At 24.9% G+C, this 57,671-nt stretch carries 52 protein-coding genes and 9 tRNA genes (1 of these 61 running past the window's edge); 6 read left to right on the forward strand and 55 right to left on the reverse strand.

Annotated features, from left to right (window positions below; all coding sequences use genetic code 4):
- Positions 1-537: 537 nt before the first annotated feature.
- Entirely contained in the window at positions 538-1,272 is a 735-nt protein-coding gene (locus U744_RS0101205) for a hypothetical protein (protein ID WP_025755291.1), read from the forward strand.
- 476 nt (positions 1,273-1,748) lie between these two features.
- Here the strand turns inward: U744_RS0101205 and U744_RS04130 are convergent, their stop codons facing one another.
- The 6 genes from U744_RS04130 to mnmA are packed head-to-tail and all read right to left on the reverse strand — an operon-like array spanning position 1,749 to position 7,813.
- Complete coding sequence (locus tag U744_RS04130) at positions 1,749-2,402, reverse strand: deoxynucleoside kinase (protein ID WP_036431688.1); 654 nt, start codon at positions 2,400-2,402, stop codon at positions 1,749-1,751.
- A gap of 41 nt (positions 2,403-2,443) precedes the next feature.
- Positions 2,444-2,935: a transcription elongation factor GreA gene (gene greA / locus U744_RS0101215; protein ID WP_025755292.1), complete on the reverse strand. Its 492-nt coding sequence runs from the start codon at positions 2,933-2,935 to the stop codon at positions 2,444-2,446.
- Positions 2,936-2,968: 33 nt separating this feature from the next.
- A complete protein-coding gene (locus U744_RS0101220) occupies positions 2,969-3,634 on the reverse strand; it encodes a BC85_0335 family putative methyltransferase (RefSeq protein ID WP_025755293.1) in 666 nt (221 codons plus the stop codon).
- Entirely contained in the window at positions 3,634-4,068 is a 435-nt protein-coding gene (gene ruvX, locus U744_RS0101225; protein WP_025755294.1) for a Holliday junction resolvase RuvX, read from the reverse strand. The genes U744_RS0101220 and ruvX overlap by 1 nt, the downstream gene beginning before the upstream one ends.
- Positions 4,056-6,680: an alanine--tRNA ligase gene (gene alaS / locus U744_RS0101230; RefSeq protein WP_025755295.1), complete on the reverse strand. Its 2,625-nt coding sequence runs from the start codon at positions 6,678-6,680 to the stop codon at positions 4,056-4,058. Before alaS ends, ruvX begins: the two co-directional genes overlap by 13 nt.
- 17 nt (positions 6,681-6,697) lie before the next feature.
- Complete coding sequence (gene mnmA, locus U744_RS0101235) at positions 6,698-7,813, reverse strand: tRNA 2-thiouridine(34) synthase MnmA (protein WP_025755296.1); 1,116 nt, start codon at positions 7,811-7,813, stop codon at positions 6,698-6,700.
- 124 nt (positions 7,814-7,937) lie between these two features.
- Between mnmA and ftsY the strand changes: the two genes are divergently transcribed.
- Together ftsY and U744_RS0101245 are read left to right on the forward strand one after the other, a co-directional pair.
- A complete protein-coding gene (ftsY, locus tag U744_RS0101240) occupies positions 7,938-8,981 on the forward strand; it encodes a signal recognition particle-docking protein FtsY (protein ID WP_025755297.1) in 1,044 nt (347 codons plus the stop codon).
- Entirely contained in the window at positions 8,974-9,213 is a 240-nt protein-coding gene (locus tag U744_RS0101245; protein ID WP_025755298.1) for a helix-turn-helix domain-containing protein, read from the forward strand. Before ftsY ends, U744_RS0101245 begins: the two co-directional genes overlap by 8 nt.
- 23 nt (positions 9,214-9,236) lie before the next feature.
- On the opposite strand, the gene U744_RS0101250 is transcribed toward U744_RS0101245, so the two are convergent.
- From U744_RS0101250 to U744_RS0101305, 11 genes are all read right to left on the reverse strand, one after another.
- On the reverse strand, positions 9,237-11,207 hold the full coding sequence (locus U744_RS0101250; protein WP_025755299.1) for a hypothetical protein: 1,971 nt from the start codon (positions 11,205-11,207) through the stop codon (positions 9,237-9,239).
- A 177-nt stretch (positions 11,208-11,384) separates the two neighbouring features.
- A tRNA-Ile gene (locus U744_RS0101255) sits at positions 11,385-11,461 on the reverse strand.
- A gap of 59 nt (positions 11,462-11,520) precedes the next feature.
- Positions 11,521-11,922: a 30S ribosomal protein S9 gene (rpsI, locus tag U744_RS0101260; protein WP_025755300.1), complete on the reverse strand. Its 402-nt coding sequence runs from the start codon at positions 11,920-11,922 to the stop codon at positions 11,521-11,523.
- 2 nt (positions 11,923-11,924) lie between these two features.
- The gene (rplM, locus tag U744_RS0101265) at positions 11,925-12,359 is read right to left on the reverse strand and encodes a 50S ribosomal protein L13 (RefSeq protein WP_025755301.1); all 435 of its coding nucleotides are present in this window, start codon (positions 12,357-12,359) and stop codon (positions 11,925-11,927) included.
- A 108-nt stretch (positions 12,360-12,467) separates the two neighbouring features.
- Positions 12,468-13,151, reverse strand: a complete 684-nt coding sequence (locus tag U744_RS0101270; protein ID WP_025755302.1) for a 16S rRNA (uracil(1498)-N(3))-methyltransferase — start codon at positions 13,149-13,151, stop codon at positions 12,468-12,470.
- Entirely contained in the window at positions 13,151-14,767 is a 1,617-nt protein-coding gene (locus U744_RS0101275) for an ABC-F family ATP-binding cassette domain-containing protein (protein WP_025755303.1), read from the reverse strand. Before U744_RS0101275 ends, U744_RS0101270 begins: the two co-directional genes overlap by 1 nt.
- Positions 14,768-14,923: 156 nt before the next feature.
- Positions 14,924-15,694, reverse strand: a complete 771-nt coding sequence (locus tag U744_RS0101280) for an MAGa3780 family membrane protein (RefSeq protein WP_036431708.1) — start codon at positions 15,692-15,694, stop codon at positions 14,924-14,926.
- A gap of 166 nt (positions 15,695-15,860) precedes the next feature.
- Complete coding sequence (secA, locus tag U744_RS0101290) at positions 15,861-18,470, reverse strand: preprotein translocase subunit SecA (protein WP_084644103.1); 2,610 nt, start codon at positions 18,468-18,470, stop codon at positions 15,861-15,863.
- 58 nt (positions 18,471-18,528) lie between these two features.
- Entirely contained in the window at positions 18,529-20,679 is a 2,151-nt protein-coding gene (locus U744_RS0101295) for a Tex-like N-terminal domain-containing protein (protein ID WP_025755307.1), read from the reverse strand.
- Positions 20,666-21,385, reverse strand: a complete 720-nt coding sequence (locus U744_RS0101300; protein ID WP_025755308.1) for a nuclease-related domain-containing protein — start codon at positions 21,383-21,385, stop codon at positions 20,666-20,668. Before U744_RS0101300 ends, U744_RS0101295 begins: the two co-directional genes overlap by 14 nt.
- A gap of 87 nt (positions 21,386-21,472) precedes the next feature.
- Positions 21,473-22,456, reverse strand: coding sequence for an MIP/aquaporin family protein (locus tag U744_RS0101305; protein WP_025755309.1), 984 nt, complete (start codon positions 22,454-22,456; stop codon positions 21,473-21,475).
- 187 nt (positions 22,457-22,643) lie between these two features.
- Here U744_RS0101305 and U744_RS0101310 point away from each other — a divergent pair, with 187 nt between their 5' ends.
- Entirely contained in the window at positions 22,644-23,369 is a 726-nt protein-coding gene (locus tag U744_RS0101310; RefSeq protein ID WP_025755310.1) for a DNA-processing protein DprA, read from the forward strand.
- 47 nt (positions 23,370-23,416) lie between these two features.
- Here the strand turns inward: U744_RS0101310 and rpmA are convergent, their stop codons facing one another.
- From rpmA to U744_RS0101505, 37 genes are all read right to left on the reverse strand, one after another.
- Complete coding sequence (gene rpmA, locus U744_RS0101315) at positions 23,417-23,677, reverse strand: 50S ribosomal protein L27 (RefSeq protein ID WP_025755311.1); 261 nt, start codon at positions 23,675-23,677, stop codon at positions 23,417-23,419.
- A 10-nt stretch (positions 23,678-23,687) separates the two neighbouring features.
- Positions 23,688-23,987 carry a 50S ribosomal protein L21 gene (gene rplU / locus U744_RS0101320; protein WP_025755312.1) on the reverse strand — a complete coding sequence of 100 codons (300 nt, stop codon included), beginning with the start codon at positions 23,985-23,987 and terminating at the stop codon, positions 23,688-23,690.
- A 114-nt stretch (positions 23,988-24,101) separates the two neighbouring features.
- Complete coding sequence (locus U744_RS04135) at positions 24,102-24,353, reverse strand: hypothetical protein (RefSeq protein ID WP_025755313.1); 252 nt, start codon at positions 24,351-24,353, stop codon at positions 24,102-24,104.
- Positions 24,354-24,455: 102 nt separating this feature from the next.
- On the reverse strand, positions 24,456-25,724 hold the full coding sequence (locus U744_RS0101330) for a YitT family protein (protein ID WP_025755314.1): 1,269 nt from the start codon (positions 25,722-25,724) through the stop codon (positions 24,456-24,458).
- A 515-nt stretch (positions 25,725-26,239) separates the two neighbouring features.
- Entirely contained in the window at positions 26,240-27,058 is an 819-nt protein-coding gene (locus U744_RS04140) for a signal peptidase II (RefSeq protein WP_025755315.1), read from the reverse strand.
- Complete coding sequence (gene ileS / locus U744_RS0101345; RefSeq protein WP_036431693.1) at positions 27,048-29,723, reverse strand: isoleucine--tRNA ligase; 2,676 nt, start codon at positions 29,721-29,723, stop codon at positions 27,048-27,050. The genes U744_RS04140 and ileS overlap by 11 nt, the downstream gene beginning before the upstream one ends.
- Position 29,724: 1 nt before the next feature.
- Positions 29,725-30,207 carry a hypothetical protein gene (locus U744_RS0101350; protein ID WP_025755317.1) on the reverse strand — a complete coding sequence of 161 codons (483 nt, stop codon included), beginning with the start codon at positions 30,205-30,207 and terminating at the stop codon, positions 29,725-29,727.
- Positions 30,208-30,310: 103 nt separating this feature from the next.
- A tRNA-Phe gene (locus tag U744_RS0101355) sits at positions 30,311-30,386 on the reverse strand.
- A 4-nt stretch (positions 30,387-30,390) separates the two neighbouring features.
- A tRNA-Asp gene (locus U744_RS0101360) sits at positions 30,391-30,467 on the reverse strand.
- A 2-nt stretch (positions 30,468-30,469) separates the two neighbouring features.
- Positions 30,470-30,545: transfer RNA gene (locus U744_RS0101365), tRNA-Met, on the reverse strand.
- A gap of 29 nt (positions 30,546-30,574) precedes the next feature.
- Positions 30,575-30,667, reverse strand: a tRNA-Ser gene (locus U744_RS0101370).
- Positions 30,668-30,670: 3 nt separating this feature from the next.
- A tRNA-Ile gene (locus tag U744_RS0101375) sits at positions 30,671-30,746 on the reverse strand.
- A 20-nt stretch (positions 30,747-30,766) separates the two neighbouring features.
- Positions 30,767-30,843 (reverse strand) — tRNA-Met (locus U744_RS0101380).
- Positions 30,844-30,847: 4 nt separating this feature from the next.
- Positions 30,848-30,924, reverse strand: a tRNA-Ala gene (locus tag U744_RS0101385).
- A gap of 7 nt (positions 30,925-30,931) precedes the next feature.
- Positions 30,932-31,008 (reverse strand) — tRNA-Pro (locus U744_RS0101390).
- A 239-nt stretch (positions 31,009-31,247) separates the two neighbouring features.
- Positions 31,248-31,730: an MPN499 family protein gene (locus U744_RS04145; RefSeq protein ID WP_036431696.1), complete on the reverse strand. Its 483-nt coding sequence runs from the start codon at positions 31,728-31,730 to the stop codon at positions 31,248-31,250.
- A gap of 1 nt (position 31,731) precedes the next feature.
- On the reverse strand, positions 31,732-32,607 hold the full coding sequence (locus U744_RS0101400; RefSeq protein WP_025755318.1) for an HAD family hydrolase: 876 nt from the start codon (positions 32,605-32,607) through the stop codon (positions 31,732-31,734).
- The gene (locus U744_RS0101405; protein ID WP_281170169.1) at positions 32,588-33,253 is read right to left on the reverse strand and encodes an L-ribulose-5-phosphate 4-epimerase; all 666 of its coding nucleotides are present in this window, start codon (positions 33,251-33,253) and stop codon (positions 32,588-32,590) included. The genes U744_RS0101400 and U744_RS0101405 overlap by 20 nt, the downstream gene beginning before the upstream one ends.
- A 43-nt stretch (positions 33,254-33,296) precedes the next feature.
- Positions 33,297-34,175 (reverse strand): L-ribulose-5-phosphate 3-epimerase, encoded by an 879-nt coding sequence (locus U744_RS0101410; protein WP_025755320.1) that lies wholly within the window; start codon positions 34,173-34,175, stop codon positions 33,297-33,299.
- On the reverse strand, positions 34,150-34,806 hold the full coding sequence (locus U744_RS0101415) for a 3-keto-L-gulonate-6-phosphate decarboxylase UlaD (RefSeq protein WP_025755321.1): 657 nt from the start codon (positions 34,804-34,806) through the stop codon (positions 34,150-34,152). The genes U744_RS0101410 and U744_RS0101415 overlap by 26 nt, the downstream gene beginning before the upstream one ends.
- 24 nt (positions 34,807-34,830) lie before the next feature.
- A complete protein-coding gene (locus U744_RS0101420) occupies positions 34,831-35,307 on the reverse strand; it encodes a PTS sugar transporter subunit IIA (protein WP_025755322.1) in 477 nt (158 codons plus the stop codon).
- A 2-nt stretch (positions 35,308-35,309) separates the two neighbouring features.
- Positions 35,310-35,600, reverse strand: a complete 291-nt coding sequence (locus U744_RS0101425; RefSeq protein ID WP_025755323.1) for a PTS sugar transporter subunit IIB — start codon at positions 35,598-35,600, stop codon at positions 35,310-35,312.
- Between the two features lie 29 nt (positions 35,601-35,629).
- A complete protein-coding gene (locus tag U744_RS0101430; protein ID WP_025755324.1) occupies positions 35,630-37,465 on the reverse strand; it encodes a PTS ascorbate transporter subunit IIC in 1,836 nt (611 codons plus the stop codon).
- 30 nt (positions 37,466-37,495) lie between these two features.
- Entirely contained in the window at positions 37,496-38,551 is a 1,056-nt protein-coding gene (locus tag U744_RS0101435) for a phospho-furanose lactonase (protein WP_025755325.1), read from the reverse strand.
- A 178-nt stretch (positions 38,552-38,729) separates the two neighbouring features.
- Positions 38,730-39,560, reverse strand: a complete 831-nt coding sequence (locus U744_RS0101445; RefSeq protein WP_025755326.1) for a hypothetical protein — start codon at positions 39,558-39,560, stop codon at positions 38,730-38,732.
- Positions 39,561-39,599: 39 nt separating this feature from the next.
- Positions 39,600-40,256, reverse strand: coding sequence for a CDP-diacylglycerol--glycerol-3-phosphate 3-phosphatidyltransferase (gene pgsA / locus U744_RS0101450; RefSeq protein WP_051449491.1), 657 nt, complete (start codon positions 40,254-40,256; stop codon positions 39,600-39,602).
- Positions 40,243-40,809 (reverse strand): MHJ_0274 family protein, encoded by a 567-nt coding sequence (locus U744_RS0101455; protein ID WP_025755328.1) that lies wholly within the window; start codon positions 40,807-40,809, stop codon positions 40,243-40,245. Before U744_RS0101455 ends, pgsA begins: the two co-directional genes overlap by 14 nt.
- A gap of 24 nt (positions 40,810-40,833) precedes the next feature.
- Positions 40,834-41,154, reverse strand: coding sequence for a hypothetical protein (locus U744_RS0101460; protein ID WP_025755329.1), 321 nt, complete (start codon positions 41,152-41,154; stop codon positions 40,834-40,836).
- A 39-nt stretch (positions 41,155-41,193) separates the two neighbouring features.
- A complete protein-coding gene (mgtE, locus tag U744_RS0101465) occupies positions 41,194-42,747 on the reverse strand; it encodes a magnesium transporter (protein WP_025755330.1) in 1,554 nt (517 codons plus the stop codon).
- 26 nt (positions 42,748-42,773) lie between these two features.
- A complete protein-coding gene (locus tag U744_RS0101470; protein WP_025755331.1) occupies positions 42,774-43,355 on the reverse strand; it encodes a diadenylate cyclase in 582 nt (193 codons plus the stop codon).
- Position 43,356: 1 nt separating this feature from the next.
- Positions 43,357-43,650: a hypothetical protein gene (locus U744_RS0101475; protein ID WP_025755332.1), complete on the reverse strand. Its 294-nt coding sequence runs from the start codon at positions 43,648-43,650 to the stop codon at positions 43,357-43,359.
- A 65-nt stretch (positions 43,651-43,715) separates the two neighbouring features.
- Positions 43,716-44,957 carry a CNNM domain-containing protein gene (locus tag U744_RS0101480; protein ID WP_025755333.1) on the reverse strand — a complete coding sequence of 414 codons (1,242 nt, stop codon included), beginning with the start codon at positions 44,955-44,957 and terminating at the stop codon, positions 43,716-43,718.
- Between the two features lie 57 nt (positions 44,958-45,014).
- The gene (locus U744_RS0101485; RefSeq protein ID WP_025755334.1) at positions 45,015-46,481 is read right to left on the reverse strand and encodes a DnaB-like helicase C-terminal domain-containing protein; all 1,467 of its coding nucleotides are present in this window, start codon (positions 46,479-46,481) and stop codon (positions 45,015-45,017) included.
- Positions 46,468-46,926: a 50S ribosomal protein L9 gene (rplI, locus tag U744_RS0101490; protein ID WP_025755335.1), complete on the reverse strand. Its 459-nt coding sequence runs from the start codon at positions 46,924-46,926 to the stop codon at positions 46,468-46,470. Before rplI ends, U744_RS0101485 begins: the two co-directional genes overlap by 14 nt.
- Positions 46,907-48,907, reverse strand: coding sequence for a GGDEF domain-containing protein (locus U744_RS0101495; protein WP_025755336.1), 2,001 nt, complete (start codon positions 48,905-48,907; stop codon positions 46,907-46,909). The genes rplI and U744_RS0101495 overlap by 20 nt, the downstream gene beginning before the upstream one ends.
- A gap of 149 nt (positions 48,908-49,056) precedes the next feature.
- On the reverse strand, positions 49,057-53,505 hold the full coding sequence (locus U744_RS0101500) for a hypothetical protein (RefSeq protein ID WP_025755337.1): 4,449 nt from the start codon (positions 53,503-53,505) through the stop codon (positions 49,057-49,059).
- A gap of 149 nt (positions 53,506-53,654) precedes the next feature.
- Positions 53,655-54,806 (reverse strand): hypothetical protein, encoded by a 1,152-nt coding sequence (locus U744_RS0101505; protein WP_025755338.1) that lies wholly within the window; start codon positions 54,804-54,806, stop codon positions 53,655-53,657.
- A gap of 827 nt (positions 54,807-55,633) precedes the next feature.
- Between U744_RS0101505 and U744_RS0101510 the strand changes: the two genes are divergently transcribed.
- Complete coding sequence (locus tag U744_RS0101510) at positions 55,634-56,131, forward strand: redoxin domain-containing protein (protein ID WP_025755339.1); 498 nt, start codon at positions 55,634-55,636, stop codon at positions 56,129-56,131.
- Positions 56,132-56,190: 59 nt separating this feature from the next.
- On the opposite strand, the gene U744_RS0101515 is transcribed toward U744_RS0101510, so the two are convergent.
- A complete protein-coding gene (locus tag U744_RS0101515; RefSeq protein WP_025755340.1) occupies positions 56,191-56,790 on the reverse strand; it encodes an FMN-dependent NADH-azoreductase in 600 nt (199 codons plus the stop codon).
- Between the two features lie 165 nt (positions 56,791-56,955).
- Here U744_RS0101515 and trpS point away from each other — a divergent pair, with 165 nt between their 5' ends.
- Positions 56,956-57,671 carry the 5' portion of a tryptophan--tRNA ligase gene (gene trpS, locus U744_RS0101520; RefSeq protein WP_025755341.1) on the forward strand. It continues 295 nt past the right edge of the window, so only the first 716 of its 1,011 coding nucleotides appear in the window; it begins with the start codon at positions 56,956-56,958; its stop codon lies beyond the right edge, outside the window.

Raw genomic sequence — 57,671 nt, forward strand, 5'->3', positions numbered from 1 at the left:
AATGTAAATTACTGTCTAATAAAATACTAAATTTAGTTTTTTTGTTTTACTTTAAACTAAATTTAGTGCGAATTTAGTTATCAAGATTTGTGTAATTTGTTACTTTAATTTTAAAGATTTAATAAAATCTTTGATAACAAAAAAAAAGAAAAAAGAAAAGAAAAGCCAATGGTAAAAAAAAAAAAAAAAAAAAAAAAATCAAGAATTTTTGAAAAAGCATTGACAAAATAAAATTAATTTTAAAAACTCAAAACAAAGAAAAGAACAAAAATGAATAGTTAAGGATTATAAAAAAAGAACTATTAAAATTGTTTATGAATCTTTTAAAATAATCAAAATAAAATATGTTGAAAAGAATTAATTTGGAGAAAAAAAGATCAAGTATTTTAAAAATCCTTTGGATGATTTTAGTCCGAAAAAGCAAATTACCAATGATTTACATAAATAAATTTTAGAAGAAATTATGAGTGGAAAATCATTTAGAGAAATATCTAAAGCTTCAAAAAAGCAATTTCAATTTCTTCAATTAGTCTTATTTTGAATAAAAACTTAAATCAAAAAGAACATTTAAATGAAACAAAAATTTTAACTAAAAATAAAATCATTTATTTAGAAATTGATGATACATATTCAAATTTAATAACAAAAAATGGCAAAAATAAAAAGCATTGTAGTAGAACTTTAATGCTTCATTTAGGTAAAGATAAAAATAATAATTTAATTCATAAAACATTAATTTTAAGCATAAGTGAAACAAATAAAAAGAAGTTAGAAATATCTAAATTAACTAAAAAAATATCAAAAATTATTTATAAAATTTATGAAAATAATTATAGCAAAATTGTGATTTATGGAAATGGAGCAAGATTTATAAAATCAATCGCCAAAACATTAAATGCAACTTATATTTTAAATAAATTTCATATTAAAAAATATGTTTTTTCTCTTGTAGGATTTAGCAAAAGTAATACTAAAAATAAGAAATTTTTTAAATCATTTTTAGATCAAAATAATAAAACACTAGAAAAAACTGTATTAAATTTAATCTATCAAAATGAATATAAAAAGGATTTAATTTTGCTTGAAAATATTTTTAATAAATTAAATAATCACCCTGAAATTAACTTTCCAAAAAGTAAATTTAAAGAGTTAAAACTGTTCAAAAAATATTTATTAAATAACAAAATAGCACTGACAAATTTTAATAAAAATTTGACATTGGATCAAGAACTGAGGCAATCATTTCACATTATATTAAGAAAAAACAACTAAAAAATACAACTTATGGTATTAATTCTTTTAAAAATTTAATTAAAATGAATATGGAAAACAAAGGAATTTTTTTCTTGTTTAAATTTTTAAAACTTATTTTTTAAATTTTTTTATTTTATTTTTTTCAAAAATAGACATAACATTGAAGTTATGAACTTTAAAATTAATTAAAAAACTTGTTAAGAAAAGTTAAGAACTTTTCATTATTATGTATATAATGATGTTTTAGAAAAAAGTATACTGTGCTTAACAGTTGTCTTATTTTCTTTTCCTGTTTTAACCTGTGCGCAAGCGAGAGGCAGGAAAAAGGTAAGGTTAAGAAAATTATTTTAATTTGTCTTGAATGATTATTAACATGAGAAAAATAAAGATTGACTTTGAAATGAAAAAAGTCTTATTTTTTGTTGTATAATTTTTTTGGAGCTTTGGTTTCTCAAAATCAAAACAACCCCTTAACTTAAACACTAACGATTTTTTTATTTATTTAATTTATATTTTTCAATTATATGTTTAACTTCCTGAAATACTTGTTCTTCAGTTTTATTATTAGTATCAACAATTACATATTCTATTTTATATTTTTTTGCAACTTTAACAAAAGTTTGTTTATAAATTTTATAAAGTTGTTCAAAATATTGTTTGTTTTTTTCATAATTTTCAATTTCAACTGATCGACCACGGTTAAAAAGTCTTTTTTGAAAATTTTCAAAACTCACATCAAGAAAAATAGTAAATTCAGGAAGATTTTCATTGCTAACTAATTCAGTAAATAAAGCTTTATAAGCATTGAATGATTTTTGAGGTAATTTTTTTAAATTCACTTGAGCAAATACATAATGTTCAGCGCTAAAGCGATCAAGAAAAATAATATCATTTTGTTTATTTAATTTTAATTGATCAAATTTTTGAATAATTTGAGCTACTTTTGCAGTATGATTTTCAACTACATAAACTTGAAAACTAATGTCAATGTTTGGTTTTTGTTCATAAAACCATTGCAAATAAGTGTTAAATACAATATCATTATCTTCATATTCATTTAAAAGCAAAGAATTTTTAAAATATTGATTTAATTTTTTTGAAAGCGTGCTTTTACCACTGCTAATCATTCCTGAAATTCCAATTATCATATTATCATCCTTTTTTAAAAGTATGTTGAATTAAAATATACTTATTTTTGTTGCATTACTGTAATGATTTCAACATTTGATTTCTGTTGAACATCAACTTCAACTACATCTCCAACTTTTTTTCCCATAATAGCTATTGCTAACGGACTTTTGTTTGAAATTTTATCCTCAAATGGATTAACATCATGTGTACCCATAATGGTAATATTTTTAATTTCATTAGTTTCAAGAAATTTAAGTGTAACTGTAGTTCCAATTCCAATAAGTCCAGTTGAATCATTTTCAATAATTTCAACACGATCTAAAATTAATTCAAGCTCATTAATTCTTCCTTCGACAATTCCTTGTTTTTCTCTTGCTGCATCATATTCAGCGTTTTCTGAAAGATCTCCCTGAGCTCGAGCTTCTTTTAAAGCAAGTTGAACTGCAGGACGTTCAACATTAACTAAATATTCATATTCTTTTTGATATTTTTCAAGTGTTTCTTTGGCTAAATAAATTTTTTCACTTACATTATTGTTTTTGTTTTTCATAAAACTCCTAATTGTTTTTTAATTATACAATTTCTAATTTGATTTTTTAGCAATATACAAAAATTTACTTTCAACATATGAAATTTCATAAATGATATTGTTAGTTTTTAAAAATTTAACAAAGTTTTTTAATTCTTTATTTGAATAGTCTTCAATTAAAATCATCATCATTGAATTATCTGTTAAATTTTTATAATATCTTTGAAAATTTTCAACTAAAGGGATTTCATTTTTAAAAACCACTAAAAAATCCAAATTTTGGTCCTGATAAGGTTGCAAATTTATTTCACTATAATCATTTATAAATTTTTTTTGAAGCTCATTAAGTTTTTCAATATTTAATTGATTTTCTAAAAAATAAATTTTTTGCTTGCTTTTAGCTGAAACTGTTGCACTCAAAAATCAATCACTTTGATCAATAATTAAAATTGATTTAAATTGATTGGTATAAATAGTATTAATAACTGCCTCAATATCATAAGGTTTGTATTTATTTTTAATTCATTCTTTAGCTGCAAATGGTAACTGCCCTAAATCATTGCGAAGTTTCTGTAAATCTAAGTAAGTTTTTTCTTGATCTTGATTGATATACTTTTGTTTAATTTTTTTAATTTTTAAACGAATTCAAACATTAACTATTATTGCAATAAGTACAAATACAAAAGCTGATACTACCAATATTATTTTTCATCAAACCATTATTTACCTCATTTATCTTTATAGTAATCTAAATAATCTTGCAAAATTATTTGTGCTGCAAGTTTATCTTTAAATGATTTTCGCTTTTTTTTATTCAATCCAGCACTTAACATTATTTCATGAGCTTTTTTAGTAGAATACTGTTCATTGATTAATAAAATTGGAATTTCAGGAAAAAAATTGCTAAGTTTTTTTTTAAATTGTTCAACCATTAGTGTTCGTTCGCTTTTTTGACCACTAATTTTTAATGGATATCCTAAAACAAAACCATCAATATTGTAATCATTTAAATACAATTGAACTTTTTCTAAAATTTGATTGAAATTTCCTTCAGTGTAAAAAAAATTATCAAGTGTTAAAGCAATAATTTCGTTTTCATCAGTAATTGCAAATCCACATGTTTTTGTTCCAAGATCAAATGCTAATTTTCTCATGATATTTTTTGAAATATTTCAACTATTAAATTTTTGCTTAGTTTTTGATTGCATTTACCCATTGCTAAAAGATTATTTCCACCACCTTTTCCTTGAAAATGTTCAAACAATTTTTGAATTATTTGATTTGAATTATAAATTTTGCTTGCTACAACAAGCATATTATTTTCAGTGTAACCTATCACAATTGTGTTTGGAAATTTTTCACGAATTGAACTTGCAACTACTTTAATTGCTTGAATTGGTAACAAAGTAACAATAACACTAAAATTATTAATTAAATCAACTGTAATTTGATTGTAATCAATTTCAGATACTTGTGTAGACTTTTTAAGTAAAATTTTATTATCCTGTTTAACTTTTTCAAGAACTTGCTTTAAATATTTTATTTGCTCTTCTAAATCATTGGGCAAGTTGATTTGAAATTGATATTCACTCATTATTTTTTTATTTTTGTCAATTGCTTTTTGTAAATCTTCAAAATATTCTTTACATTTTTGCTCTAAGTATTTTTTAACAGTTAAATTGGATGAAATAGCTTTAATTCTAAAAACTCCAGCAGCTTTTTTCTCAACTGAAACAATTTTAAAATTTTCAAGCATAGATGAATTTTCAAGGTGTGTTCCACCACATAAATCAGCAGTAATTCCTTCAAAGTGAACAATTCTAATATTTTTAGGATCCATGTACTCAGCTTCTTCAAGAGTCATAATTGCATTCATTTTTTTAGCTTCACTAGTAGTAGTTATCAAATAATGACGATTTGAATTTTGTAAAATATAATTTTTCACTAAGTTTTCAATTTGCAAAATTTGTTCATCAGTTGGTTTATTTTCTGCTGGAAAATCAAAAGTTAATCTTTCCTCATTGTTATCACTACTTAATTGTTGTATGTGATTGCCTAAAACATTACGAAGTGCACAAAATAACAAATGGGTTCCTGAATGATTACGTTTAAGACCTAATCTAATAGTTTTATCAACAAAACATTGTACTGGTAATTGTTTTTGAATTTTACCTTGAATTTTATGAATGTGATTTCCTCATTTATCTTTAAAAACATTTAAAATATTAATTTTATTATTATTTTGTAAAATATATCCGCGATCATGTTTTTGTCCACCACTAGTTGCATAAAATGGGGTTTGATCTAAAATTAAATATCCAATTCCATCAATAAAATCAACTTCACTTTCTGAATCAAATAATTTTAATATACAACTATTACTTTCTTCAAAATCATATCCAATAAATTGATCTATTTTTTTATCAATTAAAGCAAGCGAGTTAATAACTTTGTCCATTCCACTAATTTTATCTTTCTTTGAAACTTCAATATGTTTTAATCTTGCTTGTTCGTAGCCTTGTTTGTCAAGAATTATATTTTTTTCATTTAAAATTTCTTCAGTTAATTCAATTGGAAAACCATAAGTTTCAAATAATTTAAAAGCAATATCTCCAGGAAAAATTTTTACTTTGTCATTAATATAATTTTCAAGCAATAATCTTCCACTTTCAATTGTTTTTGAAAATAAAACTTCTTCTTCTAAAATAATTTGTTCAATTTTTTTTATATTATATTTATATGGCAAAGTATTAACAATGACTGTTGTTAATTTGTTTAAAATCAATTTTTTATTACTTTGTAGTTGCATTAACTTATGCACAGAACGGCGAATTAAGCGTCTTAAAATGTATCCTCTTCCAATATTTGAAGGTTTTGCTCCATCTCCAATAGCATTAACTACAGTTCGCATATGATCTGCAATAACTTTAAAATAACTATTTATTTTATTTTGTTCTTTATTTTTAATAAAATAATTTTCAACTTGATATTTAAATGGACTGTATTGTTCAATTGATTTGATAATAGGTAAAAATAAATCAGTATCAAAATTAGTTGGTGCATCTTGCATAATTGAAACAATTCGTTCAAAACCAGCACCAGTATCAATATTTTTTTGTTTTAATTCTGTATAGTTACCCTCTCCATCTGAATTATAAGTTGAAAAAACAATATTTCAAATTTCAATAAAACGGTCATTTTCAATATCTTGTTCAATTAATTCTGAACCACGATGATCATATTTTTCGCCTCGATCATAAAAAATTTCAGTATTAGGTCCACATGGTCCTGAACCAACTTCTCAAAAATTAGTTTTTTCTGTTCCAGGAATTAATTGCTTTTCTTTAAATCCATGTGATAGTCATTCATTTTTGGTTTCTAAATCTTTGTGAAAATAAGTAAAATATAATTTTTCTTTTGGAATTTTAAGAACATCAAGTAAAAATTCAACAGCAAAAGCAATTGCTTCTTTTTTAAAATAATCTCCAATTGAAAAATTTCCAAGCATTTCAAAAAAAGTATGATGTCTTGCAGTGATACCAACATTTTCAATATCATTTGTTCGAATTGCTTTTTGCGAATTAGTTAAACGTTTTGAAGGTGGGTTTTTTTTACCTGAAAAATAATCCTTTAAAGTGGCAACTCCACTATTAATTCACAAAAGTGAAGGATCATTATCAGGAATTAAACTTTGAGAAGGAACAACTAAATGATCCTTAGATTGAAAAAATTCTAGTCATTTTTTTCGAATTTCACTTGATTTCATTTAAAACCTCTAAATATCTAAATATATGTAATTTTTTTGTTATTTATAAATAATTCCTCAATAATTGCTCCGCCAATACATTTATCTCCATCATAAAAAACTATTTGTTGTCCAGGAGTGACTGCTTGGGATTTTTGAGGATAAAAAACTTGAATAAAATTATTTTCAAGCAATTTAATAGTTACTTTAATATCTTTTTGACGATATCTAAATTTTGCTGTTAAATTATCAGGATTGTAGTTTAAATTGTTAAAATTTAAATTACTTGCGATTAAACTATCTGACTCAAGTCATTGAGGTTGTGATAAAGGAGCAACAAACAAAATGTTCTTTTTAACATCATGGCCACAGACAAAATATGGTTCTTTCATCCCACCTAAATTCAGTCCTTTTCGCTGTCCAATGGTATAATAAAAACACCCAATATGTTCACCAATTTTTTGATTTGTTGTAATATCAATGATATCTCCATCTTGAGCTGGAATATAATTTTGTAAAAATTGAGTAAAGTTACGCTCTCCAATAAAACAAATTCCGGTTGAATCTTTTTTAGTTGCAGTTGCTAGGTTAAGTTCTAATGCTATGGTTCGAATTTGATCTTTAGTTAATTCCGCAAGAGGCATAATGACTTTATCAAGTTGTTCTTTTTTTAATTGAGCTAAAAAATATGTTTGATCTTTGTTTTGATCTTTGGCTCGATATAAATAACCATTTTCAACTTTAGCGTAATGACCCATTGCAATAAAATCAGCATTTAATTGACCAAAGGCATATTTGGCAAATTCATTAAATTTAATGTATTTATTACATAAAATATCTGGGTTTGGTGTTCTGCCTTTTTTGTACTCTTCAATAAAATTTTCAAAAACATAATTTCAGTATTCTTTAACAAAATCAATTCGATGTAATTTAATATTTAGTTCCTTAGCTACTTTCATAGCATCCTGATAATCTTTTTCTTGGGGACAAATATTTTGTGAAATATCATGATTGCCTAAAACATCATTATTTAAAATACTATCTCAATTACGCATAAAAAGGCCTTCAACTTCATAACCTTGTTTTTTAAGTAAATAAGCAGCAACTGATGAGTCCACTCCTCCACTCATTCCAATAATAACCTTTTTTTTCAACTTTCCGCCTTTAAGTTTAGTATGTTTTTATTATATTATTTTTAATTTTTTTAAAAATTAAAAAGTTGATAGTTTCTTTATTTTACAAGCAAAATTTTGAAAATAAAAATGGTAAAATAATTGTATGGGATTTTTTAAAAATTTAGTTAAAAAAATTTTTTCAAATAAAAATGAAACAATTGAACAAAAACAACAAATGCTTGATCAAAAACAACTTGATCAACTTGAAAAATCAGGTAAATTAGCTCGCTATGAAACCGGTCTTTCAAATGCTAGTAATTTTGGAAAAAAAATACTTGAACTACAAAATAAATACAATCAAATTGATGAAGATTTTTTTGATGAATTAGAAGAGTTGTTAATCATGTCTGACATTAATTCTTCACTTGTTTATTTAATTATTGAAAAAATAAAACGTGAAGTTAAAACCAATAATATTAGCGATCCAAAATTAATTGGAGAAATAGTTGCAGATCAAATGTTTGTTATTTACACTAATAAATCATTTATTAATACTAATTTAAGTTTTATTGATAATCGTTTAAATGTATTTATTTTTGTTGGTGTTAACGGTAGTGGAAAAACAACTTCAATTGCAAAAATAGCTCACAAATTTAAACAAAAAAACAAAAGAGTCTTGATTGCTGCAGGTGATACTTTTAGAGCTGGCGCTGTAAATCAACTTGAAATTTGAGCAAATCGAATTGGTGTTGATATTGTCAAACCAGATAAAGAAGGAGCTGATCCTAGTTCTGTTGTATTTAAAGCAATGGAAAAAGCAAAAAATGAACAATATGATTTACTAATAATTGATACTGCAGGAAGATTGCAAAATAAAATTAATTTAATGAATGAATTAAACAAAATGGTGTCAATAATTAAAAGATTTGAGCCATCAGCACCTCATGAATCATTACTTGTTCTTGATGCAACTACTGGGCAAAATGGTTTAAATCAAGCTAAAGCTTTTAAAGAAGTGGCTAATTTGACTGGAATTATTTTAACAAAAATGGATGGAACTTCTAAAGGCGGAATTGTTTTATCTATTAAAGATGAGTATGATTTAAATGTCAAATACTTAGGTCTTGGAGAAAAATTAGATGATTTACAAGAATTTGATTTAGAAATGTTTATTTATCAAATGACCAAGGACCTAATCAATGAATAAAGAAAGTAAAAAATCACTTGAAAATATTTGCAAATACACAATTTTATATCAAAAATATGGATTTTTACTTACTAAATCTCAACAACAAGCATTTGAATTGTATTTTCATAAAGATTTATCATATGCTGAAGTTGCACAGATTCTTGTCACAACAAGATCAAATGCATATGATACAGTTAATAAAGCAATCAATAAATTAAATAAAATTGATCAACAAAAAAATTCACACTAAGTGAATTTTTATTTTTTTACTATTTATTTTTTAGTTTTATTTTTTTTAAATAAATAAACAAATAATCCAGCAATAATAAATACTGATGTAAGAGCTCCAAATAAAATATATTCATAATATGTACGCTTTGGATCTTCTAAATTATTTTTAACAGTTGAATTATTACTATCTGTATACTGAACAAATAATGAATATTCTCTTGCTAAATTATGAGCTGTTTTTGTAATCTCTTCTACATTTGTTGAATCACTAACTACAAGTGCTTCAGCTTTTTCTAGAACTTCACTTATTTTTTGTTTAGTATTTTTTGGTAATCCTTCATAACCTTTTTGATCAGTTAAATCTTTAAAATTATTTAATTGATCTTTATATTTATTTAAATTACCCTTTAAAAGTTTCATTGCTTCATTTAAATCTTTAAGCTCTTTTTCAAAAGAATCAACATTTGACTGATTGTAATCATTGGCAATTGTTTTATTTGCCTTATTATAAAAAATTTGTTTTTGTTTTTCAGTTAAGTGTTCGTTACTATCAACAATTCCAACAAAAGGAGTGATTTTTGTTGTTGTATCATTAATTTTTGGATATTCACTAATAAATGAATCTAATTTAGTTTTAACTTCTTCATATTTTAAAACAGAATCTTGACCTAACTTAACATCTTCACTTTGCATTATAAATGATTTAACATCATTAAATAAAGCTTTTAAAGCATCTCTATCATCTTTTTTAAGTGCTTCATTATTAATGTAAGCATTAACATTTGCTTCAACTGTACTTGCTACATTTTTAGTTAAAAATTCTGCTACTGTTTTAGATAAATTTACAGAATTTTCAACATTTTTTACAATTTCATAAATAGCTTCTCTGGTTTCAGAAGAAATTTTTCATTTATCTCCTGATAGTTCTTCACTTGCTTTGTTTTGAACTGACTTATAATAAGATTCAATTGGAGTTGATACAATTGTTTTTTCTACATTATTATTTGAATCCACTTTATCAACATTTCCATTAAGAATAACATCTAAAATTGAAGCTATATCAAAATTAAAGATTCTTCTAAATTCATTTAATATTTTTTTAGAATGTTCAACTGTTTTAATTTTATGATCTGAATCATCTTTAGATTTTGTTGTTAATTCTTTAATAAAAAGATCTAATAAAGGTTCTAACCTATTTTTACTATATACATTATTTTCTTGAACATCTCTAACATCTTGAATGGTTTTAAAATTAGGATCATTATATTCTGCAATATCATACTTATTTGTATAATATTTTGAAAAAATTAATTGGATATTTTTTTCTAATTCAATATTTTTCTCTAATTCAACTGTTGGATCAATTAAACTTGTAGTAAAATCATAAATTTTGTACATTGAAAGAGAAAAATCTAGAGCACTAAAAAATTCCTTAATTAATTTATCTCTTAATTCTTCTTTTTTAGGTCCATCTGTTACTTGTGTAACATCAATGTTATTAATTTTTTCCTTAAGTTCAACTACTTGTGCTTTTGATAAAAATAATTCAACATTTTCTTCTTCTGTTTTTTCTTTAGAATTATTATTTTGTTTTTCATCTAATGATTTTGCAGTATTTTTTTTAGCTCTTAATTCCAAATAATCAACTGTTTTTAAAACATAATTTTTAAATTCAATAAGTTTTTCAATTTTAAAATATTCTTTAATTTTTTCTTCAATTTCTTTTCTCTTTGAACTATCTTCTAATAGTTTTACAACATCAGTATATTGAAATCTAATTTCATCTTCAGTTCCAATAAATGGCAAAATATTTGTTGGATAAGTAAAAGTTGTTGCATTTGTTGTTGAATCAACTTCAGTTGGTTGTGCTGGTGCTGGTGCATCTGTTGTACCAGAATCCCCTGTTACTTCACCATCTTTGTTAATATTTACTTGATTTGCAAAAAAAGCTGAAGTGGTTATAATTGGAGCTAAAGGAGCTAAAATTAATAATACATTTTTAATTTTTTTCATAAATTCCTCTTTAGAAAAGTTTTTAATTTATTTAAAAATAAATCATTTAAACATCAGTTTAAATTTTAAATTTAACATTAATATTTTATACTCTATATTATAAGGTAATTTATTTAAAAACAAAGAATAAAAAAAACAAGTTTATTTCTTGTTTTTCATTGGACATATAAAATGAAATGGTGCGAACGAATGGACTTGAACCATCGACCTCACGATTATCAGTCGTGTGCTCTAACCAGCTGAGCTACGCTCGCAAATTGCATTCCTATTATATCAAAAATGATAAAAGGAATGGAAAAAATTATTAATAAAATTAACGTTTTGAGAACTGTCTTGCACGACGCGCTTTTCTAAGACCAGGTTTTTTACGTTCTTTTGCACGAGCATCTCTTGTAAGCATTCCAAATTTTTTTAACACAGGACGATAATCATCACTTGCTGCTAATAATGCACGAGCAATTCCCAATCTAATTGCCCCAGCTTGTCCACTTAATCCACCACCTGCAACATTAACTGAAACATCAAACTGACCCATTGTCTCTGTTAAAACAAAAGGTTGATTTGCATCTTGAAGATAAATATCTGAAGTCAAATATTCCCTAGCATTTCTTTTGTTAATTACAAAATCACCATTCCCAGGTTTAATAATAACACGTGCTACTGAAGATTTTCTTCTTCCTAATCCACGATACAATAATTCTTTATCTTTAACCATAATTATCTAACCTCTAATCTTTCTGGTTGTTGTGCTTGATGTTTATGTTCAACTCCTGCATAAATAAAAACATTACGACGTTGTTGATTACCTAATTTGGTATGAGGCAACATTCCAAAAACTGCTTTTTGAACTAATGCAATAGGTTTTTTTGCTCTTAATTTAGCTGCGGTAATGCTTTTTAATCCACCTGGATATCCAGAATGTGAATAATAAACTTTATTATCTTCTTTTTTAGCAGTTAAAATTGCTTTTTCAGCATTAATGATAATAACATTGTCTCCCATATCAGCATTTGGGGTAAAAGTTGGTTTGGTTTTTCCTCTTAAAACAGATGCAACAAAAGCGGCTAAACGTCCTAAAACTTGACCTTCAGCATCAACAATATATCACTTTTTATTAGCATTTGCTCTATTAATAATTGTTGTTTGTCTCATGCGATCCTCCTACGTTAATTTTAATTTAATTTTAAAAATTTATTTAGATAGATAAATTGCTTTTTAATTATAACACAAACAAAAAATCTATTAAATTATTTTTTAAGTTTAATTTGCATTCATTTCAAGCTGACAAAGTAAATAAATTGCTGCTGTTTCTGCTCTTAAAATTCTACTTCCAAGTGAAATAATTTTAAACTTTTGATCTAACGCTTGAATTATTTCATCATCACTAAAACCACCTTCTGGGCCAATCAAAAATAAAACATCACTATTAATTTTTTTATTAAATTTTTCATTTGAATTTATTTTTTCATGTGCTAGAATTTTGTTTTTAATTTCTAAATTAATCACTTGTTGAAAAGTTTGAGGTTTATCTAAAATTGGAACTGTATTTCTAAATGATTGTTCAGCAGCATTTTGTAAAATAGTTTTAAAACGCTCAATTTTACGTTCAAATTTAAATTTAACTAAATCACTGTTGCAATGTTTAGTTATCATTGGAATGATTTTTGTAACCCCAAGTTCTGTTGCTTTTTGTAAAAGTCATTCAAAATGATCTAATTTAATTATTGACATTGCTAAAATAACTTCAAAATTATATTCATGATTTTCATGCAACTGTTTAACAATTGATGCTTTATTTTTTTCAGGAATACAAACATAAAATTTATTTTGATAAACACAAATAATTTCTTTGTTTTCTAGTTTTAAAACTCTTATATGTTTTAAAATTTTTTGATCGAGCAAAAAAGCATTATCTTTTTTTTCTGTAACAAAAAAACGATGCACTAATACCCCATTGCTTTTTCATATTCTTCTAAAGTACCTCTAAATAAGTAACTTTCTTGAGAATTTTTCAACTCTAAAATAACATCTGCACACTCATTAACAAATGCTCGATTATAGGTTGTAAAAATAGCTCCACCTTTATAGTTTTTTACTCCTTCAATAACTGAATCAATACTTTCTGCATCCAAATGATCTAAAGGTTGATCTAAAATAATAAAATTACTTTCTAAAAGCATCATTCTAGAAAACATTAGTCTTGCTTTTTCTCCTCCACTAGTAACTTTAACTTTTTTAAATACAGAATCATTTGAAAAAAGCATTCTACCTAAAAAACCACGCATTCTTGAATCTGAAACATCTTTATTAACTTCATTTATATTTTCAAGTGGTCATTGTGAAATTCACTCTAAAATATTTAAATCTGAATTAAAATATTTTAAATTATCATTTGGAAAATAACATGTTTTAATGGTTTGTCCTCATTGAACTGTTCCTGAAGTTGGTTTTATTTCCCCAGCTAAAATTGAAAGAAGTTTTGTTTTAGCAATATCATCTTCTCCGATAACAACCATTTTTTCTCCTGGTTTTAAAACAAAAGATAAATTTTCAAATAGTGTTTCTCCATTTTCATTTATATAAGTTAAATTTTCAACAGTTAAAATTTGCTTTCCATGATCACGATTCATCTCTCAACGTACAAAAGGATATTTACGATTAGAAGGTTTAATTTCATCTAACTTAATTTTTTCTAATGATTTTTTTCGTGATGTTGCTTGACGAGATTTAGAAGCATTTGCGCTAAAACGAGCAATAAAATCTTTTAATTTTTCAATTTGTGCTTCTTTTTTAAGATTTGATTGCTTCATCATTTCACGAGCTAATTCTGAAGATTGCTTTCAAAATGAATAATTTCCTGTATAAATTTTAGCTTCATTAAAATCAATATCGACTATGTGGGTGCAAATTGAATCAAGAAAATCACTATCATGTGAAACAACAATTACAACATTATTGTAATCAATTAAAAAATTTTCAAGTCATTTGATGCTTTTTAAATCCAAATGGTTGGTTGGTTCATCCATAATTAAAATATCTGGATTTCCAAATAACGCTTTAGCAAGTAATACTTTAATTTTTTGATTAGCTGTTAAATCTTTCATTAAAGAATTTCACTTATCAGATGGAATGTTTAAATTTGATAGAAGTTCTTGAGCATCATTTTCAGCAGTTCATCCGCCTAGTTCTCCAAATTTTTCTTCAAGTTCAGCTGCTCGTTCATAATCTTGCATACTAGCTTCAGGATTGGAATAAATAGCATCTTTTTCTTCCTTAACTTGATACAATGCAGTGTTTCCCATTATTACAACTTCTGTTACCACCAGATCATCATAAGCATTATGATTTTGTGAAAGAACTGAAATTCGTTTATTTTTTTCAATTAAAATATTTCCACTTGTTTGTTCTATTTCACCAGCTAAAATTTTTAAAAATGTTGATTTACCAGCTCCATTTGCTCCAATAATACCATAAGTGTTACCTTCAGTGAATTTTAAATTTACTCCTTCAAAAAGTTTTTTATCACTAAATACTTTACTTAAATTTTGCACTTCAATCATAATTATGTTCCTTATTGTTTTTAAAAATTAAAATCTAAATTATTTATCAACTATTTGTTAATTTTAATTATTTTATTTTATCAAAAATAACTTTTTATTTTATAACTATTAATAAAAAACATGAATGTTAGAAAAAATCACATTCATGTTTTAAATTTATTTAATTTTTTTTCTTGAAAACCTTTTCAAAATACATTTGCTTTTTTGATATTTTATTTTGGTAACGAACAATCAAAAATAAAACAATCCTACTGGAACTGTTGCTCCAATTAAAAAAGCTAAAAGATCTAAAAGAATAACCACAATTAAATTGCCACCTTTATAATAAAATGGAAATTTAAAATCTAAAAAGCTATAAATTACATATCCCCTTTCAATCCCTTTAAAATTTCCATAAGTAGCAAAATAAATAATTAAAGCAAAGAAAAAGTATGTAAAAACAATTCCTGATGAAATAAATAAACTATTTTTAGTAACTGTAATATCTTTACGTATTAAAAATAACATAACAAATCCAAAAATAGGGACAATGCAATGTGTAATAAGTGAAGTGGTTGCATTATAAACTTGTTTTCAATTTGTTTGAAAAGCAATTAAACTTCAGTAAATTAAAAATGTAATTGTAATTAAAAGCACTGAAATAAAATATGCTTCTCTAGATTTTCTATTTTGAGCTATTGCACTGCCAAGCATAGCTGATCCTAAAAATAAATTTGATAAATATGTAAAATAAATAACAGTGCTAATACTTTTAAAAATTAATTTAAAAGTTGGTTCACTTTTCTTTAATGTCTCACTATGATCATAAGTAATTATGTCAGTTAAAATAAAAGATAACACTGTAACTAAAATACAAATTCCACCAATAAACATTGCTGCATTTTTTTTATCTTGAAAAAGCAATTTTAAATTAATTTTTTCTTTCATAGAAATAAATTTTAATAAAAAAATCAAAAAATACAATTTTTTTATTTATTTTTTAGCAAAAATTTTAAAAAAATAAAAAAAGTCTGTTAAACAGACTATTTGACACAAGTTTTAAAACTCGATGTCGGCTCATTGACAATTATACTATATTTTAATATTAAAAATATTAATTATTATTATTATTATTTAACTTTTCATTTAAATTATTTTCTTTTATACTATCATTTTCTAAATTTTTTTCAATTGAATTTGAAGATGAAATATTAGATCTTAAATTATCTAATGAAGTTGAAATTTCAGACATTTTTTCTTTTATAATTTTGTAAAGTGAAACAATTTCGGCTTCTCTTTCTGAAGGAGTGTGTTCAATTCCTAAATTCATACTTTGTAAAATTTCTTTAAAAATTGGATCATTTTGCATCTCTTTTGTAATTAATGAGCGCGCTCCAATTCGATTTGAAAAAATTTTTAACATTACATCAAATGCAATATTTTCAATCATATCTTCAAACATTTTAGTTCCTTCTTGAGTGTAAATTTGATATGGGTTTTTTTGTGAATATTGAACTAAATTAATATTTGAACGCAATTTTTCCATTCGATTAATATGGCGTTTCCATTTTTGATCTAAAATTGATAAAATAATTTGCTTTTCTAAAAGATGCACTTCTTCTTCTGAAGTGTAATTAATTGCATTTTCTTTTCATTTTTCAAAAGCTTGAATAACTACATTTGAAACATAATTAGGTAAATCTTTTTCAAAAATTTTACTAATTTCTTCTAAAGAAAATTCAAATGCAATTAATTTTCCTACATTTTGATTTAAAAAATTAACTAATTCAGCATAATTGTAAAAGTTTTTGTTTTTATAAGCTGGAAAATTAACAATTGAATTTGTAGTATGTTTAATCATTTTTTTAATAATAAACTCAGTATTTTTAGAAGCTAAAATTAAATCACGCTGCGAATAAATTAAATCTCTTTGTTGACGAATAACATCATCATAATTTAAAACTGATTTCCTTGAATCATAATTAAATCCTTCAATTTTCTTCTGAGCATGATTGAAAGCAAAACGAAGATTTTTATTAGTGATTTCTTGGCCTTTTGAATCACTATAAGCTTCCTTAAAACTTTCATAATTGGCAAATCTTTGCATAAGAGGATCATCAATTGAAATATAAAATTTACTAGTTCCAATATCACCTTGACGACCTGAACGACCTTTTAATTGATTATCAATTCTTCTTGATTCAGCTTTATCAGTTCCAATAACATAAAGACCACCAAGATCAAGCGCTTCTTTTGAAGGTTTAATATCAGTTCCACGTCCTGCCATATTTGTTGCAATTGTAACTGATTTAACTTGACCAGCTTTAGATATAATTTCAGCTTCAGAAGCATTTTGTTTAGCATTTAAAACAGTATGAGGAATAGCTGCTCTTAAAAGATGTTTGTGTAGCTCTTCTGAATCTTCAATTTGTGCAGTTCCAACTAAAACAGGTTGCCCTTTTTCATATAACTCATGAATTTTTTTAGTCACAGCTTGTCATTTATCTTCAGATGAGGCAAAAATTGCATCTGGTTCATCAATTCTAGCAATTGGCATATTAGTTGGCACGACATTAACTCTCATGTTATAAATGTCTATAAATTCTTGTTCTTCAGTTTTAGCAGTTCCTGACATTCCACATAATTTAGCAAACATTCTAAAGAAATTTTGATAAGTAACTGTAGCTAAAGTTTGAGTTTCAGGTTCAACTTCAACCATTTCTTTTGCTTGAATTGCTTGGTGTAATCCTTCAGAATAACTTCTTCCTTCCATAATCCGACCAGTAAAACCATCAACTAATTCAATTTTGCCATCTCTAACAATATACTCAACATTATTTTTCATAATTTTATGTGCTCTTAAAGCATTTTGAATTAAATGAACTTGTTCAGAATTTTCAATTAAATAAATATTATTTACTTTAAAAAAGTTATTAGCTTTAGTGATTCCAGAATGTGTTAAAGTAATTGCTTTTGATTCTTCATCAATTAAATAATCATCACGAGTTAAAGTGCGCACAAATTGATCTGCGGCAAAATAAACAGCTGAATCTTGTTGTTCACCTCCTGAAATAATCAAAGGAGTTTTTGCCTCATCAATTAAAATTGAATCAACCTCATCAACTAAGCAAAAATTCAAACCACGTTGAACTTTTTCTTCCATGCTTTCAACCATATTATCTCTTAAATAATCAAATCCAAGTTCTGAATGAACTGAATAGGTAATATCAGCTGCATATGCTTTACGTTTTTCATCTGGATTCATTTGAGCTTTATTAATTCCAACAGTTAATCCTAAAAAATTAAACACTTCTCCCATTTCAGTGGCATCACGTTCACTTAAATATTCATTAACTGTTGAAACAATAGCCCCCTTACCTGGAAGGGCATTCAAGTAAACAGGAGCAATTGAAGTAATTGTTTTTCCCTCTCCAGTTTTCATTTCAGCTACTGAACCTAAATCAAGAAGTATTCCTCCTAAAATCTGCACATCATAAGGGCGTTTTTTTAAAATTCTTCGAGTTGCTTCACGAGCTACTGCAAAAACTTCATTACGAATGTATTCAAGTGAATAACCATCTTTTAACATCTGACGAAAACGAGAAGTTTGTTCTTGGAGTTGTTGATCAGTTAATTTTTCAACATATTTTTCAAGTTTATTAATTTCTTTTAAAGCCCTTTGGGCAATTCGCATTTCAGTTGTTTTAAAATCTAATAATTTCATAAGTTTTTTAATTATAAACTATTTTTTTATTACTTTCTTAATAAAGAAAAACACTTGTTTATCTAACAAGTGCTCCTGAAATTTTTTTATTTTCTAAGTCAATTGATTCAATAACACAATCAACAATCATTCCAGGTCAATATAAATCACCTGGATTTTCATTAACTTGCAAGTTTAGTTTAGAACTATGAATAAATAAAGAATTTTTCACTCCAATATAAAGAAAAATTCCAAAATCAGTAACATTTTGTATTGTTCCTTGTAATTGTTGTCCTTTTTGCAAATCTTCATCATTAGTAATGCTATCTTTTAAAACAAATCCATCTTTTTGATTGCGAATTAATTTTGTTGGTGAGTTTAAAGCATTTAAAATTAAATCAATTTGAAACTCACTTTGATTGTATTTTTGTGCAAGATCACTAGTTTTTAAATTTGAAATATCAATACCTTCTTCAGTTGGCACAATGTTGTAATCTTTGATAATGTTTTTTGCTAAAATATATGATTCAGGATGAATAAAGGTTTTATCCAAATATTCATTTGAAGAAAAAATTCTTAAAAAACCTATTGCTTGTTCGAATGTTTTAGGACCAATTCCTTTAACTTTTTTTACTTCATTACGATTATTAAAACTACCATGCAAATTTTTATAGTCTAAAATATTTTGAGCATGTTTTTCAGTTAATCCCGGAATGTAAGTTAAAATCTCTTTTGTGGCTGCATTTAAGTCAACTCCAATTTCTGAAACTACTTTTTGAACTTTAAAGTCAAGATATTTTTGAAGTTCTTTTTGATTTACATCATGTTGATATTGACCAACTCCCAAAGATTTAGGATCAATTTTTACCAACTCATTAAGTGGATCTAAATATTTTCTTCCAATATTAATTGCACTTCTTTGTTGTTCATCTAAATTAGGAAATTCCTTGCGAGCTGAATCACTTGTTGAATAAACACTAGCACCAACTTCTGAAACAATAGCATATTTAACACTTAATTGATGTTCTTGAATTAAATCACTGATAAATTTTTCAGTTTCTCTTGATGCAGTTCCATTACCAATTACAATAATTGAAACTTTATGTTTTTCAATTAAATTTAAAGTTATTTTTGATGCTAAATCACTATTTTTTTCAGAAGTAAATTTACTAGCAAATGGAGGATAAACTTTAAACACTTTATCTAATAATTTTCCCTGCTCATCAAGAACTGCTAATTTGCAACCATTAGCAAAAGCTGGATCAATTGCAATGATATTATGTCCTGAAACTGCTGGACCATTTAGCATTTTTTCAATTAAATTAGAAAATAAAATAATTGATTTTTCTTCTGCTGCTGCAAATAAATCATTAAAAATTTCTCTCTCAATACTTGGTAAAATAAGACGTTTTAAAGCATCTTCAATTGCATTAATAAATAATTCATGATTGATTTTTTTACGATCATATTTTCAAAGAAAATCACTAACTATAAATTCTTTTTTGTATTCAAAATTAAGTTTTAAAATTTTTAAATTAACTCCACGATTAATGGCCATAACATTGTGATTTTTAATGTATTTAATTAAAATTTTGTAATCATAATAATTTTTAAAGGTTTTCAAGGAATCATTAGCATTTTTTGTTTTATTAGTAACAATCATGCCATAATTTAAAATCTTTTGCTTTGTTTTTTCTCTTAATTCTAAATCTTGTGAAAAATATTGAGCTAAAATATAATTAATTTGTTCTTTAGCAAATTCTACAGTTGGGACATTTTCATTTAGATATTGTTGAGCTTCAGAAAAAAAATCAAAATTTGAATTTTTATTTTTAAAAACTTTTTGAGCAAGCGGTTCAAGACCAAGTGCAATTGCTTCAGCTGCTTTAGTAATTTTTCCTTCTTTGTATGGTTGATAAATGGCTTCTAGTTCACTTTTTGTTTTACATTGCAAAATATTTTTTTTAATTATCTCAGTTAAAAGATTTTTTTCTTTTAAAATTTTTAAAATACTTTCTTTTCGCTTCTGTAATTCATTTTGGTAATTAAATAAATCTTCAATTTTGTAAATTTGCTCATCAGAAAGTCCGCCAGTAACATCTTTTCGATAGCGAGAAATAAATGGAACGGTATCACCATTAGAAAGCATATTTAAAACTATATTAACTTGTTGTTTTGTAATTTGCAATTCATTTGCAACATTTTCAATTACTATATTATTTTCGTTCATATTTTTCCTTTTTATTTATTAATTCATTAAATTTTCTTTGTTCTTTAATAGTTGATATTTTTAAAATTTTAAGTAAATTAATTACTTCATTTTTATTAAATTCAGGAATTTGGCTTTGAGAAGCTTGTTCAAGGATTTGAATTTTTTCTTTTAATTTTTTTAAATTGGTTAATATTACATGACTTTCAACATTTTTAAAGTTAATTTTTAAATCATCTGGAAAAACAATTAATGAAGCGATTGGGACCTTTTTTCCTAAGGATTTTCAAATGTTATGTAAATGTTTTTCATTTTGCAAAATTGGATTTTTAAATTTCATTTTTTTTCTTTTTTTAAAACTAACAAAAACATACTCATTTGCACCATCACCTGTTATTGTCCCATGAAAAGATTTATATTCTAAAACTACAATAATTGAATGACTAATTAAAATTCCATCAACTTCATACATTTTAGAATTATATGAGTAAATCCCACCTTCCAAGTGATCAAAAGATGTGTTAACTAGTTCACTTTTTAACTTTGTATTAACATTTTTTTCAAACTGAAAACCCTCAGTTTGTTTGGTTTTATTTATAATTTTTTTATAAGTAAAAAAAACTATTGTAACAACAATAAATAAACTTATCAATACAATTGAAACAATAGTTAATGTAACAGAATTTGAACCATTTTTTTTAATCTCTAAAATAGTGTTATTATCCATTTAAAATCTTCCTTTGTTTTTTAATTATACTTTAAATTTAAAAACAAAAAGAAGGGATACCTTCTCTTTATTTTTTTAATATAAAATTTATTTGTTTTTTTCCTTTGAATTTAAAAATTGTTTATACTCTTGATCTGTAATAAATGCAGATTTTGAATTATTTTTCCAAAAAATAATTTTATGTAGCATTGGGTTAAAAAAATATTCATTAAAACCCTGCATAAAAACATAAATTACTGTTGATAACAAATTACCTAATATCATAGCTAAAGTAGCAACTGTGACACTTACCATAAATTCAGAAGAATAATTCCCAACAAATAGTGTTGGTAATTGTTGAGCTAATCCTCTAACTGGATTAATAGCAGCAGAACCACTTAAAATCCCAACTCAAAATGCCATTGAAATTATAAATAAAGTTACAACATCACGATATTTATCTTTAATAGTTGAAGAAAATATTGAAAATAACAATATCATTGACATAATTAATTCTCCACAAAAAATAACTGTTCCTCCAACATATAACTTACCTATTTGATTAAGATTCAAAATTTTAAATAATGTTTCTGTTGAATTAATTGCATCAACTGGTGCATTAGCTAAAGTGTAACCATCTTGAGTTTGACCTGATGTTTTTATTCCAATTAAATATACAATTATTCCAGCTAATATTCCAGCTAAAATTTGAATAAAAATTTTATATGAAACATATCATCCATTATGCATTCCTTTTAAATATTTAGTAATGCTAATAATTGGATTTAAATCACAACTTCATCTTAAAAAAATAAACATACACACGCCAACAACACCAAATCCAGAAAATAAACCTAAAAACACTTTTGAAAGAAAATAGTGTTCAACAACACTTTTATTAATGTAAATACTTAATCCTGCAAGAGCAAATGATAAAATGAATGTTCCTAAAAATTCACTAAATCCATTAATAATTCATGTTTTTCCATTAACTGGTCTTAAAGCTTCGTTTCTTTGTGAGGGTAATATTTTAAAAAAAGAAAATAATTTATTTAAAATATTTTTATTTGTTTTTAAAGAATGATTATTCATTTTAATTTTTCCATTTTCTACTATATTATTAAACTTTAAAGATTATTCAATAACTGATAACTTACTTATTGTATCACTTTTTATTTTATTTAAAATTGCTTTAAATTATTATTTGAATCTATAAATGTTTAAATTAATTTTTTTTTAACAAATGATTAAAAAAAATATTATTAATTAGAGGTAAAAAATGAATGATATTTTGTTATATTTTGTTGATAAATTTAAAAATAACACTCAAGATATTTTTAAATCAATGAAAATTTTTAAAAAAGACATAGAAAAAGAAATTATAAAAACAAAAGAACTCTACACATTAAATAAAATAGAATTTATTGATTTTTATGATTCAAATTTCCCAATAAGTTTCACTAAAATAGAAAATCCAATTCTTGGATTTTTTGCAAAAGGAAATATAAAATTATTAAATGAATTAAACAAAATTTATTTTGTTTCAGAAGAAGAAAATGATAATTACTGAAATGACAATATTGAAAAAATTACCAAAAATTGCACATTAGTAACTAATTATTTTTTGTCTGAAAAAGAATTGGTTAAAAAATTTAAAAACAAAGGGGGAAAAATTATTTATATTTGAAAATCAGGCTTAGATTTTATTGCAAATAAAAAAATTTCTGAAAATGAATTATATGTTTCATTATATCCAATTAAACAACATGCAAAAATTCAACATTTTAAGCAATCAAATTACTTTGCTGCTGCTTTAAGTGATCAACTAATTATTTTTTCTGCCAAAAAAAATTCTAAAGTGGATCATCTAGTTTCTTGCTTTTTAAATTTAGGAAAAGAAATAAGTTGTTTTCCAGGAAAAAATTTGTTTAATTATAACAATGAATTAATTAAAAGTGGAGCACGCTTAATAACTTATATTAGCGAAAGTATTTCTTGAAAATAAAAAACACTAAAAATATTTTTAGTGTTTTTTATAACTAAAGTTAATTTTTAGTTTTGTTTTTCTGGGTAAACTGAAACAAATTTTCTGTTTCTTTTGCTTTCATATTTTACATATCCATCAATTTTGGTAAATAATGTATCGTCACCACCACGTCCAACATTTAATCCAGGAAAAATTTTTGTTCCTCTTTGACGATAAATAATTGAACCAGCTGTTGCAAATTGACCATCACCTAATTTAGCACCTAATCTCTTACTATGACTATCACGGCCGTTCTTAGTGGAACCACCAGCTTTTGTTTTTGCCATTTTCTAGACCTTATCCTTGAATTGAAGTAATTTTAATACGAGTATATGGCTGACGGTGACCTAGTTTTCTTTTGTGAGTTGATTTTGCATTGTGACGATATACAATAATTTTTTTTGATTTTCCTTGTTTTTCGATAATACCTGATACTAAAGCATTTTTAACATAAGGTTGCCCAATTTTTCCATTCACAAGTAACACTTTGTCAAATGTTACAGTAGAACCTTCTTCACCTTCAATTTTTTCAATGAAGATAGTTTGGTCTTCCTTAACTAATAATTGTTTACCACCTGTTTCGATAATTGCAAGCATGCAATACCTCCGAAGTTGGCTCGTCTGGAAGGTGACATAAAGTACTTAAAAAAACCTTTTTAGAACGGTTACTAAAGAGTAACTTTTTTATTATACACAACTTTTTTAATTTAATTAAAAACTTATATATTTATTTAAATTTAAAGATGTCTTACTATCAGCTACTTTTGAATTATCTCATTTAAAAGTTGAATTTTTATCTTTAATTTCTCCACTTACTGAAAGTGTTGATTTAATCAATCCAACAATAGGTGCAATAACATTAATTAATGCAGGAATTGCCACAAGCAATGATGAAATGGCAAAACCTGGTTGAAAATATTGCAACTGCTCTGATTTTACTAATTCTAAATTACTAATTTTCATATTTCTCCTTTCATAATTGAAATAAAAAAAATTTAAAAATAAAAGAAAAAAAATATAAACATAAAAAGCTTATATTTATTTTTTAAAAAATTTAAATTCCTTTTACTGATCGACAAATTTGGTATTAAATGAACCAACAATATTTGAAACTGGTGAAAGAGAAATTCAAATATCTGAAGATAAAGTTTTTAAATCATAAACTAAATTTTTAGTTTCAAGAAGCAAAACTACTGTTTCAATTTTATATCCACGTTTTCCTGTAAAACCTGATTTGTATGTTTCAATTCTATATCCATGTCAATATTCAATTAATTTAAAATAAGCTAAAACTTTGGTAATATCTTTAGTAACAATTGTCATTTTCATTTTTTTATACTTAGGATAAATAATTGACACAACCAAAGTACTAATTAATATATATAAATAAGTTGAAATTTCACGCACTCCAATAAAAATTTGACTATTTGAAGCTTTAACTGCCAAATTTTTATACTCAAACAATCCTATTCCTTTATTTGGAGCAACTACCCCTCAAATAATTAAAAAAATGGTAGCTGAAATAAAACTAAAAATTGACAAAATTGATCCAATAGATTTTTTTGACTTAGTAACAAAGTAATAAGCAATAATATCAGTTCCACCAGTTGAACCACCTGCTTTTCAGGAAATTGATATTGCAATTCCAACAAAAAAAGCACCAATTGCACAATATACAAAAAATGGTCATGTTTTTCCTTCTTCATTTCACAATTCTTTAGCTGAATCAATAATATCTTTGTAAGAATTAAAATTTTGCTTTTCCTTTAATTTTTCAATTTCTTCATTAGAAAAAGGAACTAAATTAATTGATGAAGTGATAAATTCAAAAATAGGTTCATAAGTAAAAATTAAATTAGCAACAATCTGACTAATCATAAAAATAAAAGTTAAAATTAGAAAACTTTTTTTAATTTTCTTTCAAAAAATTAAAAATAATGGTAGATTTACTGCTAAATATATCAAAGCAAAATAAGGGCGAATTTCATTGAACAGTATTTGCAATAAAGTTGGAATTCCAGTTCATCCTGAAGGAATTGTTTCACCTCGAGACAAAAAAATTTGAATTGAAAAATTAAACACAAAAGCTGAAATTATAACAAAAATAACTTTTCAGTAATATGTTTGGACTAATTCTTTTCAACTAAAATTAGCTTTTTTATTATGGATAAAAAAACTACCCATTCTGTATTTTAAAATTTCTAATTCTTTTGTAATATCTTTATTTATTTTACTTTGATCTAAATGAATTTCTTGTGTTTTTGATAAATTTTTTATTTTTTTTTCATTTTCTTTTGAATTATTTAAATCATTTTGTGTTTGATTAATTAACATTTATTTTTTCCTTTAAATTAATTAAAAATGTTTAATTAAAATAAGATTATTTTAATATGAAAATAATTATAAAAAAATATTTAAAAAAAATAATAATTTTAATTAGCTATTTGTTAATTTTGAATTTTTTAAATTTAAAATTAAAATAATCATAAAAAATAAAAAAAATACAATGAAATCTTAATACTAAAAAGTGTATCAATTGAAATTGAGAACAATAGAATTTATATTCTATTAAAATAAAAACTTTGACAAATTAATGAAAAACTTGCTTTTAAAATATTTAAAAATTACTTTAACTAATAAACTCAAGAAAAACAATTTTAACTGGTTTAAAAATTCTACTATTATTGCAAACAATAGATAATAATTTAAATATTTCAATACCATTTAAAATGGTAAAAAATTTTATAATTGTTTATATATACATATATAAAAAGTACTTCTCTATAAAAATATAAATTATAGTGAAGTACTTAAATTTTCAATTTAAAATTAAAGTAGTTTTTATGACTTTATTTTTTATTTTTACTAATAATTTTTCAAGCTCTTCTTGATTTTTGTAATTTACTAGAACGACGAGCTATTTTTTTATTAGTATTAATTATTTTCAATTTTTGATCGTGTGACTTTAATTCAGCAATAAGAATTTTTTCTTCAAACTCTTGCTCTTTTTTTTCTCTATTTTCTTGTTTTGTTTCTTTTACAAAAGAAATTACAAAATAAACAATTAATAAAATAATTCCAGTTATAATGACTACATCAGCAAAATTAAATGTTCCATCTAAAAATCTAGAATTTTTTGTAAATGGAAAATAAAATATGTCTTTAACATGACCTTTAAATAAAATCCGATCTAATTCATTTCCTGAAGATCCTGCAGCTACAAGTGCAAGTAAAACAATTAAAAATCAATTTGTTTTTTTCATAAAAAAAGTCGCTGAAAATGAAAAAAGAACTACAATGATAGAAATAATTCTAACAATTCATAAAGGAATATTTCCTATTGTTACTCCTCCATGCCAAATACTTCTAAAACCAATAATTTTTCAATCAATTCAATCACTTTTATTTATTGGAAAAATTTCTTCTGCTTTAATTTTTATTTCATTACCTTCATATATAATGGGAACTTTTTCATTTGCATCTAATTTAAAAATATCTCCATGATTGAAAATAAAAGTTTTTGTTAGTTGATCAATTAATAAAATAGTGGTAAAAATTAAAATAAATACACTAAAACGAATAAAAATTTCTTTTTTATTTTTAATTAAATGTTGTTTTAAGTTAAATATTCAATTATAAATTCGTTCTTCAAATTCTTTATTTTTCATCTTCAAAATTCATTTCCTTTACAATTTGATAACACACTTGGCAAAGATTTTCATTTATTTGATTAACATAAAAATGATTTCAACATCTCAAACATTTTTCTGAAACAAATTTTTCTACTTTAAATTGATCTGAAAACTCAATATCACCAACTGAAAATAAATTTTTTAAATTTAAACTTTTTATAAAATCAGAAGGATTATCTAAATACAATTTTAATTCATTTGATCGCTTTACTTGTTGTGATTGAATTGCTTGTTCAATTAGTAAATTAACTTTTTCTCTTAAAACAAAAAATTCTTTAAATTTAGTAAATATTTCTTCATTTATATTGTTTTCACTTTTATAAAATCTCTCTAGAACAATTGATTCTTCTTTATTTTCTTTTTCAAAATATGAATAAGCTTCTTCAGTTGTAACAGGTAAAATAGGACTTAAGGAAACAAGTAAAAACTCAGCAATTTGATAAAGATTATTTAAAATCATCAATCTTTCAGGATCATTTTCTTTTTTTGTATAAAGAATATCTTTAATAATTGAAAGATAAAAACTTGAAATTTCTACAACATAATTGTTAATAATTTTAACAACATTAATAAACTTATATTCATCATAAGCTTCAAGCACTTTATTTTTAATTTGTTTAAGTTGTTCATTAATATATAGATGAATTCCTTCAAAAATTTGTTCTGAGTTAAATTTATAGTCTTTAATATTAGCAAGTAAAAAACGAATTGTGTTTCTTAATTTACGATAAATTTCACTGTTTTGATTTAAAATTTCTTTTGAAATTGATATATCATTTGAGTATTCGCTATTTGCCACTCAAAGTCTTAATATTTCAGCACCATAATTTGAAACAATTTCAGAAGGTGTAATAGTATTACCTTTTGACTTAGACATTTTTTGATTTTTTCCATCTAAAACAAATCCATGTGACACTAAATTTTTAAATGGTGTTTGTTTATTTCATGCAACTGCATTAATCATTGATGAATTAAATCACCCACGATATTGATCACTTCCTTCTAAGTATAAATCATAAGGAGGTTTAATATTGTCAATATCTACTGCAATGGAAGAAACTCCTGAATCAAATCAGACATCCATGATATCCATTTCTCTTGTATAACCTTTGTTTTGATGATTTTTAGGAAGAAGTTGATCAGTTTCTCATTCAAATCAAATATCACTTCCTTTTTGCTTAATTAATTCAATTACATGATCAAAAATTTCTTCTTCAATAACTGGTTCACCAAATTGATTGTAAAAAATTATAATTGGAACCCCTCAAGATCTTTGACGAGAAATAGTTCAATCATAACGATTTTCAATCATATCATATAGACGTTTTTTTCCTCAACTTGGATAAGTTGTAATAGCATTTTCAATTTGATTTAAAATTGTGTTTTTTATTTTATCAATTGAAACAAACCATTGTGGAGTCCCTCTAAAAATAATTGGCTTATTAGTTCTCCAGTCATGAGGATATGAATGTTTTAAGCGACTAAAAGAAAGCAAATTTTCTCCTAAAAATTCTGAAATTTTTTTATTTGCATCATCATAAAACATTCCATCAAATTCAGTATTAGTTTTCTCAATATAACCTTGATCTGAAATATGCATAATCATATTTAAATGATATTTTTTCCCAATTTGAAAATCATCCTCTCCAAACAAAGGAGCAATATGAACAAGTCCTGTACCGCTTTCAACAGTTACATGATGTCCATAAACCACTGGAGCTTGTTGCTTTAAAATTGGAGTTAAGTAAAACACTTCAATTAATTCTTTACCTAAAAAACTTTCAACAATAATATGATTTTCTCATTTTAAAATTTCAACAATACTATTTAAAAGTGATGAAGCCACAATATAGTAATTTTCATTTACTTTAACTTTAACATATTCAATGTTTTCACCTAAAGCAACTGCAGCATTCGCAAGTAATGTTCATGGAGTAGTGGTTCAAATAATTAAATTATCTCCAACATTAACTTTTTTAAAATTAGAATCAGTCACCTTAAGTGATACATAAATTGATGGAGAGATAATATTTTTATATTCAACTTCAGCTTCAGCAAGTGCACTTTGTGATGAAGGAGATCAATAAACAGGTTTAAGTCCCTTATATACCAATCCATCTAAAACCATTTTTTTAAAAAGTTTTAATTGAGCCGCTTCATAATTACTATCTAAAGTAACATAAATTTGTTCAAAGTCAGTTAATAAATTTAATAATTTAAATTGATCTTTTTGTTTTTGAACTTGTTCAAGTGCATAATTGGCTGCCTTTTTTCTTAAATCAATTTTTGAAATTTGGTCCATTGTTAAGTTTGAATCAGTTAACATTTTATGCTCAATTGGAAGTCCATGAGTATCTCATCCTGCAACAAATGGAGAATAAAACCCACTCATTGATTTATAACGAACTACAATATCTTTTAAAATTTTATTTAGAGCATGTCCAATGTGTAAATCACCATTAGCATATGGAGGTCCATCATGTACTATAAATGGAACATTTGTTTTATTGCGCTGTAAAAGTTTTTTATAAACCTGTTTTTTAATTCATAAATCATGATATTTTGGTTCTTTAATAGTTAAATTAGCCCGCATTTCAAAGTCGGTTTGTGGCATTTTTAAGGTTTTTTTATAATCTATCATTTTACTCTCCATTGTATTTTTTTAAACATTCTTCAGAACTTTGTTTTTGATTTGTTTTTACATAATGTTGATGATTAGGAAGAATTCTCTTAAATCCAGAAAAAATAAATTTCTTTGGGTATTTAACATTCTCATTAGTAATTCCATCAATTGTTCAAACAGTGTTAATTTCTATGCTATTTTGAAGTGGATATTGAAAAACTCCTGTTATTACTGAGTTGTATTGATTATTATTTTTATCTACAAAACTGTTTCCCTTTATAAAATTCATACAATCAAGAGCTTCTCCAGTAAAATCTTTTCGAGAACTATTTTGAAATGGAAAATATATTAAAGGTTTAATTTGATCATAACTAGCATTATTAACTGCTTCATGTATTTGTTTTTGTAATTTAAATTCTTGTTTTTTTTGAGAACATGAAAGAAAAAATAATGGACTAATCATAGTTGTTAAAATAGTTAAATTCCTCAGTAATTTATACATTTTGATTCCTAAATTAAAATATTTTTTAAATTATACTAATAAAAAGAAAAAACACTCTTTTTTAATTACTGGTTTTAATAGTAAGCAAAAAAGAATGTTTTTATGGTGGCCCCGGCAGGAATCGAACCAGCGACACACAGAGCTTCAATCTGTTGCTCTACCAACTGAGCTACAGGGCCATAATGGCGGTCCAGACGGGGATCGAACCCGCGTTCTCCTCCGTGACAGGGAGGCGTATTAAACCACTTTACCACTGGACCATTGGTTGCGGAGACAGGACTTGAACCTGTGACCTTCGGGTTATGAGCCCGACGAGCTGCCAACTGCTCCACTCCGCTATAATTAAAATCAAAAGAACACTTAAATTTGGCGGGTGATGAGGGATTTGAACCCCCGCGGGCCGTGAAGCCCCTGCTAGTTTTCAAGACTAGTCCCTTCAGCCAGACTTGGGTAATCACCCACATGGTGGACCCAACAGGACTCGAACCTGTAACCAACCGGTTATGAGCCGGTTGCTCTAACCATTGAGCTATAGGTCCATAAGAACTGTTGACATATTTGGTAGCACCGAAGAGATTCGAACTCTTGACCTTCCGGGTATGAACCGGATGCTCTAACCAACTGAGCTACAGTGCCATAATGGTGGAGAGTATGGGATTCGAACCCACCACCTCCTGCGTGCAAGGCAGGCGCTCTAGCCAAATGAGCTAACCCCCCAAAAAAATGGTGAAGAAGACAGGATTTGAACCTGCGACCACTACGTCCCAAACGTAGCGCTCTGCCAAGCTGAGCTACTTCTCCATATGCACAAAACCAATTTAAATTAGTGCATAGTTATTATATAGCTTTTTAAAAAATTAAAAAGTTTTTTTATTTATTTCTGCTTGCTAAGTAATTATAGCACAACTAGCAAAATAATTATATAAATTTATTTTAAAAAATTTAACTTATTTTAAATCTAATTTGATTTTATTTAGTAAATTAATGAATATAAAAAACAAAACACACAAAAGTGTGTTTAGTTATTAAAATTTAAAAAGTTATTTTATTTGATAACCTTTTTTGGTTCAGTAAATTAAAATTTGCTTAATTGTAGGATTATGTTTAAGATTTTCTAAATAAAATTCTTGATATCAATTTAGACTAAAAAATGGAATTTTTCCTTGATAAATAGCTAAAATACCCTGGTAATCTCAAACTATTTTAATATTTTCATTTAATTCAAATTCAAAAGTATCATTTTTAGACATTTTTACAATTTTAAATTCATCTAAATAAAATTGAATTTTTCTTTTTTTCATTAACTCATTAAATTTTTTAAAATGATGATCACCATTGAATGAAAAAATTATTTCTTGATCAGTAAAATTATTTTTTTCAATCATATCATCTAATGTAGCAGTATGTTTAATAACAAAATTAGAAATTTTATAACTGAAAATGTTTAGCATTTTTGGAATTAATCAATACCCATTGCTAGTTTGATTAATTTTAATTGTTTTAATTGTTTTTTTGTATTTCATTTTATTGTTTTAGTAAATTTAAGTTAATAAAATTAGCTATTCCATTTTCATTGTTTGATAAAGTTTCAAAAGTGCTATATTTTTTAATATCAATTGCACTCTGACCCATTGCAACTGAATATCTAGCAACTTGAAACATAGATACATCATTGTACTCATCACCAAATACAATGGTATTTTCTAAACTAAAATGATAATTTTTCGCCAATCATTGTAAAGCATTACCTTTTGAACAATTTTTTGGCATCACATCGATAACATTACTTTGTGATTGTAATAAATAAATATTTTTAAAAAATTGTAATTTGTTTTTAACTAATGTAATTTGTTCTGAAGTGCAATCTTCTTTAATTAGCAAAAATTTAATAATTTGGTGTTTTTCAATGTCAAATTTTTCAGCTTTGTTTGTGCTAAAAAAATCAATTTTAAAACGGTGTCTGGGTTTTTTACTTGCAAGAGTATTTTTAAGTCAATTAAATCATCTTGGGATATGATTTTCACGAGTAAAACCAATCATTTGTTCTGTTGTATAAATTAAAAATGTAATATTATATTTAATTAAAATATCAAAAATCATTTTAGTTGTTTGAACATCAATTGGATTGGCAAAAATAACTTGGTTTTGTTTAAAATCAAAAACAATTGAACCATTACATGCCACAATTGGAAAATCAATATCAAGTAATTCTGCTTCTTCTTTTGCAAAATAATAAGGTCTTCCAGTAACAATAGAAATTTTTTTATTTTGTTTTTTTAATTTCTCAAGTGCAATTAATGTTTCTTTGGAAATGGTTTTATCACTTTGCAACAAAGTTCCATCTAAGTCAAAAAAAAGATTGTCAATTTTATTTTCTAAATTATCTAGTTTTTTGTCCATAGTAAGCATTTGGTCCATGTTTACGAAAATGGTGTTTGTCTTGAAGTGTTTGATTTGCTTGAGTTTTATTTGGATCTATAGTAATAGTATACAGTGCCATTTTGGCAATTTCTTCTAAAGTTAAAGCCAAATTAACTGCATCAATTGGATTTTTTGTTGATCAAACAAATGGCCCATGTTCTTTAACCAAAGTTGCCAAACTTGATTCAAAACTAATGTTGTTTTTAGTGAAATGTTCAATAATTACAAGTCCTGTATTGTGTTCATATTCTGTATTAATTTCTTGATCTGTTAATTCACGAGTGCATGGAATTGATCCATAAAAATTATCAGCATGAGTAGTTCCAAAACATGGTATTGATTTTCCTGCTTGTGCCCATCCAACAGCAAATGGTGAATGAGTGTGTACAATTCCTTGAATGTTTTTATTTTGTTTGTAAATTAATGTGTGAGTTGGTGTGTCACTTGATGGATTTAATTGCGAATTAATAATATTGTTATTCATATCAACAACAACCATATCATCAGGTTTCATAGTTTCATAACTTACACCGCTTGGCTTAATAACCATATATTTACGATCTTTAGTAATTCCTGAAACATTTCCTCAAGTATGAATTGCTAATTTATATTTATAGAGTAACATATTAGCTTCATAAACAGATTCTTTTAGCTTTTTAATTTCCTGATTATTCACCTTTGGCTCTCTTTCATTGATCTTTGTAAAATTGCATTGCTTTTTGTAATTTAGCAATATTTTGTTCATTTGTTTCATCTAAATGATTTTTAGATCACATTTCAATTAAAATTGGTCCTTGGAAATTAATTTGTTTAATTGCTTTTAAAGTTTTCACAAAATCAACAGTTCCTTCACCTCAGGGAACTTCTTTAAATTTTGTTGGCGTTGTATCTTTAAAATGAAAAGCCACAATTTTATTTTTCCCTAACATAATTTCATTTTCAATATCTTTGGTAAATTGATTTAAATTTCCAATATCTGGATAAATATAAAAATTTGGCATATTAATTTCGTTTAAAAAAGTTAAACACTTACTAATAGTTCCAGCAAATGTAGTATCCATTGTTTCAAAGGCTAAAGTAATATTATACTTTTGTGCAAGAAATGCACATTTTTTCATTCCTAAAATAAAATTTTTTCGTGTTATAGAATTTGCTTTTTCATAATAAACATCATAAGCTGCTATTTGAATTAAACGTATTCCTAATTTTTTAGCAAGTATTAAAGCTTTTTCCATAATTTCTAAAGCTTTAGCTCTAATCTTAGGATCATGTGACCCAAAAGGATATTTGCGATGTGCACTTAAACACATTGAATTGAAATAAAAATCTTTTTCAATTAATATTTTTTTTAATTGATTAATTTGTTCATTTGATCAATTTAAACGTTCTAAACGAAAATCTGATTCATCAACACTAAACTCAATAAAATCAAAACCAGCTGCTTTTGCAATATCAATTTTTTGTTCTCATGAAAATTTATTATTTAAAGCTTTTTCATAAATTCCAACAAAGCGAGATGATTTAGGTTCAGTATTTTTTAAATTCATTTTGAAATTCTTTTGCTGCCAATTCTGGGTTTGCAGCATCTCTAATTGATCTCCCAGCAATAAAAATATAGATTGGAATATTTTTGAAAAGTTTAATATCTTCAACAGAAACTCCACCAGTAACTGTTACTTTAAATCCTAAATTTGCTAATTTAGAAACAACATCAATATCTTTTTGTCCTCAAGTAACTCCTACAGCTTGAGCATCTCTTGCTCTATGTCAAACAACTTGAGTTACTCCTGCTTGTTTTCAAGCTTGTACTTGTTCTCAAGTGAAATTAGAAGTCATTTCTACTTGAATTTCTTTATCAGGACCATAAGTTTTAGCCAAATCAACTAAATCCTTCATAGTAGCAATTTCACCAGCACAAATAGCTGTAATATAATCAGCACCATTATCAAAAAACATTTTTCCAAATATTTTTCCTGCATCAGCAATTTTTCCATCAGCAACAATAATTTTTTCAGGAAAAGCTTTTTTTAATTCTGAAATTGCTTTTTTACCTTCTGAAGCTAATAAAATAGTTCCAACTTCAATTACATCAATATATTTTCTTGCTTTTTGTGCATCTTTGATTGCTTGCTCTATTGTTAAGTTATCTAAGGCTATTTGTAATAAAGGTAATCTCATAATCCTCCTTTTTAAATTTAAATTTTAAGTTAAATATTTTTGAAAGTCAATTTTTTCAATAATATCAATTACTTCTTCTTTTTTTGCAGCAAGAGCAATTTTATTTACAACTTCTGGATTTTCAAACACAGCAATAATTTGTGGTAGAGCTTCAGAAGTATGAACATCAGCGCTTGTTGCAGCAAGAGCAATTAACACTCGAACTGGTCGTGGATCATTTTCAAAATATACAGGTTTAGTTAAAGTTACAAGTGAAAATGAATTTTCTAATACTCCAGCATCACTTTGTGCATGTGGCATTGCTAAATTATCAGCAATAATATAATATGGACCATGTTCTTTGGTGGAATTAATTACTGCATCATAATAACGAGGTTCAACTAAATTTTTATCAATTAATGGTTTAATTGATAAATAAACAGCTTCTTCTCAATTTTTTGCACTTTGTTGCAAATTAATTGTTTTATATTTTTTTAAAATATCAAGTAAATTAATTTTCATTTTTACAATCCTAAAGCTTCTTTGAGAGCATTTCTAATTTCATTTTCATCCATTAAATTAGTAACACCCACAATTTTTGCTTTTTGTTGATGATTAAATTCGCTTGATAAATGTTTTGAAGAAATGATAATATCAACACTATTAGTCATTCCCTTTGATTGACCCATTGAAAGCGCTTCAACTGAAGCATCAATATTTAATTCTTTACATATTTTTTGAACTTTCAATTTAATAATCATTGAAGTTCCCATACCATTGCCGCAAGCAGCAACAATTTTTAAAGGTCCATTCATATTTTTCCTTTACAAAATATAATTTTTGTTTATTGTTTTAAGGTAGGATTTAATTTAAATAAACTTTGTAAAAAAGTCTTTTTAGTTTGAATTCCTGTGTCAATAATTTGTCCAATTGCTAGCATTGCAATAATTGAAACTACAATAACAATTCAAGCAAAAATTGAATTAAATGATGAAATAATCATTAATACACCAAAGAACAAGGTTCAATCAGCCATTCCAATGTATCCAGTTGCAACTGGGTTGATTACATTAAGAGCTTCAAATGTTACTTTATTATTTGAATCTTTAATTGTAGTTGTCAATCTTGCAATTTCAGCGCTATTAACCTTTGCAATTTCTTCAGGAATTGCTGAAGGGGTTGCATTTGAAACTAATCTAAGTGCAATTGATACAATTAAAACTTCTGCAAATCCAATTATTCCTGGTAAAAGTAAAGCTGCTCTAAATCCTCCTGAAGCATTTGCATATACTCCTAGTGATCCTGAGTTAAAAAATAAAGTAATAAACAATGGAATAGTAATTGATATAAAGTTTTGTTCTGGAATTAATGAAAGTCCAATTACAAGGCCAACTGCTAAAAATTGTCCAATAACTCCTGAAAGAAATCCATAAGTTACTGAATTAATTGAAAATCCATACACAGCAGCAACATCAACTGCAACTACTGAGTTTGGAATAATTTTTTCACTAATACCATGGAATGATTGTTGAAGTTCAGTAATAAACATTCTAACTCCTGTTATGATTGCAATCAATGAAGCAACAATTCTAAGTGATCCACCTAAAATTATAAATAAGAAGTTAGAACCACCAAATACACTATTTCAAACTTTAAGATTTTCAGGTTTGAATCCAGTATATGTTTCATTTAAAATTCCACCTTTGCTATTAATAATTAAAATTATAAATAGCACTAAAAATAAAAACAAAATAATAATTGTTTGAGTAAAAATATTATCTTCAAAAATTTTTAAGTATGAAGGAAGTTTTTTATTTTCAGCAGAATCTTCTTTTGTACCAAAGAAACGCCCTAATTTATAAGTGGTTGCAATAGCAAACATTTGTTGATGCCCAACAGCAAATCCGGCATCTTGAGTTACTAAATTAGTTGCTTTTAAAGTTGATGAAGAAGCAACACCTCAATAAACTCCAAGGAAAAGTCCTGAAATTAAAACTAATCCAATTTGTTCTCCAGCTGTTTGTAAGATCCCCCCCCTAAATAAAAGAATATAAAAAATAGTTGTTACAACTGCTGCTTGTTGCAACATAACATGCCCTGTTACCATAATTGAATTTACATTGGTTATTTTTTTAAGTAACACTAAAATAATATTCACAATAAATCCAACAAGTAAAGCAAATGACATAAGTGATGTTAAATCATTACCTAAGAAAAGTAAGTTTTTTGATCCTAAAAATTCATTTGCATTTGCTAGAGAAAAATAAGGATCAAGAGGAACAACATTTGAACCACCAATTTCTTTTATGTTTTCAAATACTGGTTTTGCCATTCCAACTAATGTACCTGCTCCAATTTGGAGTAAAATAAATCCAATAATGGTTTTTAATGCGCCAATAATTGAATCTTTGACTCCTCTTCCAATTGAAAGATATCCAACTAAAGTTAAAGATCCTAAAAGAAGAGGTGTCTGTCTAAGAAAGTTGTCTAAGTAAACAACTTTAATTAAGAAAAAAAATGCTGCACTAAAGGCTTTTGAACTTCAAGGCGCAATGTTATTTCCTGGATTTGCAATTTTAACTAATACAGTAACTAAAATAATTATCAAATTAGCTAAAAGAAATCCAAGTCAAGCAAAAAGCATTCTTTTTCTTGATTCTTTTTTAAACAGTGATTGCATTATCTGCCTTTCATTTTGTAAAAAAATAAATTATTTAACTTTTAAAACCTCTTTAAGTTCTAAAACACGAGGATTGACTTTTGATAAATCAAAAGTTCTTTTTTCATCAAAAGTTAAAATTTCTCTTGGGTTATTAATTAAAATATCTTCAATTGCTTGTTCATTAATTCCAACTTGTTTAAGAAGTGGTAAAAAACGATCAAATAAATAACCAAGACCAAAAGTTTGTTTTCCTTTTTCAATTCCGTAATGTCTTTGGTAAAGAATTCTTCCGGCATCAAGAGATAAAGTTATATGTTTTTGATATCCTTTATCGACTAAATACTTAATATTTTCAGCTAAAGTAGCATCAGTGTAGTATTTAACACGATCTGGTCCATCAAAACAAAGAGTTACTCCTAAATCCTTGATAATTTTTTCATAGTAATATTTATCAGGATTTTTATTTAAATGTGAAAGTTGTATTTTTCTTGGATTTGCACCAAAATCAATTAAATGTTGCGCTGCTTCATAAGCCATGGTTCCAAGTTGTGTGTGCACTAAAATTGGTGCTCCAGTTTCAATACTTGAGCGAGCTGCAATTTCAAGTGATTTTAATTCAAGTCTATCAATTGCTGCATATCCAGTTCCAGCTTTAATAATTCCAGCTTTTGATTTTGAACGTTTAACAACAGGACCTGAATAATTTAATTCATCCATTCCTTCTTCAATTTCAGCTACAATCATTTTAACAATATCATCAATTGGAGCAAGCGAAAGTCATGAAGCACCTTTATCATAGAAAGCTGCTTTGTGAAACCCAGTTGCCATAATAATGTTAGCTTTTCCTCTAAGTTTTTCAGCAATTTCTAATGTTTTGTATACATCTCTGCCCACATTAGGTGGATCCATAGTAACCAAAGTTTTTCCACCTTTTAAAATGTATTCATTCATTTCTTTAACAGCGGCATCAACTGACATCATAACAAAATCAGGATGTTCATGTGCCTCAGGGCCATAATTTTTAATTAAATGATCATGACAATCAGTTATCCCTAACTCACTGGGGTCAATGTCCCCTAAAACTGTTCTTGCAAATTTTCTCATCTGCCTCCTTTTTAATAGTTTTAATGTTTATATTTTAGTTAAATATTAAAAAAAATAATAATTTTGCAAAAAGTTTCCACTTTTTTAATATATTTATATAAATGTTTAAAAACAAAATTAGATTTAGTTAAAATAAAAAAAGATGCATCAGCATCCTTGTTTTTTATACAAAAAATAATTAATTTGTATTTTTAAAATCATGTAAATATTTTTCAATTGCTTGATTGAATATTTCAAAATAATCAGACTGATCAATTAAATCAATTTGTTTGTATAATTTATCAATCTCATCTTTTATTTTTAGATTTGATAAATTAGATATTTTGTTGTACATTTCTTCTTTTTTGTTTAATTCTAGAAAAAAATTATAGTAAATATCTAATTCTAAAATTGAATTAAAAACTTTGGTAGTAAAAAATGTATTCATAATTTCTTCAAAAAGATTTTCAACTTTTTGATAATAACTTTTAAAATTTTCAATTATTTCTTTTAATTTGGAAAAATTTTCAATTGATTGAAAATTTTCTTTTTTAAGAGAATTAATTTTATTGTATATTTCAAAAAAATTATTTTTAAAATTACTTAAAATTCATGCATTCCCATGTTTTTTATTTCAAACTAAATAATAACCAGCTAGAGCCTCCTTTGAAGTGGGTTCTCATTTTTTCTTTAAAATATTGGTTTCAATTTCTCTTGCAACAGTGAGATTAGTTTCAAGTGCTGCTGTTGTAAAAATATAATCATTTTCTGGTATTTCAAATGAAGATAAATTATTGAATTTCTTCATTTCTTCATAAATAGAATTTAATGAATAATATAAATATGTTAATGATTCATATTTTTGTTTTAAAACTTTTGTTTTTAAATTTTCAATATACTGTTCAAATTCTTTAAATTTATTTTGAAAAGTATATTTATTGAAATTTATACATGATATCCCAACTAAAGGTAGATAACAAAAAATAAATCCACTAACAAATAATAATGTTAAAGTTTTTAGTTTTTTCATTATAAAATTTTGAATAAAAAATAAACTAGAAAATAAATTTTATTTAATATATGGGATTGCAAATTTAACATACTGATATCCTGAAATAACACTAATAATAGCTCCAACTGAAAGTAAAATATTATTTAAAATAAAGTAACTTAAATCAACATAGTAATTGTTAAATGATGTACTATCTAAAATAATTGAACTAATTAAAGTGCAAATAATAACAATTGAAATATAAAAAGTTTTTATCTTTCCAAGTTTTGATGCTGCAATATCAATATTTTTACTCACAAGTAATGTTCGGGATCCATCAACAATTAAATCACGAATTAAAATAATTGCCACAATAGGGAGTAAGTAAAATTTTTCAGTTGTTAAAAAAATTAGAGCTACCAAAGTAATCATTTTATCAGCTAAAGGATCTCATAATTTTCCAAAATTTGAGATAACATTTCATTTGCGAGCTAAATAACCATCTAAAAAATCACTAATCATTGCAATGATAAAAATAAATAAAAATATATATAAAAAATAAATTCTTATTGATTTAGATTCACTATCTATTAATGATGATAAATAAAAATTATTTTTTTGCAAAATATAAAAAACTGTCAGTATCACAATTGATAATAAAGCCATTATAATGCGAAAAATAGTTAATAAATTAGGGATTTTATTCTTTTGTAAAAATTCTTTATTTAATTTCATTTTTCTTTCTCATTTCAATTCGATTATTTATTTGAAAATTATAACTATTTTGCACATATTCAATTTCCTGTTTAACTTTTTCTGAAGATAAATCCACTTCAATAGTTTTTAACTTATCCTTAAAGTAGTCAATTAAATATTCAAATTTATTTTCTCATAAATTGGCTTTAGCATCTTTAAGTGCTGAAATTTTTAATACAAAATCACTATAATTTGGATTTGACAAAACATATCGCTTGAATTTATCTCGTTGAACAATATCATTTAACAATGCATTTGCTGATAAATTAATATCACTCATTTTAACAGATCCTATACTTACTTGAAAATTATTAAGCTCATGTTTAGTTAAATTAATAATTTCGTTAATTTCTACAATTAAATAATTTACATATTCACGTGAATCATTTTCAAAAGCATCTGATTCTCTTTTTTGCTTGCGTTTTTTTAATTTATTGTTTATGTTCTGTCAAATTACAAATCCTAAAACAGCTAAAACTAAAGCTCCTAAAATAATATACACAAAAAGATTATTTCCACTAAGAAAATTCATATTTCTCCTTTAAATAATTATCAATTATTTTTCAATTTTTAATTTTCATTTGTCAGCTTTTTGTTCAGTAAATTCTTTCATGATATCATTTAATTCTTGTTCAGTCAAAGTTGATTTTTGAATTTTTGTGTGCAAAAAAACACTATATTGTCGATAATTAAAAGTTGGTTTTGGAGTTACCCTTTTATAAATGATTCTTCCTCCATTTGCAAGGGGTTCGTTAATTTCCACTTCAGTATTTTTAACTAAATTATTTAATTCTCTTTTTAATTCACGAACTTCTTTTTGAGCATCTTGCAATGATTCTGCAATTAATTTAATTTTTTCAATATTAGCAATTTTCATATTTATTCCTTTAATTTAAAACTTAAAAAATCATCAAAACTAAAAATTAATTTCACTGATAACTTCTTTTAAATAATTTCCAATTTCAGCTCCGTTGGATAATTCAGTTGTAGGTATTGAACCAAGTTTTACTCCTAAATAAAGCATTCCAATATTAATAGCAAAAAAAATCAAAGTTGATAAAGCATCTGAAAGAGTAGTTAAAATTGGAGCTGACATAACAGCTGGATCTTTTTTTAAACGAATTGCAATAATTGGAATAATAGTTCCTAAAAATTTAGCAAAAACTACAACTAAAAAAAGTGAAATAGAACTACCAACAATTACAAATGTATATCCTGCTCATGAAACATGATAATCTCTAAAAATAGCAAAATAAATATATAGTCTAATAATATTAAACAAAAACATGAACAAACCAACAATTGCTGCTACTTTAATTTCTTTTCAAATTGCTCTAGAAATATCCTTGCGAGCAATTTCACCAAGTGCAGCAGCTCGAGTAATAGTTGTTGAACTTTGCGATCCAGCATTCCCTGCTGATCCAGAAATAACTGGAATCAATCCAACAATAATAGCTGTTGGAATGCTAATTGTAAGAGTGTTATTAATAAATGTCTCACTTATATCAGTAAATTGTTGAATAACAAATTGACTTAAAGTAGCTGAAAGCATAAGCACTAAAAGTCAAAAAATTCGAGACTTAACAATTGATTTAACACTAGTTTTTAAATAATTTTCTTCTACTAATTCAGGATTAATTCCACTCATTTTATAAATATCTTCAGTGGCTGCTTCTTGAATGACATCAATTACATCATCAGAAGTAATCATTCCAATTAAGAAATTATCATGATTAATTACTGGTAAGGTAGAACGATCTTGCTCGGCAAATATAAGTGAAGCTAATTCTTTTGAATCAGAAGTGTATATTGCTCTAACTGGTGATGAAATATTTTCAATGATATCTTCATCATCTGAAAAAACTATTTCTTCTAAAGTAGTGTTTCCAATTAAAAGTCCATTTTTATCAGTTACATAAATATTATGTGTTAATTCTAATTTATTGCGATAATCACTTTTAATTTTTAATAAAGCCATTTTGCAAGTTCAAGTATTAATAACTGTTGAGATATCAACTGACATAATGCTTCCAACTTGTGAATCTTCATAAGCTAAAATAGAATTAACTTTTTCACGTTTTTCTTTATCAGTTGCATTTAAAATTTTGCGAGTTAAATTAGCTGGTAAGTCTTCTAAAACATCAGCTAGTTCATCAGTTTGCAACTCTTTTAAAACATTGATTCCACAACTTTCTGTTTGTTCAGTTAAACTATACACTAAATTATATTGAATATCTTCAGCTAAATATGAAAACAGTTCAGCTGCATCAGAAGTTTTTAAAATTCTCAGCAAATAAAGTTGTTCACTTGGATTTAAAACTTCAGTTCCTGCTGCAATATCAGCCATTGGATACTCTTGAACAAAATTACGCAAGGCACTAATATTTTTTTGATTGATAAGTTTTATTAATTCAATCTCAATTTGATTTTTTCAGTCATTATGTAATTCAGAGTTATTTGTTTGTTTCATAAATAAATTTTTCTTTCTTTACTTAATTAACCTTTTAAATATTTACCTAATTCATCTCTAAAATCTTCAATTTTAACTTTATGAATCACTCCTGATTTGACAATTCGAATTGAACCATTTTCTTCAGATACAACAATTGTAATTGAATCAGATTGTTCAGAAATTCCAAGCGCTGCTCTATGACGTGAACCTAAATTATTGTCAACACTTTTACGAGTAATTTTATAAAAAGTTGCTGCATAATAAATTTTGTTATCACGAATTAAAACTGCACCATCATGAATAGGACTTTCTTTGTTAAAAATTGCAATTAATAGTGAACTTGAAATATTAGAATTTAAAATGATACCATCTGTTCTTAATGAATCTAAGTTTTCATTGTTTTCAATAGTAATTAATGCGCCTATTTTGTTTTTTGAAAAATGATAAACTGCTTCGTACAACTCATAAAGCAATCTAATTTGACTTGATTTTCCTAATGAACGATATTTATTTTTAATAATCCTTTTTAAAATCAATTCTTTGATTCTTTCAAACATTAGTAAATAAAGAATGCACAAAACTAAAATTAAAATAATAATGATAATAATGAAAGTAATAATATCCATACTATGCAGCAGCCTCACCTATTAAATATGCAGCTAAAATAAGTAAAATAATTAATCCTACCACTAATGCAATATATGCCAGTTTTCAATAAAATTCTTTTTTATTTTTTAGTTGTTTATCTTGAATTTCTTTTAAGGTTAATTCTGGTTTAATTTTTCCATCAGAAGTATATGTGTTTTCAATGATACGGGCAATTTCTTTTTTGCGAAGTTCAACAAAATAATCAGAAGGAAGCGAAGTCTCTGTTGATTCCTTAAAAAATTTTTTAAGTTTCTTTTTTATTTTTTCTTTCATTTTCGCTCCTTATTTTTTTTATTTTAATTTTACTCAAAAATAGTCATATTTATTAAAAAAAGTCTCTATAATTTAGTGATTTCAATAATAGCATTTTCTTTTTTGTTTTTAGGAAGTGAAATTATTTTAAATTGATACTTCTCTGCTAAAACAAAAGTTGTTTTTTTATATAGTTTTTTATCACCTGTTTTATGCAGTAAATACTGTTCTAAGGTTAATTCTTGTTCTTGTTCATCTAAAAGTGAAAGTTCAATTTCTAACTGTTTAAAAATATCATAAATATAAAGATCTGATTGTACTTGAGATTTTTCAAGTGACAATTCATAAATTTTTTCATCATTATCATGTTCATCGTAAATTTCACCAACAATTTCTTCAATAATATCTTCAATTGTAATAATTCCAATTACTTTAGTTGATGAGTTATTTTCAACTACAAAAGCCATCTGAGCTCGAGCTTGTCTCATTTTATCAAGTGCAGATGAAAGATTTGAATTAGATGAAACAAACGGAACTGTTTGCATATAATTAATAATTTTTCCACGTTTAAGTCAAAAAATATCTTTTAAAATAATCATTCCAATTAAATTATCATTTTTCACTACTGGAATTCTTGAATAATTAGTTTCTTTAAAAAGTTGATGTGCTTTGGAAATATTATCACGATAATCAAGAAATGTAACATCTTTTAAGCGAATATAATGTTGCTGAACTTTAGTTGAATTTAAATCAAGAGCATTTTTTGTTAAAATACTTTCCCCAGTTTGTAATACTCCTTCATTTTGAGCTAAATTGATAATTTTCTTTAAATCATCTTCTGTGTTGGTAATCAATACTTCTTTTCCTAATTTACTTACAGGTAAGGTGAAAATGTATAATATTCAATACATAAATTCAATAAAAGGTGAAAAAATTTGTAAATACTTTTCTGAGTGAGATTTAGCAATTAATTTCGGAACAATTTCTCCAAAAATAACCAAAATAGGGGTAACTACAACCAATGAAATAATTGTAGGTAAAAAATTATTACCTGAATTTGCAAAGAAAATACCAATCAAATAAGAAGTCAAAACTGATGAGCCAACATTAACAATGTTATTTCCTATTAGGATTGTGCTTAAAACTTGATTAAATTTACTTTTTTGTTTTTTAATAAGAACTGAATTGTGTGCTTTTTTTTCAATCATATCATTTAATTTGGCAGCTGAAATAGTGCTATATGCAGTTTCAGATCCACTAAAAATACTACTTAAAACAAAAAGTAAAATCACAAAAATAAAAATAATAGTTATCACTCAACTACTCATAATTTAAAAATCCTTTTGAAAAAAATTATTCTTCGATATAGGGTTCATTTTATCCTTTTAATATTTCTTTTTAACATCGTTAAAACTAACGATTTTTCCTTCATAAAACATTTTTGATTGTCCAATTTGACCATTTCTATTTTTTGCTACAGTAACAATAGTATTATACTCGTTATCTATATTATTATTTTTTGAATCATTATATTTGCTTAAAAAAATAACAATATCAGCATCTTGTTCAATTGCTCCAGATTCACGTAAATCACTTAATTGTGGAGTTTTATTCTCACGATGTTCAACTGAACGAGAAAGTTGTGAAAGTGCTAAAATTGGAATTTTCAATTCAAGCGCAAGAGTTTTAAGCTGTCTTGAAATACTTGAAACTTCATTTTGGCGATTTCCTGTAACATTTTTAGAAGCAGCTATTAATTGCAAGTAATCAACAATAACTAAATTAAGATTGTAGTTTAAATCCTTATTTAATTTACGAATTTTTCAACTAATCTCATCAATATTACTTGTAGGAACATCATCAAAATAAACATTCATTTCATTAAATTGAATAGTACTAGCATGCAATTTTGATAATTCCATATCTCTTAAAATTTTTGGATTTTGGATTTTATCTAACTCAATCTGTGAATGTGTTGATAAAAATCTTGAAGTCAATTCGCTTCCAGGCATTTCCAGTGAAATAAAAGCCACATTTCGATTTTTTTTATTTTGTGATAACGAGTTAATGGTATTAACTTGATTTTCTATATTTTCTAAAGCTATATTTCGAGCAATATTTAAAGCAAAGGCAGTTTTCCCAATTCCAGGACGTGCTGCAAGAATAATTAATTGTCCAGGTTTAAATGAATTAACATAATAATCAACTGCATGAAATTTAGTTTTTGTTTCATTATCATTGATTTCACCAATAAATTTTTCATCAATACTTTTAAGCAATTCATTGGCACTATCCTTTAAATGCATAAAACTGCTACTATTAATTGAATTTTGACCATTTTCTTCTAAAAAGTTCTGAATGTTATAATAAGCATCACTTCATAAAAAATTATTTTCATTATTTTTTTGTAATCTTGAAAGTTCAAAAGTATAAAAAGCTTCCAAATTACGCATTTTAGTTAAGTCAATTAATTGTTCAACATTGCTTAAAAATAATGTTGGATTAAATGATTCAGCATATATATATGAAATAGTTGCCTCATTTACATGATTAAATTCTAATTTATCTGCAATTTTAGTTAAATTAGCAATTAAATCTGAATAAGAAAAGTGCGGAATTACACTTCCAACTGTTTTTTTTAAAAGCAAAATATAATTAAATACTTGTTGATTTTCTTTGATAAAAAAATCATTACTTTTTAAATACTGACAACCTCTTTGTTGAAGTTCTTCATCCTCAAACATTGCAGCAAGCACACTTTTTTCAATGTTGTCATTTTTATATTTGGTATTTGGATTTAAAAAAGTTTTAATTTCAACTAGTAAATTATTAAATTGATTATTTATGGACATCTAATTTTATCTCCACTCTAATAGTAGCGGTGATATCCTTATATAATTTGACAATAACTTCATGGGTTCCTTCAGAAATAAAATGAATTTTTTCTAAAGAGTGTTTTGGTAAACTAAATCCCTTTTTTCTAATTTCTTCAACAACATCCTTAGTTGAAACACTTTTGTGCACATTTAAATTGTGATTTTTATCAATTGTTGCAGTTAAATTAAAATGCAATGTTATTTCTTCAAGTTTATTTTTAAGTTGAATATATTCTGAACGAGTTTGATGTTCATTAGCTGAAATTTCTTGTAATTTTCTTTCTAATGATTTTGCAGTTCTTTCATTATATGGAAGCCCATAACCATTTTTAATTAAATAATTTGTACCATAACCATTTGATACTTCAATAATTGTGTTTGCTTGACCATCTTTGCAGTCTTTAATTAAAATTACTTTCATCTCTATCTCCTGTCATTATAATTGCATGTTTTATATTATCAACAAAGGTATCTAAATCTTCATTTGATACAGCTGCTGCGACGCCAAAATGTCCTCCACCACCAACTGATTCACAAATGATTTGAACATTAGTGTTAATACCTCGAGCACTTAATTTATAAATATTTTCTTTTTTACTTTGAAGTCGTGCTACAACAAAGGAAGCAATTCTGCCTTTAATTTTTAATACTTCATTAGCAGCAATTGAAATAGTATCATTTGAAGCTACAATATTTGAATATGAAAGAAAATACCCTGGTTTTATCTCGATTAAATTTTCAAGTAATTTTTCTACTTTTTTTTGTGTTTTTTCATCAATTTTTAAAATTTCAGTAGCTTCAGAACTTTTTGCACCTTTTGATTCTAAATAACCTGCTGCTACAAAAGTTTTTTGAGAAACTGATTTTGAAAATTGATTAGTATCTAAATAAATACCATTTAATAACAATTGCGCTGCTAGTTCACTTATTTTTATTTCACCATCCATAAATGAAATAACCTCTGTTACAATTTCTGAAGCCGATGAAGCAATTGTATCAATATAAGCATTAATTCTAGGGCAATAATCAATGCTTTTGGCCACTCTATGATGATCAAGAACAAAAACATTATTTCTATCTGTGTTAATCAATGCATTTGGATTATCAGTTCGACTAACATCTGAATTATCAACAAAAATAACCATAGTTTTATTATTAGTTAATTTAGACAAAGTTTGCATGTTTTTAATAGAATATGCTTCTTCTACTTGTTTTTTAATATCATACATCATAGTTAAAGCTGTGCTATCAAAAGTAACCCCGCCAATATAGGCTTCTTTACCAAAAGACTTGGCTATTTCATATAATCCATAACTAGCTCCAATTGAATCTAAATCAGCAATTGAATGCCCATAAATTATTACCCGTTCAATATCTTTGTTTTGAAGCTTGTCTTTAATCTGTAAAGTAATTTGTTTAATTTTAGTACGACTATTATCTGGAATAATTTCTGAATAAGAACCAAAATAAATTGGCTTTTCAATATTTGAAAATACAACAACTTGATCTCCTCCACGACTGTGAGATTGTAATAAAGCTTTTTTAGCTTGCTCTAATTGTGTTTGAAGAGAACTTCATCCACTTGCAAAACCAATTGATAGTGAAATTTTGTTAATTCCGATTGCGCCTTTGTCATTTATATTAAAAAAATGTTCAAATTTTTCTTGTTTCAATTTTTCTAAAGTTTGTTCATTAGTTAAAATAATAAATTTGCCATTTGTATATTGTCTATAAATAATATTGTATTTTTTAACATATTCATCAATAATATCAATAACAATTTTATTAATTCTAAAAATTTCTTCTTCAGAAAGAATTGACTGGTAAAGTTGAAAATTATCAATTTCAACTTCTCCTATAACTGATTTTTGCTCTTGTGCTTCATTTTTAAATAAATATTCAGTTGAAATATCTCTAATTACAATTGCATTTGATGAACTCCAAAATTGAGCTTCATAAAAATTATCGTCATCTTTAAACTCAATTTTTGTTTGATTTAAATTAAATGATTTATTTAATTTTTTTTCAAATATTTTAAAAAAATCTTCAATTTTTCATCCAATAAAATTGCTTTTAAATTTATTCTTAATAAAAGAACTAGATCAAGCAATTTCTTGAACAGTATCATAAATAATAATCCCTATGTTATTGTTACTCATAATATCCTCAACAAAAACATTAAAAGATTTTTCAATTAATTCTCGTGACTTAATAAAACGAATTAAAATAAAATATAAAATTAAAAATTCAATCACAAGTACAGAAATAATTCCAAAAATTAATGCTGCTAAAATAAAAGTATTATTTTGTTTTATTAAAATTGGCAATAACAATAAAATAAAAAAGATTAAAAAAGCAACAAGCGATATAATTGATAGAATTATTTTGTTTTTATTTCTCAAGGTAATCCTTTCTATTTATATATATCTTAAATTATATAAAATAATTTATTTTTTTATTTATTTTTAAAAAACTATAAGTATTAAAAATTAAATAAATAAAATTTTGAAATCAAAAAAAATCGCTTATGCGATTTTTTGTACTAAAATATTTATTCTGATTTAGTTTCTGCTGTTGAAGGCAAGTGTTCTTTTACTTGTTTAATATTGCTTATGAATTGTCTTAATTCTTGATTAATAGCTTCAGGTTCATATGCATGTCTTTCACCTGAAGTTAATGTTTTACCATTAGCATCAACATAAGTTTTATCTTTTAATAATTCTCTAATCTTTTTATCAACTTCATCTTTTGTTATGCTTGAATCTTTTTTATTATCTTTATCTAATCTAAATAAAGTTAACAATGAAGTTTGAGTTGAACGAGCTGAAAAGTATGAAGTTCTTGCACTATTAGAATTTTCTTGAACTTTAGTATCAAATCTATTAACTTTTTCAGTTTCATTTAATTCTTTTGCATTTAGTTTGTAAAGATCAAGTTTGTTTTTTCTAATTCTTTCAAGTGCTCTTTCATATTGAACTTGTGCGATTAAATAAGTTGTTATGTAAAAATCAATAGCTTTTACATATCCTCTGCCTGATGATTCAGCAACTACTTTTTCAAGTGAATTTTTAAGAATTTTAGCTTTTTCATAAAAATCAATAATTAATTCAACATCCTGCTCTAACATATTTTCAGTGTAACTATGTTTATCAATATTATTTTCTTTATCTGCTTCATGATCATCATGAATGAATTCTTTATTAATATCTAAAAGATCTTTTTTAACTTTTTCTAAATCATCATAAATGTATTTATCATCAGTTAAACTCTTAACTAATAATTTAGCATTTTCTTTATATTTATCAATTAAAATATTTTCTTTATATAGATCAAATTTAGCTTTAAAAGCTTTAAGTTTTAAAATAAACTTTGATAACTCTTCTAGACGAATAAAGTTTGCATCACCTATTGAATTATTTGGTAAACCAATAAAATAATCTCTTTTTAATTTATTGAAATTAAACACTTTTGAAGCATCATCTGTTGTTTCTCAATTAGATTCAGACATTTGAACTAAGTTTTCAGACATTTGAAGTAATTCATCAACAATTTCATTATTTGACGCATTTTCTATAAATTCTTTATTTTCAAGAGCAAATTCATAAAACTCAATCACATATTTGAAAATATAAAATTTTATTTCATTATCCTTAATATCACTAACATTTAAGTTTTCTTTTTCAATAAAGCTTTCTGCTACATATGAAGAAATATTAGTCATTGCTTTAATATATTCTTCAAAGATTAATTCATATGATCCTAAATTAGCATCAACATATTGTTCAAGACTATATTCTTTTACTGCATCATTTTTAGCATTTTTATCTAATTGTTCTTTTAATTCATCAACTTTTTTTTCTTTAAGATTAGATAAGTAATTATAGAATTTAGCAACTGTTCCTAAATCACCTTTAATTTCTTTTGTTTCAGAATAATTTTCACCTAAAAATTTTTCAAGTGTGTATTCTGTTTTTTTACCTTCACCTCTTGAAAGCATTATAGTAACTTTATTTTTAATAAATTCAATATCTGAATCTTTTCTAGAAGGATCAAATTCTTCAAGTTGTTTTTTTACACTTTCAATTGCATTGTGATCTTTTTCAGCTACTGGAATATTTCCAAATTCTTTTTTAAGATCTTCGAAAATTTTATTAAGATTGGTCAATCATTTATATTGAAAATATCTATCATGTAATTTTTCATCACCTTCATTAAAAGTATGATTTAATTGATCAATAAACTTTTCTCTGATAGCAAATAATTTAGCATCATCTTTGTTAAAATTAAGGATGTGATATTTATTAAATTCATCTCATGCTTCAGTGTATTTTTCAGTATAAATAGAAACTAAAGATTTATAATCTCTGAATTTTTCACTTAAGAAATTTAATTTCATGTTTTTTGCTTCAGCTGAAATATCCTTAAAGAAAAGATTTGATGCCTTTGAACTTTGTTCTTCATAAAGATTATCAATTGCTTCTTGTGTTATTTTTTCTGGTTGTTCTGAAATTCAATTATATGCTTCAAGGCCATTTAATCTACCTAGAGCTTCTTTAAATGTTTTAAATCTAATTGCAAATAAATCAACATTTGCTTCATAATATTCATAAATATTTGTAAGTTTTGTTTTAACATCCAAATTTTCGTTTTCTTTTGCTGATTTAGCAAAATCAATATCAACACGTTTTGTTTCATTTTGTAAGAATTTAATAAAGTCAGTGTAAAAATCTAAATCTTTTTTAAATAATTCATTGTTAGAATCATAAATTGGGTATTTACTTAAATCAAATTTTTCTCAGTATGTTTTTTCTTGATTGTTAAACTGATCAAAATTATTTTCAGTAATTTCAATATTTCTTAATTTTGGTAATTCAACAGTTGCATGAATTATTCAATTAGCCATTTTTTCGGCATTTTCATAGTGTTTATTAGTTAATCTATAATCTAAAACTTTATCATATTCACTAAGAGTTTTTAACAATCCTTCAGCAAGTTTAACATTGTAATTATATAAAATGAATTCTGTAGGTTTTTTAACATATTCTGGATTAATACCATAGTCATCATAAATAAATTTCAATTGTTCAATTTTAGATTCTTTTGTTTCTGGTTTAGTTGATAAAATCAAATCTTCAATATAATTTTTTGTCAGAACAAAAATACCTAAATTATTTAAATTAAGTTCTTTTAAATCTATATCTCATAAAAGAGGAGTATCATTTAATAAATTATTTTTTCCAAAATCTTCTCTATATGTTATTGTTTTTAATTCATCTGTTGCATTTTCATTTTCATATTTTTTATATCTAAGTAATGGATTTGAAACTACTTCTTCATAATATTTGATAATTTGATTGGATAGCTCTTCAAGATTTTCAATATCATATATTGCTTCATTTTTTTCAATAAATTTATTAGCTTTTAATGAATTTAATCTAACAATAGCCTCATGATATTTAGGATATTTTAAATCAAAACTATCAACATTGAATTTAACATAATCTGCTAAATTTTTAACTTCAAAATCCCAAGGACTATGAGTTTTACCATCAAAAATTTTATCTTCTTGATCTTGTAAAAATTGAGTAAATTTATCAACAGTTTTTAAATCTTCATTAAATTGTTCTATTTTATATCATTTATTAATTTCATTCCCAAGTTCAGGCTTTAAAGCTTCTCAAAATTCATTTTCTTTTTCTAAAACTTCATTTTTTGAATATGCTTCATCTCTATATGGAAGAAATTCATCATTAGAAATTTTTGCATTTTTATTGTGAGGAGAATGAGCCAATTTATCTTGAACATATTTAATTAATTCTTTAAATTTATCAGCGCTTCTTTTTTGTTGATCATTAAGATTTATTTTCAAATCTTTTTGTTCTAAATCTTTTAATTCAGATTCAAGATCACTTATTAATTTATTCCCTCCATCTTGATTGTTAAGCAGACTTAAAACAACAAATTTAATTTTGTTCTTGTCATCTAAATCATATCTATCATATTTATCTAAAATTGTTTTTGCTTGTTCTGTTAATGGATTATCTTCTGTTGGAATAAGATTTTTTTCTAATGTAATTACTTGTTTAAGAATATTGTTAATTTTTTCTTCATATTTATTAATAAGTTTCTCATTTTTCTTAAAATATGGATTTTCAAAATTTGATTTTACTTTATTTTTAAATAAATCAATATATATTGCTAATTCATTATTTTCTAATCCATTTGCTTTTGGATCTGAAAGAAATGCAAAATCCTTTAAAGTTAATAATCTTCTTAAACTTTCATTATAATTAGGGTATTTTTCTTCGAATTCATTTACTTTATGATCAAGATATTCACCATAAGAATCAACATTAAAATCCAACTTATAATTTTCATTTTCGAAATTTTTTTGTAAAAAATCTATGTAGTCTTTGTAATTTGAAATGTCTTTATTAAATTGATCTTCATTGTAATCTTTAATTGAACTAACATGTTTTACTAATTCTTTAAATTCATTTTCTTTGGCTGAAATATTTGTTTTTGATTCTATAGCCATTTCATTTTTAAACATTTCAACATTTCTTTTTTGATCATCAGTTAAAGCAATTTCATATTGAGGATTTTTTCTAAATCCACTGATAGTATAAGTTCTTCCATCACTAACTAGATTAGTTTTAATATCTTTTAGTTTAAATTTAACAATAGTTTTAGTATTTAAATTTTCAAAAGATAAATCTGAGACTTCATATTTTTTAGCATCAAAACCATGAAACTTAACATCATCAATGCTACTTACATATGAAGAATAAACATCAGAAATATTAGTTCTAATATGCTCTACATTATGACCTGAATCCTTATCATAAACAGAAATTTGCACCAATGCTGCATTTGCATTAAGAATTGCTAAATTTTCTTCTGGTGTTCTTTCATTTGAACATGAAAGTGTAGCAATTAATGGTAAAGGAATGAGTGATAATGATGACGCACCTAAGATTAATTTATTTTTTGTACGCATTTTTTCTCCTTTTAAATATTATCATAAAAACACTACTAATGCTTTTACTATTGAATTTTGGGTTTATTTTATAATTTATAAATAATTTTTAATATTCAAATTATACTAGTTTTTATTGATTTAATAAAAATAAATTTTACTACTTAATTTTACACTTCAAATGATTTTTTAGGAAGTTGTTTTTTTGGTTTTGATGATCCAAAATTAGGTAAATCAAAACTTGTAGATTTTCTTATATTTTGTTTAAGTTTTAATGCATTATTTAGCAATTTTTCTGCATATAATTTGTTTAAAAATTGTATTTGTTCTTCGTTTAATAAATTAACTTCAGATAAATTTTTTAAATACTTTAAAATTATTTTTAATGATTCTTTAGTGGATTCATTTTTTAGCAAGACATTAAAAACATATTCCAATACTGGTTTTCCTAAATTTTGATTTTCAGATCAAATTTTAATATCTTTTTCTGTAAATCTAAGTGGTAATTTTCCTATTAAGTAAAGTTTAACATTTTCAAAACTATCTTTAAAAATTTTATTGTTTAAATTTGTTTTTTCATAATCTAATGCTTCTTTATAGGGTGAAGAGTTTGTTTTATTGAAAACATTTTTATTTAGTTGATTTGAAAAATCTTCCATTAATTTTTTAATTTCTAAAATTTTTGTTTCACTACTGTGATATTTTTTCAATAATTTATCAATAAATTGATCATTTTGAATTTTTAAATCATTTACTGCAAAAAAATCTTTATCATTTGCCTTGATTTCTTGTGCAAATTTAATAAAATCACTTTTTGCAATTTCTTTTTCACTTTCAGATTTGGATTTATCAATTTTATTCATTTTTTTAACTAAATCATAAATATTTAAATATTTTTCTAAAATTGCATTAATTTCTGTTTCAAATTCATCTAAACTATATGAATCACTAAGAAAATAAATTGCATAATCTTTTTTGATTAACTCAAAATAATCTTTGTAAGCTTGGTCATCATATAATGGGTGATAAAGTCTTAATTTACTTAATTTAAGTTTAACTTCTTTAATTAAATCATCAATATTTAATTGAGTAATTTCATTTTCTTTATCTATTTTTTCATTATTTGAATGCTCTGATTTTTTATTTAAATTTGAATTCTCTTTGTTTGTTAATTGCAAAAAATTAGTTTGTTTTTCAATAATATTACCTTGCAAATTTGTTGTTTGATTATTTTTACTTAAATAAGCCAATGAACTAATACCAAATATTGACATAACAGTTGCAACAGGAACAATAGTTAATAAAAAATTTTTTATTTTCATTTTTTTCCTTTCTAGTACCTAAAATAATTACAATTTTAACACTTTTTAAATGGAATTATCACATAAGTGTAAATAAAGTTTTGGATTTGCAAAAATTTAATAAAAAAAATCATAAATCAAAATTAAAATCAAAAAATAATGCTTAAATTATAAATGGATATAATTAATTGATTTTTTGGTTTAAATATTAAGTTCAGTTTACTTAAAAAAACTATTTTCTTTTAGAAAAAATTATTTTAATAAAAATGAAAAAATTTATTCTAAAAGTATTTTTTATCTATACAAAAAATATAAATTTAATCAATTAAATAATTTAAATATTATTATTAATATTATTGAAAAAAAATATGAGAAAAATTTTGTTAAAAATCTACATTAAACTAATTTAACTATTTTTAGTTTTATTAAAACATTAATTACCTTAATGTTATAATGATAATAACAATTCAAAATATAATTTGATTTAAAAAATAATATTTTTCAAAATATGCTGGTATTAAAATTTTAAAACTAAACATATAGTTTATTTTAAAAAATAACAAATATATTCTTATTATCTATAAATGATTTTAATAATGTAACTTGAGAATAAATAAACTTACTCATAATTAATTGAATAATTATAAAAATTTTGTTTAATAAACACTTTAGACATTTTTTTAAAAAATATTTTACATTGATTTGCTTGAATAAAAAATTCTTTGTTTTTTAAAAAAGTTTTTTAATATTAATAAAATGAAATAAATAAGCTAAAAGTAGTTATTATATTTAAAAAAATATTTTATAATTTTTAAAAGTAAAAATGTTTTAAAAAGGAATTTAAATATATGAAAAAAGTAATTTTTTCTCAAAAAGAATATGACCTTATAGGCACTCCAATGGAAATTGGAAAAAAAGTTCAAATCAAATCTGTTTTAGCTGGAACATTTGATCAGAAAGAGTACCAAAATGAAGGTAAATACACAATTTTATCTTTTTTCCCAGCAATTGATACTAGTGTATGTGACTTACAAATTTCACAAACTGATGAAATTGCTAAAAATTACCCAAAATTTAAATTTATTTCAATTTCAGTTGACTTACCTACAACTCTTAAAGTTTATGTAGAAAAACACAATGTTCAAAATGTACAAATGTACAGTGATTACAAGGATAGATCAGTAACAAAATCACTTGGATTGTTAATTGATGATCTTTTCTTAGCTGCTAGAGCTGTTATTGTACTTGATAAAGAAAATAAAATTATTTACAAACAAATGCATCAAAGTATTCATGAACAAATTGATTTTAAAGCACTTCAAATGTTTTTGGATAACTTAGAGTAAATAAAAATAAAAAAACACCACATACTTTTTACAAAAAGTATGTGGTATTTTATAATTTATTAAAATTTTTTAGCAATTTCAAATAATTCATTTGTTTTTGAATCAGCATATTCTGATGCAGTCATGGCGTTAATTGGTGCTATTTTAGTTCCTGTAATTTCTATTGTTTCAACCTTTTTAGCTCCTAAAAATTTTCAAGTTCCCTTAAGTCATTCAATATGGCTTCCTCATAAGTATCAATCACGTGGAGCCCCTTGAGAAGCAATTACCATAACTGATAGATGATCTAAAAGACCTTTAGCATCTCCTTTTTTGGAATATTTGTAACTAAATGTTTTGTTTGCAACTGCAATCCCATCAATAAAATTTTTTACAATTGCAGTTGGACCAAAATTAACCATTTGGCATGAAATAACTAATTTATCAATTGATTTAAGTTTGTCAATTCACTTATCTGAATTGATTTTTGTTCAATAATTTGACATATTTTCTGCTAATAAAAAGACTTGATTGAACTCAGTGTCATTTAAATTAATAAATTCAACTTCATCTTGTGGGTGTGCTATTTTATATTGTTTATAAAAATTTCTAAGCATTTGTGAAGAATAAGAATTTTCAATTGTATTTAAATTTCCTTCTAAAAATAAAACTTTTTTCATTTTTCACCTTCCTATAAATGATTCATAAATAAATTATAGTTATTTTTATATTTTCTAACTAAAATAAAAATAAATTACTTATAAATTTTTTATTTTTAAACTCGTTTTTTATAATTTATAATTTAGAAGAATAATCAAATAATACTTTTAACACAAAGAGGTGATATGAAAAGATTAGTTAGTGGTATTAAACCAACTGGCCAGTTAACTTTAGGTAATTACATTGGTGCAATTCAAAATTTTATTAAATTACAAGATAGCTATCAATCATATTTTTTTGTTGCAGATTTACACGCTCTTACAACTGGAAGTGTAATTCCAAGTCAATTAAAAAATGAACGCGAATCAACTGTTGCTATTTATTTAGCTTGTGGGCTTGATCCTAACAAGGCTAATATTTTTTATCAATCTTCAATTTTAGAACACTCACAATTAATGTGAATTTGCAATTCTGAAACTACAATTGGGGAACTTGAAAGAATGACCCAATATAAAGATAAAGCAAAAACATTAGTTCAAGGAAATAAAACCATTAAAATACCAAGTAACTTACTAATGTATCCAGTGTTGATGGCCGCTGATATTTTACTTTATAATGCAAATTTTGTTCCTGTTGGAGAAGATCAAATACAACATATTGAGTTAACTCGTAATATTGCTGAAAGACTAAATCGTAAATATAATATTAATTTAACAATTCCAAAAGCCATTATTCCACAATTTGGAGCAAAAATTAAATCACTTACCAATCCTGAAATTAAAATGTCAAAAAGCAATAAAGATGACAAAGGAGTTATTTACTTGTTAGAAGACCCTAATTTAGCTTATAAAAAAATTCTTAAAGCTTTAACTGATTCTGAAGAAAAAATATATATTTCTGA

It is taken from the genome of Mycoplasmopsis cricetuli ATCC 35279 (genome assembly GCF_000526955.1).
GTDB classification, from domain to species: domain Bacteria; phylum Bacillota_I; class Bacilli_A; order Mycoplasmatales; family Metamycoplasmataceae; genus Mycoplasmopsis; species Mycoplasmopsis cricetuli.